Origin of the sequence: Streptomyces sp. NPDC002573, from assembly GCF_042889625.1 — a bacterium.
In the GTDB taxonomy this organism is placed as follows: domain Bacteria; phylum Actinomycetota; class Actinomycetes; order Streptomycetales; family Streptomycetaceae; genus Streptomyces; species Streptomyces gibsoniae.
Genome location: NZ_JBIARC010000046.1, coordinates 1 through 57671 on the forward strand (window position 1 = coordinate 1; position 57671 = coordinate 57671).

Here is a 57671-nt window from a genome sequence, read left to right on the forward strand (position 1 = left end):
CATGGACGATCAACCCAGCCACCGCATAGACCGAGGGGCCACCCGGCCCACGGCCGGGCAGCCCCTCAGCAAGATCTTCATGACTCTTCTAGGCGGCGGCCGTCGGCACGCGGTCCAGGAAACCGTGGACCGTGCGGATGCGTCCGTCGTCGGTCAGGGCGATCACGTCGAAGCCGGCGGCGGGCGCCGAGCCGTCCGCGTCGCTCACCAGCTCCCAGGCGAAGCGGGCGATGTCGTGGTGCCCGTCGACCGTGCCGAGGAGCCGGAAGGAGAACCCCGGGAACTGCTCGTGGGCTCCCGCGATCACGGCGGCGATCTGCTCGTGCCCGGCGACATCGGCCAGCGGGTCGGTGTAGGTCCCGTCCGGACCCCAGGCGGCGGCGACCGCCTTGGTCAGGGTCTGGGGGTCGCGGGCGTTCCACGCCTCGAGGTAGCGGGCGACGGCGGACTCGTGGCGCTGGGTGTCTGCGGACATGGCGGATCAGCCTCCATCAAGGTCGTAAGTGCTGGTCGGACGCGGTTTCCCCGGGGCGTCGTGCCCGCCGGGGTGCCGATGTGTCCACCATGCCGGGGGTGCCCTGTAGCCGTCGATTACCTCCCGGGTAAGGGCGCTCTCGCCGCGGTACGGCCGCGCCGGCGTCCCCCGCGGCGGGCCGGGGCGCCTCCTTTCGGCCAACGACGACCGCGCATATGCCAGGAGACTGGCTGAAATGGCATGGTGACAGAGTGTCAGGAGTGGCGATACTCGAGTGACAGGGTGATGCGGCCCACATCCCGGAGCGGAGGATGCGCCGTGGCCGGATCACCCTCGTGCACAGCGCGCGCATGCAAGGCACCACGGGCCCGCCCGGCACCGAGCACCGCACTGGGGGACGAACGTGCACGACGAATTCCTGTGCCATGTCACCGCATACGGCATCTGCGGCGGTCAGCGAGTCGGCGTGCCCTTAGGAACCTATCGCGCGCCCACCCTCGCCCTCGCACTGTGGTGGATGCGCGACCGTGCCTCCTGGATCGCCGAGCGGCTCGACCCGGATCCGGACAACCCGCTCTTCCCGCCGAAGTCCATCGCCCCCGTCGCCGCCACGGTCCCCGATGTGCCGAGCGTGCTGCGCGCCTGGTGCGGTGACACGAGCCGACAGGAACTGGTCGCCGAGGAACTGGCCGCCGGACGGCTGGTCCGCGTCGCCGTCAGCGACGACACCACGGAGTACGAACTGCTCGCCGAGTCCGTGGACGCCCTGCGGATGCAGCGCTTCGTGCCCGCGCTCTCCACCCCGGCGGCCTGACCGTCCCCGTACGGTCCGCACCCGGCCGGACGCACACCCGGGCGGGTGGCCGGAGCCGCTCCTCGGCCTCAGCCGTCCGGGGGGCGGGCGGAGCCGCTGTCCGGTTCCGCCGTGGCCTTCCGCCGCGGAACCGGACCGGGCACCTCACCGCGCCCGCCGCCCCGTCGCCGGAGGCGCCCCTCCGCCGGGCCGGCGACGAAACCGGCGGCGAGCCCCCACAGGGCGGCCAGGCCCAGGGCCGTCCACCACTGCGGTGTCAGCATCAGCACACCGGACAGGCCGCCGCCCAGGTCGCCGACGCCCAGGAGCGACAGTCCGTAGTGCGCCCGGATCCGGCACACCAGGCAGATCACCAGCACCGCCGCCACCAGCGCGCCGGCCAGGCGCGCCGCGTGCCACCAGGCCCGTGTCCCCGCCGGGGAACGCACCGCCGTCAGCCACGCGGCGGCGAGGACCAGTACGGCGTTCACGACCACGAGCCACCACACCCGGCCGTCGTGCGCGGTGAGCGTACGCAGGTTGAGCGTCGAGACGTCCGGCGTGCGCAGCACCTCGTCGAGCAGATGCGGCGCGGGCAGCCCGAGCGGCCCGTCCACCCGCCCGTGCCAGGTCGCGCCCAGCCCGATGGTGAACAGCGGCCACACCAGATTGGGCAGCCCCAGCAAAATCACCGCGAGCGTCTGCGCGGGGTGCCCGCGCGTCGCCGCCACCACCAGCGCGATGACGACGCCCAGGGCGACGTACGCGAGCAGCAGGGCCACCACCGCGTACGCGGCCGGGCGCACGGACTCCTGACGGTGCCGCAGCCGGTCGGGGAGCGGGACCCCGGGCGACACCAGCAGGGCGATGACCAACACCCCAGCCAGCCACAGGAGTCCGAACACCACCGTCTGGGGCAGGTCCGTCGTGTAGCCGATCCGGGGAGCGATGCCGAACAACTGTCCGATGTCCCCGATCGTGCCGCCGAGTGGCACCGGGAACGTCTGACGGGCCGCCAGCGCCATACCGATCAGCGCGGGCAGCCACAGCACGGCGATCCGGGCCGCCCAGCCCGCCAGTTCGGGCGCCCCCGCGACGGCCCGGTGCCGCAGCGGGCGCAGAAAGCCGGCGGCGATCACCAGCGCCCCCGCGAGCGTCACCGACAGGGGCATCACCGTGAGCCCGGCCCGGCTGCCGGCCAGCGGGCCCGCGTCACCCGCGAGCCGCACGCTGCCGCCGACCGCGACGACGACCACGGCCGCGACCGCCCGGGGGAAGCCGTTCTCGGGGATATGGGTACCGCCCGCCGCCCACAGCCCGAGGGCGGCGACCACTCCCATGACGACGAGTCCGGCCAGTACCGTCCACACGGCCTGGAACCAGCCGTACGGGGCGATCGGCGGGCCGTCGGTGCGGACGGCGGCCCGGTCGGACGAGGTCGGGACGCTCACGCTGCCACGGTAAGCAGCCCCTGCCCGCTCCGCCCGCCGACCTGGGCCGACCGCCTCAGTCCGCCCGGACCACGAGCGCGTAGTCCCCGAGCCCGAGCAGCCGGTCGCCCGCGACCTCGCCCAGGGTGGTGACCACCTTGTCGATCCGGCCCGTGGACGGGTCGAAGACCAGGTCCTGGACCGTGCCGCGCTCCTCACCCTCCTCGGACAGCACCAGGATCCCCAGCACCTCGTGGCGCTGGCCGGGCGGGCCCGGGTCCGGCGGCACGTCCGACGCCACGATCACGGCGTCGGCACCGACCGCGTGCAGGGCATTCCAGGCGACGGCCGTCTCCTTCCGGCCATGCGGTCCCGCCACCCGCAGATGGGTGATCCGGCCGGCCGCCGCGTCGAGGGCGAGCGAGGCGAGCGCACCGATCTCCCGGGCCTCGCCCAGCGTCACCACCGGCAGCCCCCGCGCCTCGGAGAACGTCATCACGACAGCGGCCCCCTCTCGACACCCTCCGCGGCGGCGCCGCCCCGCGACCGGTACGCCTCCACACGCCCCGCGAACCCGGCGAGGTCGTCCGCGACGAACCGGACCGCGTCCGCCGGAACCACCAGAGCCCGCCCCGACACCGCGAGCGCCTCGCCACGCGGCACGAACACCCGGCGCCGCCGCCTGCGCGACCCCGCGACCAGCGACTCCCGCGCATTGATCCGGAAGCCCACCACCCGTCCGCTCGTACCGCCCTCGACCACCACGTCCAGCACGATGCCGATCTCCGTGCCCGCGTCCGTCAGCACCCTGGCGCCGAGCACCTGCCCGCGCGCGGCCTCCTTGCGCGCCACCACCGCGGACGACTCGGCCAGCACGTCCTGAGCGCGGATCAGCACGGCGTGCCGGCCCAGCGCGTGCACCGCACCCCACGGCAGGCTCTTGCGCAGCGGCCCCGCGAGCAGACCGCGGCCGCTGAGCGTGAACCCCGTGATCCGGCCGGCCGGGCCGTCGAAGACCGTGTCCCGCACCTGGGCGACCGCGTCGCCGCCCAGCGTCACCACGGGACGCCCGGACAGTTCGCGCGCCCCTGTCAGCTCGTTCATCGTCCATCCCGCCTTCCGGGCCGGTCGCCCCGGCGGACCGCGATCACCGTGCCCGCCCGCCGGCGCGCCTGCACCCACAGCGACAGCCCGGACAGCAGCGCCACCGCCACCACCACGAGGACCGGCCACTCCCACCAGCTCACGGTCCACCTCCGGTACCCCGGCCCCGGCCGCCGTCGGCCGGGCGCCGTACCATGCGGATGCCCCGGACGCATCCGAAGATGCCCCGCGTGACGGCCTCCCCGCAGCCTGTCACCGCGCCCTCGGAACCGTTCCCGGGGGACTGGAGACCGTATCGCTGGGTACGAGCACTGGTGCGGTGTTCCTCCGACGAGGGCGCCGCGCCGTACGAATCCCGGCTTTCCGAGAGAGAACCGCATGATGGAGCACATGGACGGAGCAGTGATACCCACTGACTTCGACATGCCCGTTGAGCCGCTGCGGCGGGCGGCGCACTACACCGGTGAGCCGGGGTCCATCGCCGAGGCCAGGGCCTTCGGAGAGCTTTTCGTCGAACAGCTCAGGTCCGAGTGGTGCGCCCCGGTCGACCGGCTCGCCGCCGGCGATGTGCTTCTGGTCGTGAGCGAGCTGGTCACCAACGCGCAGCGGCACAGCCACGGCCCGTACATCCTGGAGCTGGCGGGCACCGACACGGCCGTCACGGTCGCCGTCTACGACAGCAGCGCGGCGCTGCCCCGGCGCTATCCCAAGGACCCGGGACGGGTCGGGGGCCACGGGCTGGAGATCGTCCATGCGGTGTCGGCCCAGGTCACGGCCGAGCTGGTGCCGGTGGGCAAGTGCGTACGGGCGGTCGTACGGCTGACCCGCTGAGCCGGCCGCGTCCGCACCGGAGCGGCCGGTGGTGCGGGCCCCCGCCACCGGGCGGAGCCGCCGGTCACCACCGGCCGTCCCGGGTCGGTGTCGGCCGGCCCTCGCTCAGACCGCGTCGACCCGGTTCAGATCGTCCAGCATCCCGCTGCGCAGTTGCTCGATGATGCGCTTGATGAGGCGTGAGACATGCATCTGGGAGCAGCCGAGCCGCGCGCCGATGTCGGCCTGGGTGGCCTCCTCCACGAAGCGCAGATGGATGATCGTCCGGTCCCGTTCGCTCAGCTCCGCCACCAGCGGGGCGAGAGTGTGGAAGTCCTCGACAAGACGCAGGCCCTCGTCCTCCTCGCCGATGAAGTCGGCGAGCACCGTCTCCCCGTCCTGGTCCTCCCCGGTCAGCGTGGCGTCCAGGGACGACGAGTTGTAGCCGTTGGCCGCGATCCGCGCCTCCGTGACCTCGTCCTCGGACAGGTTCATCAGCGCGGCCAGCTCGGCGACGGTCGGCTCCCGGTCCAGGCGGGTGGCGAGCTCCTCGCGCGCCTTCGCCAGCTCCACCCGCAACTCCTGGAGGCGGCGCGGCACATGGACGGCCCACGTGGTGTCGCGGAAGAACCGCTTGATCTCACCGACGATGTAGGGCACCGCGAAGGAGGTGAACTCCACCTCCCGCGAGATCTCGAACCGGTCGATGGCCTTGATCAGGCCGATCATGCCGACCTGGACGATGTCCTCCATGTCGTCGCCGCGGCCCCGGAACCGTCCGGCCGCGAACCGCACCAGCGACATGTTCATCTCGATGAGGGTGTTGCGCGCGTACTGGTATTCGTGCGTGCCCTCGTCCAGGGTGGTCAGGCGGTGGAAGAACTGCCGGGACAGTTCCCGCGCGTCACGAGGAGCCACGGTCCGCGGATCCGTGACGGTCGGCAGGGGCCCCTCACCAGTCCTGGTACGGACGCTGTCGTCGGTGACCGTCGACCAGCTCATGGCGGTGTCCATTACCTCTACCTCTCCCAGGAAACTCACTCGTCGGCCTTTTGGGCTTGGCCTCTTGGGCGTCGTCCATCCGTGTGTGAGCGCGTCTACCCCGAAGTCGGCATCTCATGTGAGAGTTGTCGCCCGGTTGGCGTGACGCCGTTCACGCGGCGGGCGCCCGCCGGCCGGCCCCGCCGCCATCTGTCCTACGGCGGCGGGGGGTTCACCCAGGGCGCAACACCGCCCCCTTCCCGTCGCGCCCGCCGTCCCTAGGCTGAGGGGGTGAGCCCTCATGCGCCGAACGAAGCCCGCGTCATCCCGCTCCGCCCGAAGGGCGCGCAGCCCGGCACGGCGCCCGGCGCCGGCACCGCGCCCCGCCCCGCGCGGCAGCCGGGTCCGGCGCCCCGGCCGGCCGCGCCCAAGGAGCCGCTGTGGCGGGACCTGGTCGGGGACGTACTGCGGCGCGAACGGCTCGCCCAGGAGCGCACGCTCAAGGACGTCGCGGAGGCGGCCCGTATCTCGGTGCCCTATCTGTCCGAGCTGGAGCGCGGCCGCAAGGAGGCCTCCTCCGAGGTCCTCGCGGCCGCGGCCCGGGCGCTCGGGCTAGGCCTCGCGGATCTGCTCTCGCTCGCCCAGGACGAGTTGACGCGAGGCGCCGGGAACCGGCCGGGCCGGGGCCGTACGTCGCCGACGGCCCGGCCGGGCGGGCGCTACGACGGGCTGTGCCTCGTCGCCTGACCGTCCCGCGGAGTCCGGCTCCCGGCCCGCCGGGTCATTCGAACGTGCCCCGGTGGCCGAGGACTTGGTCGGCGAGCCCGTAGGCCACGGCCTCCTCCGCGGTGAAGACCCGGTCCCGGTCCATGTCGGCGCGCAGGGTCGCCACCTCGTGGTGCGTGTGCCGGGCGAGGACCTCCTCCACCTGGGAGCGGATACGCACCATCTCCTTGGCCTTGAGGCTCAGGTCGGAGACCGTTCCCTGCTGTCCTCCGGCCGCGGGCTGGCCGAGCAGGACCCGGGCGTGGCGGAGCACGAACCGCCGGCCGGGGTCGCCGCCGGCCAGCAGCACCGCCGCCGTCGAGGCCGCCTGCCCGACGCAGAAGGTGGAGATGGGGGCCCGTACGAACGTCATCGTGTCGTAGATCGCCATCAGCGAGGTGAACGACCCGCCCGGGGAGTTGAGATAGACGGAGATCTCCTGCTCCGGGTTCGCGGACTCCAGATGGAGGAGCTGCGCGATGACGACGTTGGCGACGCCGTCGTCGATCTCCGTGCCGAGGAAGACGATCCGCTCGGAGAGCAGCCGGCTGAAGACGTCGTAGGACCGCTCGCCCTGGGCGGTGCGCTCCACGACGTAGGGAACCGTGTACGACCCCATGTCACAGCCCCATCCGTCGGCGGGCGGCGGCCGGGCGGACGTCGGTGAGCGACTCCACGACCCGGTCCACCATTCCGTACTGCCGGGCCTGTTCGGCCGTGAACCAGCGGTCACGGTCGCCGTCCCGCGCGATGGTCTCCGCGCTCTGCCCGGTGTGCTCGGCGGTGATCCGCTCGATGGCCTGCTTGGTGTACTCCAGGTTCTCCGCCTGGATCTCGATGTCCGCCGTGGTGCCGCCGATGCCCGCCGAGGGCTGGTGCATCATGATCCGCGCGTTCGGCAGGGCGAACCGCTTGCCGCTCGTTCCCACGGTGAGCAGGAACTGGCCCATGCTGGCGGCGAAGCCCATCGCCAGCGTCGAGACGTCGTTGGGGATGAGCCGCATGGTGTCGTAGATGGCGAGCCCCGCGGTGACGGACCCGCCGGGGCTGTTGATGTACAGGCCGATGTCGGTGCGCGGGTCCTCCGCCGACAGCAGGAGCAGTTGCGCGCACACCCGGTTCGCCGACACCTCGTCGACCTGCGTGCCCAGGAAGACGATGCGCTGGGCGAGCAGTTGTGCGGCGAGATGGTCGTCGAACCGGCTGGGCGGGGTGTCGCCCTCCTCCGCGCGCGGGGAGAGCGTGGTCAGTGGAGTCATCGGGTCTCCTTGTCGTGGCACGGATGCCGTCGACTCCACTGTCGGCCCGCGGCGACGGGCGGACACCGTTTCTCTGCCCGCCGCAGATTCGCCGTGGGCAGATCAGCCCTTCTCGCGCAGCTGCCGGAAGAAGGCCCGTACGTCGTCCACCAGCAGGTCGGGCTCCTCCATCGCCGCGAAGTGACCGCCCCGGTCGAACTCCGTCCAGCGCACGATCCTCTCGGTCCGCTCCGCCCGGTGCCGCAGCGGAACCTGGATCTCGGCCGGGAAGACGGCGACCGCGGTCGGCGCGGTCGACGGCTCGGTCGGTGCGGCGGCACGGCCCGCGGCATGCGCCCGCTCGTAGTAGATACGGGCCGCCGAACCGGCGGTGCCGGTCAGCCAGTACAGCATCACGTCGGTGAGCAGCCGGTCCCGGTCGACGGCCTCCTCGGGCAGCTCCCGGGAGTCGGTCCACTCGCGGAACTTCTCCACGATCCAGGCGAGCTGGCCGACTGGCGAGTCCGTGAGGGCGTAGGCGAGCGTCTGCGGCCGGGTGGAGTGCAGCATCGCGTACCCCGTGCCCTCCCGCTGCCACTCCTCCCATCGCCGCCAGGAGGTGAGGGTGCGCTCCCGCTCGTGCGGGCTCAGCGCGGCCAGCTCCTCGGTGGTCGGTTCCGTGGTCTGCTGCGCGCCCGGCAGCAGATTGAGATGGACCCCGATCACCCGGCCGGGGTGGGCCCGGCCCAGCTCCCGGGAGACCATCGCGCCCCAGTCGCCGCCCTGCGCGCCGAACCGCGGATAGCCGAGCCGGTCCATCAGCTCGACCCAGGCGTCGGCGATGCGGCCCGCCTCCCAGCCGGTGTCCTGAGTGGGGCCGGAGAATCCGTAGCCGGGCAGCGCCGGCACCACGACGTGGAACGCGTCCGCGGGGTCACCGCCGTGGGCGGCCGGATCGGCGAGCGGCCCGACCACGTCGAGGAACTCCACGATCGATCCCGGCCAGCCGTGGGTGAGCAGCAGCGGGGTGGCGTCCGGCTCGGGGGAGCGGATGTGGGCGAAGTGGATGCGGGCCCCGTCGATCTCCGTGGTGAACTGCGGCCACTCGTTCAACCGTGCCTCGGCGGCGCGCCAGTCGTATTCGTGGCGCCAGTACCGCACGAGTTCGCGCAGATAGTCGAGGGGGACCCCGTACGCCCAACCCACATCCGGCAGCGCGTCGGGCCAACGGGTGCGGTCGAGGCGCTCGTGCAGGTCGTCGAGGTCGCTCTGCGGGATGTCGATGCGGAACGGTTGCGGGGGCGCCGCGTCCTCAGAGGTGGTCATGGTGGCGGATCGTAGTCCCGGCCGCAGGTGTCACCCCCGATCACGTGGCCGGGAAAAGTGGTCGGCTCGCCACCGATGAGTCGGGGGACGAGGATCGGTCTACTGGGGTGATGACGTTCCCACCCGAGGAGGTACCGATGCCCGCCGACGGATTCACCACCTGTCTCTGGTTCGACGGCCAGGCCGAGGAAGCGGCCGATTTCTATGTGTCCGTCTTCAAGAACTCCCGGCTCGGCCGTGTGGGCCGCTACACCGACGCCGGCCCTGGTCAGCCGGGCTCCGTCATGGCTGTCGAGTTCGTGGCCAACGGCGACAAGTTCGTCGCGCTGAACGGCGGACCGCAGTTCACGTTCAACGAGGCCGTCTCCTTCCAGATCTTCTGCGACGACCAGGACGAGGTGGACCACTACTGGAACCGGCTCCTCGAGGGCGGCGGCGAGCCCGGCCCCTGCGGCTGGCTGAAGGACCGGTACGGCCTGTCCTGGCAGGTCGTACCGGCCACGCTGATCGAGCTGATCAGCGACCCGGACGCGGCGAAGGCGGCCCGCACCACCCAGGCCATGATGACGATGTCCAAGCTGGACATCGCGGCCCTGGAGAAGGCGTACGCGGGGGAGCAGCCGCCGCGGGCCTAGGCCCTGTCGTCAAACTCCCGCCTGCCCCGCGACGCCATGCACGCTCGACTTCGCTCGCGCGGGCGGTGCCCCCACCGCCGCACCGGACACGGCCCCGAGTACACCCGGTACGAGGGCCGCCGCAAGGCCGCCCTCCGGGCGACGACGCGAGTTTGACGGCAGGACCTAGGGGGCCGCGCCCCGCCCGGGAGCGGCCCCGACGCCGTCGGTTCGGATGCCCGACGCGGTGGTGACGGGTATCCGCCGGTCGGGTGCGTCCCGGATGCCGTCGTCGGCCCGGGCCGGTAGCCGTGGAGCATGCGCTTCCTCGGCGAGCTGGACCAGCGGCTGTTCATCCGGGTCGCCGCCGCCCGGGTGCCGGGCGCCGACCCCGCGCTCACCCGGCTGAGCCGCTCGGCGGACCACGGCCGGCTGTGGCTGGGCGCGGCGGCCGGGCTCGTGACGCTCGGCGGACACACCGCCCGGCGTGCCGCCCTGCGCGGCGCCGGTTCGCTCGTCCTCGCCTCGCTGACCGTGAACACCGTCGTCAAGTGGTCCGCCCGGCGCCCGCGACCGCTCCTGGCCCCCGTGCCGCAGATTCGGCACCTCCTGCGACAGCCGCGTACGACGTCCTTCCCCTCCGGCCACTCCGCGTCGGCCGCGGCCTTCGCCACGGGGGTCGCCCTCGAATCCACCCGCTACGGCGCGCTGATCGCCCCGGTGGCCGCCGCGGTCGCCTTCTCGCGGGTCTACGTGGGCGTGCACTACCCGGGGGACGTCCTGGCCGGCACGGTGATCGGCGTCGGCGCGGCGGTCCTCACCTGCCGCTGGTGGCCGCCGCGCCAGGTGAATCCGGAGCGCGAGCGGCCGCCCGCCGCGGCACCCGCCCTGCCCGGCGGCGACGGGCTCGTCGTCTTCGTCAACACCGGCGCCGGGACCGCGGCCGCCCCGCTGCCGGCCACCACCCTCCTGGCGGAACTCCTGCCTGGGGCGGAACTCGTGGCGTGCGGACCGGACGACGACTTCGACGCGTTGCTCGACCGGGCGGTCCGCCGAGCCCTCGCACGGGGCGGCGCGCTGGGCGTCCACGGAGGCGACGGCACGGTCAACACGGTGGCCCGGTCAGCCGCCCGGCACGGCCTGCCCCTCGCGGTGTTCCCCGGCGGCACCTTCAACCACTTCGCCCTCGATGTGGGCGTCCCGCATGTCGCGGACACGGTCGCCGCGGTGGAGCGCGGTGAGGCGGTCGCCGTGGATCTCGGGACCGCCGCCCCCCAGGAAAGGAGCGCGGGCACGGACCGGGACACGGATCCGATGGAGTTCCTCAACACCTTCGCCATCGGTCTCTATCCCGAACTGGTCCGGGTGCGCGAGCGTCTGGAGCACCGGCTCGGCAAATGGCCCGCGGCGACCGTGGCGCTCATCCGGGTGCTGCGCACCGCCGCACCCACGGAACTGCGCATCGACGGCCGGCGCCGTCGGCTGTGGCTGCTCTTCGCGGGCAACTGCCGTTATGTGCCCGACGGTTTCGCGCCCGCGTTCCGCCCCCGGCTCGACGACGGGCTGCTCGATCTGCGGCTCATCGACGGTGACCGCCGGCTGGCCCGCACCCGGGTGGTCCTCGCGGCGTTCCTCGGGGTCCTCGGACACTCCCCGGTGTATGTCGCCGAGCGGGTGCCCGAGGTGCGGATCGAGGACCTCAAAGGCACGGACACCTGCGCCTACGACGGTGAAGTCGTCCCGGCTCCCGGGGCGTTGCGGCTGGCCAAGCGGAACCGGGCGCTGGTCGTCTACCGGCCCGCCGTACCGCGCAGCGAGATCGTCCAGCAGGCGTGGCTCGCCGCGGTCCTCGCCCGGTGCCGGGGACGAGGGAGGGGCCGCCGTCTCCCTGCGGACGGCGGCCCCTCGGCTCTCGGGCACTGATCACATGTGGACGACGGGGGTGCCCTCGGCGGCGGGCTGCTGGGTGCCGGCGCGGTAGAGCAGGAACGCGACGACCGCGCCCGCGGCGAACAGGCCCGCCGACCACTCGAAGGCGGTGGTGTAGCTCTCGATGGTCGCCTGCGCCCGAACCAGCCTGCTGGTCGCGTCCTTCCCGGTCAGATAGTCGGTCGCGGCGCTCGCTGCCAGCGTGTTGAGCAGCGCCGTACCGATGGAACCGCCCACCTGCTGCATCGCGTTGACCGTCGCGGAGGCGACCCCCGCGTCCTCGGCCGCCACCCCGCCGGTGGCGAGCTGCATGGCCGTCGGCATCACCAGGCCGAGGCCCACGCCGATCACGATCAGCTGCGGCAGCACGGCGCTCAGGTAGTGCGAGCCGAGCCCGATGCCGGTGAGCCAGGCCATGCCGGCCGTGGCGACGGCGAAGCCCAGCGGGATCACGATCTTCGGACCGATCCGCGGCAGCAGCACCGTGGTACCGAGTTGCGCCGTCACCATCAGTGCCCCGACCATCGGCAGGAACGCCACACCGGTCTTCGTGGGGCTGAAGCCGAGATTCAGCTGCAGGTAGTAGGTGAGGAAGAGGAAGACACCGAACATGCCCGCGCCGGTGACCAGGACCGCGAGATAGGAGGCCGCGCGGTCGCGGTCGAGCAGGACGCGCTGCGGCAGCAGCGGGTGCGCGGCCCGGGTCTGCCACCAGGAGAAGGCGGCGAGCAGCAATCCGCCCGCGATCAGGAAGCCCCAGGTCTGCGGCGAACCCCAGCGGTGCGTCTCGGCGTTCGAGAAGCCGTAGACGAGGGAGAAGAGACCGCCGGCGACCAGGACCGTGCCCGGCACGTCGAGCTTGGAGTTCGCGGCGTCGCGGTGGTTGCCGAGCAGGACCCAGCCGCCCGCGAAGGCGACGACGGCGATGGCCACGTTCACATAGAGCGTCCAGCGCCAGTCGAGCGCGTCGGTCAGCATCCCGCCCAGCAGCAGGCCGACCGCGCCGCCCGCGCCCGCGATCGCGCCGTACACGCTGAACGCCCGCGCCCGCTCCCGGGCGTCCGTGAACGTGGTGTTGAGCAACGACAGCGCGGCCGGCGCCAGCAGCGCGCCGAAGACGCCCTGCAGGGCACGGGCGGTGACCAGCATGCCGAAGCCGGTGGCGGCGCCGCCGAGCGCGGAGGCCGCAGCGAAGCCGACGACCCCGACGAGGAACGCGGGCTTACGGCCGAAGAGGTCCGCGATCCGCCCGCCGAGCAGCAGCAGGGAGGCGAACGCCAGCGCGTACGCGGTCACGATCCACTGCCGGTTGGCGTCGGAGAAGCCCAGGTCCGCCTGGGCGGACGGCAGGGCGATGTTCACGATCGTGGCGTCCAGCACCACCATCAGCTGCGCGATCGCGACGACCGCGAGGATCCACCACCGTTGCGGCGAGGCCGTGGGTGGTGCCTCCACGGCATCCGTCGTGATGCCGCTCTTCACCGTCTGGGACATGGCAGAACCACTCCAGGGAAAGTCGTTCGGGGACAGGCCTAAACGAAACTGTTTCGTACACTTCGAGAGTAGACCTCTTCTCGCGAAACGGCAACGTTTCGATGGGGCGATTCGCGTGGATGGGTGGGCGTCTTGGTGGTGCCGCCGGTGGCGCCATCAAGGACAGCTTTTCATTCCTTGACGGGAATATAACCAGTGAGGCATATTGAGGTCGTGTCCGATGCCTCCTTGTGGTCCGCCCTCGCCGACCCCCACCGACGGGCCATCGTCGCGCTGCTCCTGGAGCGGCCGCGGCCCGTCGGTGAGATCGTCGAGGCGTGCGGTCTCAGCCAGCCGAGCACGTCGAAGCATCTGAAGGTGCTGCGCGACGCGGGTCTCGTGCGCGTACGACAGGACGCGCAGCGCCGCGTGTACGCGCTCGACCCGGCCCCGATCGCCGCACTCGACGCCTGGCTCGACCCCTACCGCAGGCTGTGGAACCGCAGCCTCGACGCGCTGGGGCGGCGCCTCGACGAGACCTCGGACGACCCCGACCGACCCTCCGCGAAGGACTGATCACCATGGCCGCCGACCTCACCGGCACCTATCTCACCCTCGACGACGGCCGTCCCGCCGTCCGCTTCAGCCGGGTCTACGACTACCCGGTCGACCATGTGTGGCGGCTGGTCACCGACCCCGACGAGCTCGTCCGGTGGTTCCCCTCCCGCGCCGAGTTCGAGCTGCACTCCGGGGGCACCGTCCACTTCAGCGGGGACCCCCACATGCCGGAGCCGACCGGCACGGTCCTGGCCGTCGACGCGCCCCGGCACCTCTCCTTCACCTGGGGCGGCGACGAACTGCGCTTCGACCTGGAGGAGCTGGAGGGCGGACGGACCCGCTTCACCCTCACCAACGTCCTCGGGGAGCAGAACACCGCCGCCCGCAACGGCGCCGGCTGGGAGGTCTGCCTCGCGGCCCTGGACGCCCGGGCCCGCGGCGAGCGCTTCGAAGGCCCGCACTCCGGGGAGACCGCGCCCTGGAAGGACTACTACGAGCGGTACATCCGGGCCGGGATCCCCTCCGGCGCGCCCGTTCCCGGCACCGACGCCTGACCGCTCACGCCATCTGACGTCGTACCAGTTCGTGCAGCCGCCCGCGGGTGTCCGCGAGCAGCTCCGCCGGCGGGCCCTGCTGGGCGACCTTCCCGTCCTCCATCACGATGACCCGGTCCGCGTCCAGCACCGTGGACAGCCGGTGGGCGATCACGATCCGGGTCGCGTTCAGGGCCCGCGTGGACTCGATGACCCGGCGCTGGGTCTCGTTGTCCAGCGCGCTCGTCGCCTCGTCGAAGAACAGGATGCGCGGGCGGCGGATCAGGGCCTGCGCGATCATCAGCCGCTGCCGCTGTCCGCCGGAGATGGCGCCGCTGCCCTGGACGATGGTGTGCAGGCCCATCGGCATCCGCTTGATGTCCTCGGCCAGTCCCGCCATCTCCGCCGCGGCCATCGCCTCCTCCGGCGTGTACGGCTCGGTGCCGCAGATGACGTCCAGGATCGAGCCGGTGAACGGCTGCGCGTGCTGGAGCACCACCCCGCACTGCCGGCGCACCGCCGACTGGTCGAGCGCCGAGAGGTCCTGCCCGTCGTACAGGACGCTGCCCGAGGACGGCTTGTCGAAGCCGATCAGCAGGCGCAGCAGCGTCGACTTGCCGCAGCCGCTCGGGCCCACGATCGCCACGAACTCGCCCGGCCGCACGGCGAACGACACATCGTCGAGGACCAGGGGACCGTCGTCCGCGTAGCGGAACGAGAGCCGGCGCGCCTCGATCGCGCCGGACAGCACCCCCGGGCGGGTGCTCGCCGTACGCACCTCCGGTGTCGCGTCCAGCACCGGCTTGATCTCCTCGAACAGCGGCAGCGCCGCCACCACCGAGACGAACGCGCCGGTGAGCTGGGTGACCGAGGTCAGCAGCATGGTGACCGAGGTGTTGAAGGTGAGGAAGTCGGCGGCCGACAGGGCGCCCCTGGCCGGGCCCGCGAGCAGGATGAACATCAGAAGTGAGCACAGCGGCAGATACACCGAACCCAGCACCGTGGTGAGGTTCTTGATCCGGCCCACCTTCTGCTGCAGCTCACGGCTGCGCGCGAACTCGCCGGCCCAGGCGGCGTAGGCGTAGTTCTCGGCCGCCGCCACCCGCAGCTTGGGCAGCCCGCGCAGGGTCTGGAACGCCTGGTTGTTCAGCTTGTTGCCGAGCCGCACCAGTCGCCGCTGCCAGCGCACCTGCCACAGCCCGAGTCCCAGGAAGACGGCGGCGATGACGACGAGCATGGCGATCGCGGCCAGTGCCATGGGCACGCTGTACCACAGCAGCAGTCCCAGGTTCATCATGCCGACCGTCACCGACTGGGCGACCACCGGACCGACCCCGGCGAGCAGCCGGCGAATGGCGCTGATGCCCATCGCCGCGCTCGCCAGCTCACCGGTGGAGCGCTCCGCGAAGAACTTCGTCGGCAGCCTCAGCAGCCGGTCCCAGACCGCCGGCTGGAGCGTCGCCTCGATGCGTCCCTCCAGGCGCAGGATGCTCAGGTTCTCCAGCAGCATGAACGCCGCGGCCACCACACCGGTCACCATCAGGGCGAGGCAGACCTGGACGATCAGCCCCTGCTGGGCCTTCGGCACGTACTCGCCGAGCACCTTGCCGGTGGCGATGGGCACCAGCGCGCCGATCGCGACGGTCACCAGACCGCTGAGCAGCAGTCCCAGCAGATCGCCCCGGGTGCCGCGCATGCTGAACCGCAGCAGCCGCAGCGGGTCGAGCCGCTGATCGGGCAGCGGACGGTAGAACATCACGGCCCGCGGCTCGAACTCGGCCGCGTTCGCCTTCTCGACGGGGGTCTCGCGGCCCGACGAGGGCTGGACGGCCACATAGCCGCCGCGCCGCCACAGCAGCGCGACCGGCGCGCCCGACAGCGCCCGGTGGCCCACCAGCGGCCCGACGTCGTCGCGCCACCAGCGCCCGTCCAGCCGTACGACCCGGGTGCGGACCCGGGAGGCGATGGCGATGCGCTCGACCGGGTCGAGGCGGTCGCTCTCGGTGCCGCTCCCCGCGGAGTCGGCCAGGGTGATCCCGGCGGCGCGGGCCACCAGCCGGCAGGCCGCGTAGGTGGCGTCGGCGTCGGCCGCCGTCGTGCGCCGGGCCGACGCCCTGCCGATCGAGGCGAGCAGCGTGTGGTCGGCCTGGGCGCGGACCGCCTCGCCCGCCTTGATACCGGCCGCGGTACGGGTCTCGTGGCTGCGCTCCACCTGCTCGATCCACCGGTCGAGGGTGGTGAGGAGCCGGTACTGCTGGTCGACCATCCCCTGCCAGACCGCGGGATCCATCAGCAGATCGGCCGCCGCCTCCGCTCCGTAGAGCGAGCCGTACTGGACACTGCCCGGCGGCACCTGCATCCAGAACACATCGTCGTCGGTCATCTCGGCGGCCCGTTCGTTCGCCGTCGGCGCCTGGAAGAGGATCGACAGGCTCCGGCCGACGCCCAGGGCGAGCGCGTACTCCAGCGGGCTCGTCGTCGGCGGTACGTACTGCGGGTTGCCGTACTCGTCGTACGACCAGGTCTGGGTGTCGACCTGCTGATACAGCTCGCGCAGCTGGATGCGGCGCACCGCGCAGTCGCGCACCGGGCGGGCGACCAGGGTGTGCTGGGGTCCCGGGACCGGGCCGAGCAGCAGCGAGCCCGCCTCCAGGCGGCCGAGGTGGTGCCAGTGTCCCTGCGCGGCGGCGTCCACCGCGAACAGGTCCAGCGCGCCGGCCGCGACCAGCCACAGCACCTGAGGACCCTCCAGGTCGAGCCGGCCGAGGCCGGAGCAGTCGACCGGGGACCCCATCGCGCCCAGCGCGCCGAGAACGAGGTCGCCCTCGTGAACCGCTGTCATCTCATCGCTCCCTGACCAGCTCGGCGTACGCCCCGCCGGCCGCCACCAGGGCGTCGTGCCGCCCCCGTTCCACGATCGTGCCGTGCTGGAGCACCACGATCTCGTCGCTGTCGCGCACGGTGCTCAGCCGGTGCGCGATCACCACACAGGCGCAGCCGCGCTTGCGCAGGTTGTCGATCACGGTCTGCTCGGTCTCCGCGTCCAGGGCGCTGGTCACCTCGTCGAGGACCAGGATGCTGGGATCGCGCACCAACGCCCGGGCGATCTCCAGGCGTTGGCGCTGCCCGCCGGAGAAGTTCCGCCCGTCCTGCTCGACCCGGCTGCGGATGCCGCCGGGGCGGCGCATCACCACGTCGTACAGGGCCGCGTCCCGCAGCGCCGCGACCACCGCGTCGTCCGGGATCGAGGGATCCCACAGCGCCACGTTGTCCCGGACCGTGCCCTCGAAGAGGAAGACGTCCTGGTCGACGAAGGAGACCGAGGCGGCGAGCGCGCCGCGCGGGATGTCCTCCAAGCGCCGCCCGTCGATGCGGATCTCGCCCTCCCACGGCGTGTACAGGCCCGAGATCAGCCGGGACACCGTCGACTTGCCGCTGCCCGAGCCGCCGACCAGCGCCACCTGCTGACCCGGGCCGACCGTCAGGCTGAAGCCGTTCAGCAGCGGCTTGTCCAGCGGGCTGTAGCCGAAGGTGATGTGTTCCAGTTCGACATGGCCGTGCAGCCGGCGGGTCGACTCACCGCGCCCGGAGCGGCCGTAGAGCGGGTCGGCCTGGAAGTTCTCCACGTCCTTCAGGCGGGCCACGTCCGCGGCGAAGTCCTGGATCCGGCCCGCGACCCCGTTGAGCCGGGTGATCGGCGCGGTGAACCGGGTGACGAGTGCCTGGAAGGCCACCAGCAGACCGACCGAGATATGGCCCTCGACCGCCCGCAGTCCGCCGATCCACAGGATCAGCGCGCTGTTGAGCGTGGCGAGCGTCGGCGCGACCACCCCCAGCCAGGCGCTCGGCACCCCGAGCCGCTGCTGTTCCTCCAGCGTGGTGGAGTGCTGCCCCGCCCACTTGCGGAAGTAGCCGTCCTCGCCGCCGGTCGCCTTCATCGTCTCGATCAACTGGAGCCCGGTGTACGCGGTGTTGGTGAGCCGGGCGTTGTCCGCGCGCAGCTTCGCGGTGCGCGTCGCCCGCAGCCGTACGACCACTCGCATCGCCACCACGTTGAGCAGCGCGACGCCGATGCCGACGAAGGTCAGCTGCGGGTCGTACGTGTACAGCAGCACCGCGTAGAGCACGACGACGACCGCGTCCACGCCGGCCGCCGCGAGGTCGCGGGCCAGGGTCTCGGCGACCGCGTCGTTGGACTGGAGGCGTTGCACCAGGTCGGCCGGGCTGCGCTGGGCGAAGAACGTCACCGGAAGGCGCAGCAGATGGCGCAGGAAGCGGGCGCTGGACAGCGTCGAGGAGATGATCCGGCCGCGCAGCAGATTGGCCTGCTGCAACCAGGTCAGCACGATCGTGAGCAGCACGCACGCGGCCATCGACGCGAACAGCACACCGAGCAGCGAGGTCTGCCCGCCGATCAGGAACATGTCGATGTAGGTGCGGCTCAACGCCGGCATCGCGGCGCCCACCACCACCAGCAGCAGACTCGCGAGGATCGCGGCGGGCATCGTGCCCGAGGTGCCGCGCAGCCGGGCGGGCATGGCGCCGAGGACGCCCGGCCTGCGCCCGCCCCGGGTGAAGTCCTCGCCCGGCTCCATCACCAGGACGACCCCGGTGAAGCTGGTGTCGAAGTCCTCCATGGGCACGAAGCGGCGGCCCTTGCCGGGGTCGTTGACGTACACGCCGCGGCGGCCGAAGCGGCGCCCCATGCCGTCGTAGACGACGTAGTGGTTGAACTCCCAGAACAGGACGGCGGGCGCCCGCACCTCGGCGAGCGCGGCCGTGTCCATCTGCATGCCCTTGGCCGTGAGGCCGTAACTGCGGGCCGCCTTGAGGAGGTTGCTGGCGCGTGAGCCGTCGCGGGAGACACCGCAGGCGATGCGCAGCTCTTCGAGAGGGACGTGCCGGCCGTAGTGCCCGAGCACCATGGCCAGGGATGCGGCGCCGCACTCCACCGCCTCCATCTGCAGCACGGTGGGCGTGCGGACGGTCTTCGTCCGGCCCTTGGGCACCGTGCGCTTCGGCGGCGTGGCGCGGCGTCTGCCCCGTACCGGGGGCAGGGTGTCCGAGGGAGCGGTCACGGCAGGAGCCAATCGACGGGACGCTGATCGGCCATGCGGATCGAACCGGAGGCCAGGGTCATGGAGGTGAGGGCGAACGGGGGGCCGTCCACGGACGACCACCGGTAGCCGCTCTTCGTGCCGGAGGACTTGTCGAGCCGCACCAGGACGGCCACCGGGCGGCCCTTCTTGGTGAACAGCTCCCCGAGCTGGCCGTCGCCCAGGAACGAGGCGATCTGCTGTGCCGACTGGGGCGCCCGGTCCACGGACTTCACATGACCGCGCAGCACCCCGTACTGCTGGGTCGGCACCGACTGGACGGTGATGTCGACGGAGGCGTTCGCGGGGATGGCGGCGGCGTTCTCGGCGGGCACGTAGACCGTCGCGTACAGCGGGTCGGAGGAGTGGGCCACCTTCTCCACCGAGGCGACGTTCGTCCCGGTCTGGATGATCTGGCCGATGGTGGCGGCGAGCGCGGTGACGCGGCCCGCGGCGACCGTGCGGACCACGGAGTCGCCCTCGCTCGTGTGCACCTTCACCACGGGCGCGTTCGCGGGGAGCTGTTCGCCCTCCCGGGCGAGGACCGCGGTGACCTGTCCGGCGACCGGGCTCTGCAGGACGTAGCTGCCCTCGCCATGCGTGAGGATGGCCGGCGCGCCGACCGTGGAGGTCACCGAGCCGGTGACGGCCCAGACGGACGCTGCGGCCATGGCGACCACCGTCACGGTGAGCACGAGCCAGCCCTGGGGGCGGGCGAAGCGCACCGGGAGATCCAGCTCTTCGGGCGACTGCAGCTTGGCGAGGGCCTGTTGGCGGAACTGCACGGAACTTTCCCTCACCTGTTCGGAGAGATTTACGGCATCCGAGAGTCCCGGAACCGGGGGACGGTTCCGGGACTCAACGGCACACAGGTGCGATCAGAGACCCGCGACCAGCTGGGTGACCGGGGCGGCGTTCAGGCCGGTGACACCCTCGACCGTGCCGACGGCCGTGCCCACGAGGCCGGAAACCGGGGCGATGCCATCCACCAGGCCGGTGGCGGTGCCAACGGCGTTGATCTGCAGGCCGCCGGAAACGGCGTCCAGCTCGGCGTCCGAGATCTCGGCGGTCGCAACCTGGGGGGTGGAGTTCATGATGGAACTTCCCTTCATATGGATATTCACAAGGGGGAGAGCGGCCCCCTTCTGGGGACAGACGGTCGGCCGCGCCCGCGGATGCCGGGAACCCGTCCCCGGGCCCCATGGGGCGGCCCCCGCGGTGCAACGGATCAAAGCACGCCGGAGCCCGGCTCTTCCAATCAACCAACGCTCTCACCAGGGCAATTGATATTCCGACACGCGGATCCGTGCAGGTGCGCGCACGCCGCGTCGGCCACTTCTTCACATGCGACGGCCCTTCGGCGTCCCCGGCCGCTTGTGGCCCGGAATCCGAATAGGACACTCCTGGTCCAATGGCGCGGACCCCGGCGCGCGAGTGTGCAGATCCGCAGTGCACGGTGACCCGATTGCGCAATCAGTGTGCAGATTCCCTGAAGCCGGGATTCCGCTCCTGGAGCTGAACCGAACGTCACCGGGCGGGCGCGAAGCGTGTGCGTGCGAGCCTGTAGCGGTGTCCCGTGCGGTGCCTGTGAGGGCCGTCCGTACGGTGCCCGCCTCCGACTGTCCTCCAGGGGGCTAGCCCAGCAGCGCGTACACCGTGCTCGCCCGTGCCGCGATCGTGGCCGTGTCGCCCGAGGTCATCGTGATGTCGGCGAACGCCATGCGCCTGCCCAGTTTGGTGAGGACCGCCTCCACCAGTACATCCGTGTCCACGACCGCGCGCTGGAAGCTGGTGGACTGCTGGACGGTCGTCATGGGGACGAAGCCGCCGCGCGCCGCCGACACCGCGATCACGGTGGCCGTGTCGGCCGCGGCCATCAGGGCCTGCCCCGACAGCGCGCCGCCCTCCCGGGCGAGGCGGGTGGACCAGGGCAGCCGCAGCACGGCCCGCCGCTCGTCCAGTTCGACCACGGCGAGTCCCAGGTCCTGCACCCAGGGGGCGAAGCTGCCGGCGAGGATCTTGTCGGCTTCGGCTGGCGTCATGCGCGATTCCGTACCCTCGTCCGGGGCCCCGCAGACGCGTTTGCCACCTATTTCACGCTTTCGCATACGCCAACTCGGCCAGATGTCAGCCCGGTTGAACACCCCTCATGACACGTGCGTATCAACAGGCATCCAGGCGCCCCAGACAGCTGCCGGACGGCGGCGAACCACCCCCGTCCCCAGGAGGTAAAGAGTTGAGTCACAAACGCATACCCAAGCGCAAGGCCGCGATCGCGGTGGGAAGCGTGGCGGCGCTCGGAGCGGCGGCCCTCCTGCTGCCCAACGCCAACGCGTCCCAGACGGGTTCGTCGGACGCCACTCCGAAGACGTTCAAGGCGAACGACGTCTCGGGCCTCGCCTCGCAGATCGCCGCCCAGCTGGGTGATGCCTTCGCCGGCTCGTACTACAACGCCGACAAGCAGCAGATCGTCGTCAATGTGGTCGGCAACGACAGCAATGTCATCGACACCATCAGAAAGGCCGGCGCGATCCCCAACAAGGTGCAGAACAGCACCGCCGCGCTCCAGGCCGCCGCCAGGACGCTCAAGGCGCAGGCCACGGTCCCCGGCACCGCCTGGTCCGTGGACCCCAAGACCAACAAGATCCAGGTCAGCGCCGACAGCAGCGTCACCGGCGCCAAGTGGGACAAGGTGGAGTCGACCGTCAAGAGCCTCGGCTCCGGCATGGCGACCCTCAAGAAGTCCGGCGGCTCGTTCAAGACGCTGGTGTCGGGCGGTGACGCCATCTTCGCCCAGGCCAACGGTGGTGGCGTCCGCTGCTCCCTCGGCTTCAACGTCACCGCGAGCGACGGCACCCCGGCCTTCCTGACGGCCGGCCACTGCGGCGTCGCGGCCAAGCAGTGGTCCGACTCCCAGAACGGGCAGCCGATCGCCACCGTCGACCAGGCCACCTTCCCCGGCAACGGCGACTTCTCGCTGGTCAAGTACAACGACCCCAAGACCCAGGCACCGAGCGAGGTCAACGCCGGCAACGGGCAGACGGTCCAGATCAACCAGGCCGCGGACGCGGTGGTGGGCCAGCAGGTCTTCCGGATGGGCAGCACCACCGGTCTGCACGACGGAACCGTCACCGGACTTGACGCCACCGTCAACTTCCAGAGCGAGACCGTGCCGGGCGGCGTCGACACCGTCACCGGGCTCATCCAGACCAACGTCTGCGCCGAGGCCGGCGACAGTGGGGGCTCCCTGTTCACCCAGGACGGCAGCGCGGTCGGTCTGACCTCGGGCGGCAGCGGCGACTGCACCGCCGGCGGCGAGACCTTCTTCCAGCCGGTGACCGCGGCGCTCAAGGCGACCGGCGCGACCCTCGGCGCGGGTGGCGCGGTGGGCGGGGGTGGCGCCGCGGGCGCGGGTGACCAGAGCGCGAGCCCCGGTGACCAGAGCACCGCCAGTGCGGGTGCCGGTGACCAGAGCGGTGCCGGTGCCGGTGCCGGTACGGGTGACCAGAGCGGGGCCGGTCAGGCGAGCGCCAGCCCCGGCGACCAGAGCGGCGCCGGCCGGCAGACGGGCGGCGCGGCCGACCAGTCCGGCAGTGAGCAGCCCGGGCAGGTGCAGGGCAACGGCGCGGCCGACGGCTCCTCGCTGACGAGCCACTGAGCCCCTGAATCAGTGCGTCGCGGTCCGGCCCTCCGGCGGGAGGGCCGGACCGTTCCACGTCGGCCGGCGATGCGATCCGAAACGTTCGCGACCGCGAAGCAGCCCCACCTCGGGTGAGTCCGGACACCTGGCACCTCTCGTGGGCGGTGTGGTGGCCGGAACGCCGATCTCGAACTTGTCCGAGTGCGGCGCGGCCCTGTTCCGGCCGCAGGCAGGCGGCGGCGGACTGCGCCCCAGGAACCGGGACACATCGCACCCCGCCGGCCTCCGCCGCGACCGTCCGTCGGCGCCCCGGGATAACGACACGCACAAGGAGCTGCGCCGACACGCGCAGAGGGGCTGCGCTGCAGCGGCAGAAGCGCTGTAATTGCAGAGTGGGCAGTGAGGGCGCTGCGGGACGCAGAACGAGAACGCAGCGTGCGGAACTTGCCCTCAAGACGCTCACCGCCGATCTCGAACCGCGCGAGCGGCTGCGCCGCGTCCTCGAACAGGCCCTGGCCTTCACGACGGCCACCCTCGTCGCTGTCTACACCCCGAACGAGGACGGGGACGGGGTCCGGCTGACCGAGGCGGTCGGCGTGCCGAGGACCCTGTACGGGCTGCGCGACATCCACCCGCTCCCCGCGGGGTCCCCCTTGGCGGACGCCCACCGCACCGGGCAGCCCCTCTGGCTCGCGCCGGAGGACCTCGGCCGCTGTTCCGACCCGGGCCGGCTGCCGGACCCGGACTTCTGGCTGGGGATCCTGCCGCTGCGCGACGGCGGCTGTCTGGCCGCCGTCACCGACCATCCGGACGGCTTCGACGCCGAGGACCGCGAGTGCCTCCAGCTCGTCACCGAGGCCGTCACCGGCCCCGCGCCGGACACGGACGGTACCGCCCGGCCGGTCGGCGGCTCGTACGCGCTCACCGTGGACACCGGCCGGGTCGAGGTCGACGGCGAGGTGCTGGACCTCTACGGCATCGAACCGGACGCGTTCGACGGCAGGGTCGAGACCCTGCTCGCCCGGACCGTGCCGGAGGACGTGCCGGCCCTGATGTCCGTCGTGGAACCCGACCGCCTCTCCGTCGGCGACCGGGAACTGGAGTTCCGTATCCTCCAGCCCTCCGGCGCGCCGAGATGGCTGCGGCTGCGCGGGCGGCTGCTGCCCGCGGAGGAGGGACGGCCGGCCCGGCTCGTCGGTACGGTCGCCGACGCCTCGAAGCTGCGCCCCGCCGTCAGTGACGTCACCCGTATCCAGCGGCTCGCCGCGGCCCTCGCCATGGCGGGCACCGTCCGCGATGTCAGCGGCGCCGTGGTCGCCGCCCTGCGCACCCCGCTGGAGGCGGACCGCATCGCCCTGGCCGAGCTGGAGTCCGACCGGCTCGTCGTCACCGTCCTCGACCCGCCCGAACCGGAGGCCTGGCCCGAGCTGTGGCGCACCGAATGGCGCACCGAGTGGCCCGACGCCCCCGTACGCGCCATGCCGACCCTCGCCGCCGCGCTGCGCGAGGGCCGCGCGGGGATCTGGCCCGCCGGCACGGACCTGGAACCCGCGCTCGCCGAGGTCGGGCCCGGCGGCCTGGTCGTGCTGCCGCTGCCCGCGGGCGGACGGACGGCGGGCGCCTGCCTCATCGGCTGGGACAGCCCGCACGACTTCACCCCCGACGAGCGCGCCCTGCTCACCGCCGCCGCGGGCCTCGCCGGACAGGCGCTCGTACGTGCCCACGCCTTCGACGCCGAACACGAACTGATCGGCATGCTCCAGCGCGCCCTTCTTCCGCGCCGCCTGCCCCGGCTGCCGGGCGCCGACGCAGCGGCCCGCTATCTGCCGACCACCGCGGGCCTGGAACTCGGCGGTGACTGGTACGACGTGATCCCGCTGCCCGAGAACCACGCCGCCCTCGTCATCGGCGACGTGCAGGGTCACAACGCCGGAGCCGCCACCCTCATGGGCCAGATGCGCACGGCCCTGCGCGCGTACGCCGCCGAGGGCCACCCCCCTGACGTCGTGGTCTCGCACGCCAACCGGCTCCTCGTGGAGATGGAGTCCGATCTCTTCGCCACCTGTTGCTATGTCGACGTCGACATGGAGGAGGGGACCGCCTGGTGTGTCCGTGCCGGACACATCCCGCCGGTACTGCGCCACCCGGACGGCAGAGCGGAGATCGTCGAGGCGGAGGGCGGCCCGCCCCTCGGCGTCGTCGACCAGGCGGAGTACCCGATGACCCAGCTGCGGCTGCAGCCTGGCACGATCATCGCCCTCACCACGGACGGCCTGGTGGAGACCGCAGAGACCAGCCTCGACAACGGACTCGTGCGACTGGCCCGGGAACTGTCCGCCGCCGATCCCGGGCACCTGGGGCTCGTCGCGGACGCGCTGCTGGCCGACGCCAACCGCAGCGACGACGTCGCCCTCCTCCTGGTCCGCTACGACGGCATGGCGGTGCGCCCGCTGCGCGAGACCTGGACGGTGTGGCGCGTCCCCGAGGCGGTCCGGCACGCCCGGCGCTTCACCAGGCGCTATCTGCGTGCCTGGGGCGTGGCGACGGACGACGTGGACACCGTGCTCCTCGTCGTCTCCGAACTCGTCACCAACGCCCTCGTGCACACCGACGGCCGGGTGCGCCTCGACCTCACCCTGCTCAACCACCGGCTGCGCGTCGCGGTCGCGGACGCCTCACCGCGTTCGCCCGTCAAACCGACGAGCATCGGCTGGGAGGCCACCGGCGGCCGGGGCATCCTGCTCGTCGAGGCCGTGGCCGCGGCCTGGGGGACGCTCCCGGTCAGCGGCGGCAAGCAGGTGTGGGCGGACATCCTCCTCGAACAGGCGCCGACGAGTGCCCGCACCTGACGGCGACCGTCCGTGGACACGACCGCGCGGCCTGCGCATGACCGTGGACGCGTCCCCGGTGCGGGCGGCACCCCCGGTCGTGCCGTCATGACACCCTGACGTCGTGCGTCTGCTGTTCATGTCCGACACCCACGTCCCCCGGCGGGCCAGGGAGCTGCCCCCGCAGCTCCTCGCCGAACTCCCGCGTGCCGACGTCGTGATCCACGCCGGTGACTGGGTGGACGTCGCCACGCTCGACCTGCTGGAGAGCCGGTCCGCGCGGCTGATCGGCGTCCACGGCAACAACGACGGTCCCGCCCTGCGTGCCCGGCTGCCCGAGGTGGCCCGTGCCGACCTCGACGGTCTGCGCCTCGCGGTGGTCCACGAGACCGGCGCCGCCCAGGGGCGCGAGGCCCGCTGCGCCGCGCGCTTTCCCGATCTCGACGCGCTGGTCTTCGGACACAGCCACATCCCGTGGGACACCACCACGGACACCGGCCTGCGGCTGCTCAACCCGGGTTCCCCGACCGACCGGCGCCGCCAGCCGCACTGCACGTACATGACCGCGACGGTGACCGAGGGCGAGCTCAGGGACGTACGACTGCACCGCCTGCCCCCACGTACGTAGCGTCCCAACAGGCAGTAGTGACAAGGGAGTTGACGCCTCGCGGCTTCCCATCCGATTGTAATGGACATGGCAAAACTGTGCGCGCGTCTGCTCGGCGTTCTCGTGTCGCTCACCGGTCTGCTCGCGGCGACGGGCGGGCATCCCGTGACCGCCGCCGCACTCCCGGACTCCCTCTGGTTCGACGCCCGGGCCTGGTCCGCCCTCACCGTCCGGGACGGTCGGCTGACCGACGGCCTCGGCCGCGAGGTCGTGCTGCGCGGCTACAACGTCTCCGGCGAGACCAAGCTGGAGGAGAACGGCGGACTGCCCTTCGCCTCGGTCGCCGACGCGAGGAGGTCCGCGGCCGCCCTGCGCACCCTGGGCGGGGGCAACACGGTCCGCTTCCTGCTCTCGTGGGCCCACGCCGAGCCCGTACGAGGCCGCACCGACACGGCCTATCTCGCCGCGGTCACGGACCAGATGCGCCCGTTCCTCAGCGCCGGGATCCGCGTTCTGCCCGACTTCCACCAGGACCTCTACTCGCGCCATCTGTTCGACGAAGGCAGCTGGTACACCGGTGACGGTGCCCCGCAGTGGGCCGTGGACGCCGGGAACCACCCCACGGAGTTCTGCGGGATCTGCCTCTTCTGGGGCCAGAACATCACCCAGAACCAGGCGGTGACGAAGGCCTCGTACGACTTCTGGCACAACGCGTACGGCGTGCAGGACGCCTTCCTCGCCACCGCCCGGCAGACCATGGCGTACCTCGCCCAGCATCTGACCGACGACGAGTTCGCGGGCGTCATGGGCTTCGACCCGTACAACGAGCCGTACGCGGGCACCTACGACTCGGGTCAGACGAGCCGCACCTGGGAGCAGGACGTGCTCCTGCCGTTCTACGAGCGGTTCAGCGCGCGCATGGACGCGGCCGGCTGGCAGGACAAACCGGCCTTCGTCGAGCCCAACCTCTTCTGGAACGCCAACATCTCCAGCCAGAAGCAGGAGGGAGGGCTCCTCGGCGCGGGCACGCTCGGATCGCGCTACGTCTTCAACACCCACTTCTACGACCAGAAGGCCATCTCCGGCATCCTGATGTGGGGCAAGGCCGGGGACGGGCAGTACGCGGGCGACTTCGCCACCGTGCGCGACCGGGCCGCCGCGCTGGGTACGGCCGCTGTCGTCAGCGAGTTCGGCCATCCGCTGTCCGGCACGGTCTCCGACAAGGCGCCCACCGTGGTGAAGGCGATGTACCAGGCCCTCGACTCCCGGCTGCCGGGGGCGAGTTGGTGGAGCGACCCGGCGGCCTCCGGACCGGTGCTGTCCGGCACCCAGTGGCAGTGGGACCTCTACAGCGGCCGCCACCACGAGGCGATGAACGGCAACCCCGGCAAGGTCCTCACCTCGGGCGACGCCTGGAACGGGGAGGATCTCTCGGCGGTCGCCCTCGACGACTCCGGCTCCCCGGAGCTGCGCCAGGACGCCCGGCTGCTGGACCGGCTCTACCCGAGCGCCACCTCCGGGACGACGCTCGCCTTCACCTACGAGGACCGCTCCCGGGACGGCTCCACCACCCTGACCTGGAACCCGGTCCCGGCCTCGCTCCCCGACGCGGCGCAGCTGGTGGGCTCGGGCCAGTACGGCCTGCTGGTCTGGCGCTCGGACGGCTCCGCCGCGCCCACGGAGCTGCATCTGCCCGCCTCCTTCCCGGCCGCGTCCACCACGGTGGTCTCCGACCTCGGCACCGCGGCGGGGCTGCCCGCGTACACCGGGTCGAACCCGATCGCCGTGGCGGACGAACCTGGCGGCGCGGGCGGCAAGCGGCTTCTGCTGACCGCCTCCGGCCCCGCGGGCGTGCACTGGGCGCTGGTCACGAACGGAGCGACGGCCCCGTCCGCGTCGCTGCTGAGCGCGGCGCGGACGGAGCTGTCGGCGTGGGCGGCGAAGGAGATCAGCTAGCGGAGGGGACCCGTCCAGTCCTCCGGGACATGGGCCAGACGCACCCGCTGCGGGTGGTCGCCGACCGGGACCGAGACGACCTTCTCGCCCGTCGCGAAGTCGATCGCGGTGACCTGGTCGGCGCCGCTCTCCGAGATGATGCAGTCCTTGCCGTCCCCGCTCACGGTCGCCCAGTAGGGCTTGGAGGCGGTGACGAGCGGGCCTTCCTGGAGGGTGGCGCGGTCGACGACGGTGGCGTAGTCGTCCATCGTCCCCGCGACGCACAGCTTGGTGCCGGACGGGTTCATCGAGATACCGTGGTGGCGTGAGTCGTTGACCCAGGTCGTACGGTCCTCGCTGGTCGCCGGGTTCTTCGGCAGGGTCTTCACCCGGGTGATCTTGTCGGCGGCCACGTCGTACTCCAGGAAGCCGTTGAAGAACGACACCTGGAAGTACAGCTTGGACTCGTCCGGAGTGAACACGGCGGGGCGGACCGCGTCGGAGAAGTCCTTCAGCCCGATGGCGTCGAGCCGGCTGCGCATGTCGATGATCTTGACCTGCCTGAAGGTGTGGGCGTCCACGACCGTGATGTGACGGTCGCCCTTGGTCCAGTCCCACGCCGGGTCGTCGAGCGAGGTGTTGACGTCGCCGATGGCCATGTTCCAGATGTACTTGCCGTCCTTGGTGAAGATGTTCTCGTGCGGCTTGTCGCCGGTGGCGAACTCGCCCAGTTCCTGACCGCTGTTGATGTCGAGGACCTGCACCTTGTTGGCGGTGGAGGCGGAGACCGCGACCCGGGTGCCGTCGGGGGAGACCGCCATGTGGTCGGCGCGGTAACCGGCCACGGGGAAACGCCAGTTGATCTTCCCGGTGGCCAGATCGATGGACACGACATCGGCGAAGCTCGGCCGGGAGACGACCATCGACCTGCCGTCCGGCGTGGAGTACATGTCGTCGACGAACTGGTCGTGCCCCTCGCCGACGCTGTTGCGGATGGCCATGAAGTAGATCCACTTGATGGGATCGGCGTTGATCTCCGCCATCCGTTCGGCCTTGTCGGGGATCACGTCGACGCGGCCGATCTTCGCGAAGTCGCCGCTCGACTTGATGACGTCGGCGGTGCCGTCCCAGTTGTTGCCGACGAACATCACCTCGCGCAGCGCGGTGGAGGAGTCCTGCGCCGAGGCCGTCGACGCCGTCCCGCCGGCGGTCAGGGCGAGGGCGGCGGACAGGGCGAGCAGGTACCGGGGTCTGAAGGCAGGCATGGTGGGGGTCCTGTCGTCGAGGGAGGGTGGCGGAGGCCACCTGGACCTGGTGCGAGCATGACAATGTGATCGGGTGCGGTGCCCGGCGGGGCCGGGTGGTGCGGGTCGCCGATTCTGAATACGTGCGCGTTCAGAATGACTTACTGGAAAGTAAGGAGGGTCCCGCCTTCTTCACAAGACTCCGCACGCGACAAAATTGAGCGAGAGGCGAACGCATCAGCGAGTGACGCGGGGGAGTGCGTGACGGGCAGACTCAGACAGCCCACGGGGCGCTACGGAGGCAAGTCGGCCGAGGAACGGCAGGCCGAGCGGCGTCGGCGGTTTCTGGACGCCGCGCTGCAGCTCTTCGGCGACAGCCCCGGCTACCGGTGCACCACCGTCGCGGCGCTGAGCGAGGCGGCGGGGCTGTCGACACGCCAGTTCTACGAGCAGTTCCACACCCTCGAGGACGTGCTGGCCGCCCTGCACCTCCAGGTCAACGACTGGGCGGAGCAGGCCGCGGCAGCCGCTCTCGCGCGCGCCCGCGACCTCCCGCTCGCCGAGCGCGCCGCCGCGGTCTTCGGGGCGTACGCGGCCGACGTCACCTCCGATCCGCGGCGGATCCGGATCACCTTCGTCGAGATCATCGGCGTCAGCCCGCGGCTGGAGGAACAGCGGCTGGAACGCCGGTCCCGGTGGGTGGAGTTCATCTGTGCCGAGGCCGCCCTGGCCGCCGAGCGCGGGGAGGCGGCGCCGCGCGACTACCGGATCGCGGCGACGGCGTTCATCGGCAGCGTCAACGGCCTGCTGCACGACTGGCGGGCCGGCTGGATGGAGGCGACCCTCGACGAGATCGTGGACGAACTGGTCCGGCAACTGCTCGCCATCCTGCGCCCGGCCGACTGGCGGCCGGACGCCTGAGCGGCCGGACTGCCCTCACCCCGCCACGACGGCCAGCACAGCGGCCGCGACGGCGAGCGCAGCACCGAGCAGACAACCCGCGCACAGCCTGCGGCGCAGTGCGCGGTATCTGTCCTCGTACTCGGCGCGCAGTTCCGTGCCGCGCCGTGCGGTTTGCTGCCAGGAGCGGCGGGCTAGCGCCAGATACTCATGGGTGAAACGCTCCTGGAGCTCCTCCCGTTCGGTGGCCGTGAGCCACACCAGGGAATCGGTGAAGCGCTCCGCCGCGGCGCGGCCATCCATGACCGCCGCCTGGAGCAACGTCATGAAGGAGAAGAACGGCAGCAGCACGCCACGGGTGACGTACATATGGTGCGCCCACACCGTCACGGACAGACCGGCGATGGCGATCGTCGCGCCGACCAGGCCCATGTAACCGAACATCGGCTTACGGGAGAACACCGGGATGACCTCGCTGATGATGCCGAAGAACGGCAGGGCGATGATGTACACCTCCGGGTGTCCGAAGAACCAGAAGAGGTGCTGCCACAGCAGGGCTCCGCCGTTGGCCGCGTCGAGGACATGGGCGCCGAACCGCCGGTCCGCCTCCAGGGCGAACAGCGCGGCCGCCAGGACCGGGAAGGCCAGCAGGACGAGCACACCGGTCAGCAGCACGTTCCACACGAAGATCGGCATCCGGAACATCGTCATTCCGGGGGCGCGCATACAGACGATCGTGGTGATGAAGTTGACCGACCCGAGGATCGTGCCGAAGCCGGACAGGGCCAGACCCATGATCCACATGTCGGCGCCGGCACCCGGCGAGCGGACCGCGTCCGACAGCGGCGCATACGCGAACCAGCCGAAGTCCGCGGCCCCCTGCGGGGTGAGGAAGCCTCCCACGGCGATCAGTGAGCCGAGCAGATAGAGCCAGTACGTGAACATGTTCAGCCACGGGAACGCCACATCGGGGGCGCCGATCTGCAACGGCATGATCCAGTTGGCGAAACCGGCGAACAGCGGCGTCGCGAACATCAGCAGCATGATGGTGCCGTGCATCGTGAACGCCTGGTTGAACTGCTCGTTCGACATGATCTGCAGACCGGGCCGGGCGAGCTCCGCGCGCATCAGCAGGGCCACCACCCCGCCGATGCAGAAGAACGCGAACGACGTGACCAGATACAGCGTGCCGATCGTCTTGTGGTCGGTGGTGGTCAGCCACGCCACCGCGGCGGTTCCCGGACGTCGCGCGAGCGCGGTGGGCAGCGCCGGACGCGTCGTGACAGTGTTGCTCTCCATGCCCCGCCTGTGTCCGCCTCCCCGCGGGCCGTCACACCCGGGGAACGCGACAAGGGTCACACCGAGGGGTGTGACGTACCCGAACCTGCCGGACACCAACGGAACATGAGCGACGACGAGAACTTCGCCGCTGCCTATCGCGCGCACTACTGGGCGGTCAGCCGCTATGTCGCGCGACGGCTCGACGGCAGCGGCGACGTCGAGGAAGTGGTGGCCGAGGTGTTCACCGTGGCCTGGCGACACCGGGCCGACCTGCCGGCCTCCCCCCTGCCCTGGCCGTACGGCGTGGCGCGCAACTGCCTGGCCAACACCGTGCGCGGCCACGGCCGCCGGCGGCGGCTCCTCGACCGGCTGGGCAACGACGAGACCGCGCACGGGCGGCAGATCGTGGCGAGCCCCGACGCGGACACCCCCGGCGGCTGGGTGCACGAGGCACTGGCGCGGCTGTCCCCGGCGGACCAGGAGGTGCTGCGTCTCACGGCCTGGGAGGAACTCGGCATCGACGAGGTGGCCGTGGCGCTCGGCTGCGGCGGCCGAGCGGCGGCGATGCGCCTGCACCGGGCACGCAGACGCCTGAGAGCGGAGATCGACCGTACGCGGATCCCTCGGGTGCCCGGCGCCGCGACAGGCACCGACCCCGACGCCCTCCCCGCCGGCCATGGTGCGCTGACGGCATCCTCCGGCGGCGCGGAGCCTCCGCCCGCACCCTCCCGCGCCGTAGCGCCCGACCGCGACACCCCGATCGCACCAGCCCGCGCCATGGCGCCCCGGCACGACACCCCGAAGGAGCACGACCGTGGCTGACGGACACGACACGCGGGCCCAGCGGGCCGCCCTGCCCGACGAACTCACCCTGCTGCGCCGCGCCGATCCCGTGCCCGCCTCGGACCTCCGCTACCAGGACGGCCCCCTCGGCCATGAGGCCGAGCGCCGGCTGCGCCATCTGGTGCGCAGCGGCACACCCGCGCGCCGTACCCGGCATGTACGCCGCTGGGCCTGGTCCCTCGCCGCGGCCGGTGCCGTCGCCGCGGGCGCCGCCACCCTGCTGCTGTCCGGTCCCGCCACGACGCCCGCCGTGGCCGCGCCCCGCCCGCTGACCGTGCGGGCCGGTTCCTCCCCCCTGCCTCTGAGGGAACTCGCCGACCGGGTGGCCGCGGCGCACGGCTCGCTGCCGTTGCGTCAGGGCACCCATGTGCAGACCTGGAGCCTGGGCCTGAGCAGCGGCCCCGGGTCCCGACCCCCGATCACCCTGCCCGAGGAGCGCGTGGTCCGCTGGCGGGCGGACGGCAGCCACACCGAACTCGTCGTGGCCACCGACCCCCGGCATCCGGGCAGACCTGTCATCACCGACGCCGACGGCGCCCCGCGCACGGTCGAGGACGGGCATGTCCTCAGCCGGAAGACCTACTGGCCGAGTTGGAGCGACGCCCCGCCCCAGGCACAGCCCCCGCACACGGCCGCGGCCCTGCGCGCCTATCTGGCGGAGATCGACACCACCACCACGATGAACACCCCCGAACTGGTCAGCGCTGTCTCGGAGTTGCTCGACAACTGGACGCTGGGCTCGCGGGAGAACGCCGCCCTGGTCCGCGTCCTCGCCGACGCCAAGGGCCTGCGCCCGGTCGGCGCGGTCACCGACCGGCTGGGCCGCCCGGGGCAGGCGCATGTGTACGACGACGCCGCCCACGCGGGCCGGGGGATGCTGATCCTGGATCCGGTGACCGGCGCGGTACTGGGCCTGGAGAGCACCGCGACCCGGGCCGACCGCGAGTACGGCCTCAAGGCGGGTGAGGTGCTGTCGTACCGCGCCTGGATGTGCTGAGCAGGGCCCGGGGACGCCGAAACGGCCGCGAGCCGCCCGGATCCCCGGGCGCCGGCGGATCGTCGGGGTGCCGCCGTTGCGTAGGCTTCCGCCCGTGGACCTCGCCACCCCGGTCGAGGACCTCCGGCCGTTCGCGGGACTGGCCGCCGGAGGACCGCCTCAAGTCCCGGTGGGGTGGTGACCATGGCCGGCAGGACGGTACGGGCGGAACAGGTCGGCGCGACGCGCGAGCTGATCCTCACCGCAGCGGAGCGGCTGTTCGCCGAGCGCGGGGTGCACGCCGTGTCCAACCGTCAGGTCAGCGAGGCCGCGGGCCAGGGCAACAACACCGCGGTCGGCTACCACTTCGGCACCAAGGCCGACCTGGTCCGCGCGATCGTCCGCAAACACGCCGCACGCATCGAGGACGTGCGCCTGCGGCTGCTGGCCGAGAACGGCGACTCCACGGACGTACGCGACTGGGTGTCCTGTCTGGTGCGTCCCCTCCCCGAGCATCTTGCGGCGCTGGGCAGCCCCACCTGGTACGCCCGGTTCTGCGCCCAGGTGATGACCGATCCGGCGATGCACGCGATCATGGTCGAAGAGTCCCTCTCCTCGCCGTCACTGCGGCAGGTGCTCGACGGACTGCACCGCTGTCTGCCCGATCTGCCGCCCGAGATCCGGGCCGAACGCAGCGCCATGGCACGGGAGCTGATACTCCATCTGCCCGCCGAACGCGAACGCGCCCTGGCGGAGGGCACGCCCACCCCTCGTGCCACCTGGGGCGACGCCGCGAGCGGCCTGGTCGACGCGATCGTCGGCATCTGGCTGGCACCGGTCACGAATCGCGCCTGAGACGCCTGAGACGCGGGAGTTGCGCACGCGGCCGGGGGGACGGAAAAGGGCTGCCGCTACGCCGTGAACGAACTCCCGTTCCCACAGGCCGAGTCGGACTACGGTGTCCCCGAACTGTCGCTCTGCTGGCGGCCGTTCATGTCCGACCACGCACCCGATGCACCGAGCGATCCGACCGACCGGCACCAGATGAGTCCGACGAATGGGGAAGGGAACATACGGATGGAACAGGACCAGCCGAGCGCCCTGCGCGCCGCCCCCACGATCCGGGCGGCGGCGCAGTGAGGCACATCGTGGTCGTCGGCGCGTCGGCCGCGGGTCTCGCCGCGGTCGAGACACTGCGCCGCGAGGGGTACGAGGGCACCCTGACCCTCGTCGGCGACGAACGCCACGCGCCCTACGACCGGCCGCCCCTGTCCAAGCAACTGCTGGCCGACGCATGGCAGCCGGAGCGGCTGATGCTGCGCACGCCCGGCCATCTGCGCGCACTCGGCCTGGATCTGCGACTGGGCGTCGCGGCGACGGGGCTGGACCTGGCGGACCGAGCGGTCCGGCTGGCCGACGGCTCCACGGTCGCGTACGACGGACTGGTCATCGCCACCGGAGTTCGCCCGCGCCGGCTGCCCGGCGAGGGCGCGCACGTCCTGCGCTCCCTGGACGACGCGCTGACCCTGCGGGACGGGCTCGCCCCCGGCCGGCGGCTGGTCGTGGTCGGCGCCGGGTTCCTCGGGGCGGAGGCCGCCGCCGCGGCCCGCGGGCTCGGCGCCCGGGTGACCCTGCTGGAACCGGCGCCGGTGCCGCTCGCCCACGCGGTCGGCGAGGACGTCGGACGCGTGCTGGCACAGGCCCATCAGGACCACGGGGTGGAACTGCGCACCGGGGTCACGGTGACGGAGGTGACCGAAGAGGGGGTACGGCTCGCGGACGGCGAGGTGGTCGAGGCCGACGAGATCCTGGTCGCGATCGGCTCGCTGCCCAACACCGGCTGGCTGGCGGACAGCGGTCTGGCGGTGGACGACGGAGTGGTCTGCGACGAGTACTGCGCGGCGGCGCCGGACGTGTACGCCGCCGGGGACGTGGCCCGCTGGCACAACCCGCTGTTCGGTGTGTCGATGCGGATCGAGCATCGCACCAACGCGGCCGAGCAGGGCATGGCCGCGGCCCGCAACCTGCTCGCGGCCGGACCGGGCAGACCGTTCGCACCCGTGCCGTTCTTCTGGTCCGACCAGTACGAGCTGAAGATCCAGGCCTACGGCCATCTGCGCGGCCATGACGAGATCGCCGTAGTGGAGGGTGCTCTGGCCGAACGGCGATTCCTGGCGGTGTACCGCACCGGTGACCGGGTGACGGGCGTCGTCGCCGCAGGGATGCCGCCGAAGGCGATCCGGCACTGGCGGCAGGCCATCGCGTCCGGAGCGGCCTGGCGGGAGGCCGTGGGGACCGGCGCGGCCGGCACATCCGCTGCGGGAGCCGCGGTGCGTGAGACCGCCCCGGGCGGCCCGTCGCTCTGACGAGGGGGGGCCGGGGGACCGGCCCCTGCTCACGTCCCGTCGTGCACAGCCGTCGACCGAGCTCCTGGTGGGCCCCGTCAGCGCCGCCCGGCCGCGATGCTGACCGCGTTGGCGGCCACGACGGCCCCGATGGCCGCCCACTCCATGCCGCCCAGCCGCTGGCCGAGCATGATCAGCCCCACGATCGCGGCCAGCACGGGATTGACGCTCATGAACAGTCCGAACGCGGGCGCCGAGACGCGCCGCAGCGTGAACAGATCCGCGAGATAGGGCACCGCGGAGGACAGGACACCGGCCGCGACCGCGCACCCGGCCGCGTCCGCGGTCGGCGGGTGCCGAAGCGCGACGACGACCCCGACGGGCAGGAACAGCAGGGCGGACACGGCCGCCGCGGCCGCCGGGCCCTGCGCCCCGGGGACGCGCCGGCCGACGACACGGTTGAGCACGATGTACGCCGCCCAGCAGCAGGCGGCGAGGATGCCGAGGCCCATCCCCACGTAGTCGGCGGACGGCTGAGGGCGCATCAGGACGACGACGCCCGCCGCCGCGATCAGCGCACAGCACGCGTCGACCGGGCGCCGTGACGCGGTCAGGGCGATGGCGAGCGGGCCGAGGAACTCCAGGGTCACCGCGAGCCCGAGGCCGATCCGGTCGACGGCGCTGTACAGGGACAGGTTCATCGTCCCGAACACCACGGCGAGCAGCAGCACCGGCCACCACTGCGGCCAGGTGAACGACCGCAGGCGGGGTCGGCCGACCGCCAGCAGGACGAGCGCCGCGACGTACTGCCGCACCGCGACGACGCCGAGCGGCCCGAGGACGGGGAAGGCGAGGGACCCGATCGCGGCGCCCGTCTGATTGGACAGAGCGCTGCCGACCATGGTGACGACACCGGCCGGGCTCGTACCGGCGGACTGCGGCCCGGTGACCGGGGGATCGGTCCGGCCTGCGGCGGGCGCCGCGGGGTCTGCGGATGCTGCGTGCATGCTCCGATGGTGCGAGGGCGGCAAGCATGCGAAAAATGCATGCATCGAGCCACCCATACGCTTGAGTCATGCATGACGTGGAACTGCGGCAGCTGCGGTGCCTCCTGGCGATCGTCGACGAGGGCACCTTCACCGACGCGGCCATCGCTCTCGGCGTCTCCCAGGCGGCCGTGTCCCGCACGCTGGCCTCGCTCGAACGCTCGCTGGGCGTACGACTGCTGCGCCGTACCTCCCGTGAGGTCACCCCGACCCCCGCCGGGGTGCGCGTCATGGCGCACGCCCGGCGGGTGCTCGCCGAGCTGGACGAACTGGTCCGGGACGCGACCTCCGGCCCCGCCCGGCTGCGGATCGGCTACGCCTGGTCGGCGCTCGGCCGCCACACGCTCGCCTTCCAGCGGCGCTGGCGTGAACAGCATCCGGCGACCGAACTGCTCCTCGTACGCGTGAATTCGACGACGGCCGGGCTGGCGGAAGGAGCATGCGACCTCGCGGTGGTGCGCAGACCGGTGGACGACCGGCGTTTCGACTCGGCGATCGTGGGGCTGGAGCGGCGGCTGTGCGCCATGGCCGCCGACGATCCGCTGGCCCGGCGCCGCTCGGTACGCCTCGGAGACCTGAGTGGACGCACCCTGCTGGTGGACCGCCGCACCGGCACCACCACCGCGGAGCTGTGGCCGCCGGACGCCCGCCCGGCCACCGAGGCCACACACGACGTCGACGACTGGCTGGCCGCGATCTCCACCGGCCGGCGCATCGGCATGACGGCGGAGTCCACCGCCAACCAGTACTCCCGGCCCGGGGTCGTCTACCGGCGGGTGCGTGACGCCGAGCCCATCGCCGTCCGGCTCACCTGGTGGCGGGACGATCCGCACCCCGCGGTGCAGTCCGTGACCGAACTGCTGATCTCGCTCTATCACCCGAGCTGACGCGGCGCGCGCCGCGCCGCCACCCGGCTGTCATCCTGGATCGTGATCCCGGTCGGCCCCGCACCGGGCCAGGGCCCCGACCGGAGGGACACCGCTCGTGACCACCGTACGGCTCCGACCGGAGGGATCCGACGCATGACCGCCGCTCGCCTGGTGCGCGCTGCCGCCCGTGCCGCGTTGCCCGTCCTCGCCGCCGTCCATGTCGCGCCCGTCGTCTCCACCTTCGGCCCGCTGCGCAACCGCGTCATGCCCCGTCTGTCCGGCCGCGGCCGGACCGGTCATGTGGCCCTCACCTTCGACGACGGTCCCGACCCGGTGTCCACCCCGCTGTTTCTGCGGCTGCTCGCCGACCGCGGCGTGCACGCCACCTTCTTCCTGCTCGGCAACCAGGCGCACCGCTCTCCCGGTCTGGTCCGCGACATCGACGCGGCGGGCCACGAGATCGGCGTCCACGGCTGGCTGCACCGTCCGCTGCTGCTGCGCGGCCCGCGCGCCACCTACGACGACTTCGCCCGCGCCCGTGACACCGTCGGCGCGATCACGGGACGGCAGCCGCAGCTCTTCCGGCCTCCCTACGGCATCATGTCGGCCGCCGCGCATCTGGCCGCCCGCCGTCTCGATCTCACCCCCGTGCTGTGGACCTGCTGGGGCGAGGACTGGACCGCCCACGCCACACCGGACTCCGTCCACCGCACGGTCACGGCCGACCTCGACGGCGGCGGGACCGTCCTGCTGCACGACTCCGACTGCACCTCCGCCCCGGGCGCCTGGCGGTCGGCGCTGGGCGCGCTGCCGCTGCTCCTCGACACCTGCGAGCAGCGGGGATACGAGGTCGGACGGCTGGCCGAGCACGGCCGGCCCGGTGCGGGACCGCGCGGCCAATTTACTTGACTTAGTCAACGATATGGTAAACTCGGGCGTATGGCCACCTCACAGCCGCGTTCCGCCCCCGCCTCTCCGGAAGTGATCGAGATCGAGCGAGCGCTCAACCGCATCACGTATCTGAGCACGCGCGCCCGACAGCACGACCGGCTGATGGCACTCGCGGGTGTGCCGCTCGACCGGGCCGCCGTCGCCCTGCTGCGGCAGATCGCCGACTCCGAGCCGCTGCGCCCGGGCGAACTGGCCAACCGGCTCGGAGTCGAGGCCTCGCACGTCACCCGGCAGGTGCAGCAGCTGCAGAAATCGGGCTACGTCAGCCGGGTGCCGGACCCGGACGACCGCCGCGCCCACCGCGTGGAACTCACCTCCCTGGGTCAGGAGGCCATAGACCGCATCCGGGAGACCGGCGTCCGTGGCATGCAGGCAGCCCTCTCAGCGTGGTCGCCCGAGGAACTGAGGCAGCTCGCCACCCTCTTCCACCGCATGGTCGACGACTTCCTCGCGCACTCCGTCGACGACGAGGCCGCCCAGGAGATCCTCACCGCCGCACACCCGGAGACCTGAGCCGCCCCGAGCCTCGCCGCGGCGCCCTCAGTCGCCCGCCGCGAGGAACTGGGTCGCGGCCAGTTCGGCGTACAGGGGGTCCGCGGCCACCAGATCGCGATGGGTTCCGACCGCGCGGACACGGCCCGCGTCCATGACGACGATACGGTCGGCCGCCGTCACGGTGGACAGCCGATGGGCGACCACGAGGACCGTCGTCGACCGCGCCACATCCGCGACGGTGTCCCGCAGCGCCGCCTCGTTGACCGCGTCGAGCTGCGAGGTCGCCTCGTCCAGCAGGAGCAGTCGCGGTCGTCGCAGCAACGCGCGGGCGATCGCGACACGCTGGCGTTCCCCGCCGGACAGCTTGGTCCCGCGATGCCCGACCAGGGTGTCGAGCCCCTGGGGAAGACGCCCCACCAGACCGTCCAGCCGCGTCGTGCGCACCACACGCGTGACCTCGGCGTCGTCCGCCTCGGGGTTGCCGAGCAGCAGGTTGTCCCGCAGCGACCCGGACAGCACCGGCGCGTCCTGCTCCACATAGCCGATGGCGGAGCGCAGTTCGGGCAGCTCCCACTCGGCGACGTCCCGGCCGTCGACCGTGATGGTGCCCGACTCCGGGTCGTAGAACCGCTCGATCAGCGAGAACACGGTCGTCTTGCCCGCACCCGAGGGACCGACGAAGGCGGTCATCCCGCGGGCCGGCACCGCGAAGGTCACCCCGTGGTGCACATACGGCAGATCGTCGCCGTACCGGAAGCGCACCTCCTCGAAGACGACGGCGGCCGGTCGCGCGCCGGGCGACGGCAACGACGCGGGCCGCGCGGGCGGTTCGGCGGGCAGCCGCAGCGCCTCCTGGATACGGGCAAGGGCGGCGGAACCGGTCTGGTACTGGGTGATCGCGCCGACGACCTGCTGGATCGGCGACATCAGATAGAAGACGTAGAGCAGGAACGCGACCAGCGTGCCCACGTTGATCGAGCCGGTCGCCACCCGCGCGCCGCCCACCGCCAGCACGGTGATGAAGGCGATCTGCATCGCGAGGCCCGCCGTGTTCCCTGCGGCGGCCTCCCATTTGGCGGCCCGCACACTCTGCCGCCACGACTCCTCCGCCGCCGCGTGGACGGCCGCCTCCTCGCGGTACTCCGCACCCGACGCCTTGACCGTGCGCAGCGCGCCGAGGATCCGCTCCAGCAACGCGGCCATCGCACCGACCGCGTCCTGCGCCTGCCGGCTCGCCCGGTTGATGCGCGGCACGATCACCCCGAGCACGGTGCCCGCGCCCAGCACCACGGCGAGCGTGACACCGAGCAGCACCACGTCCACCAGGCCCATCATCACCAGCGTCGCGACCAGCGTCAGCCCACCGGTGGCGAGACCGACCAGCGAGTCCGTGGTGACCTCGCGCAGCAGCGTCGTGTCGGAGGTGATACGGGCCATGAGATCGCCGGGCTCGGTGCGGTCCAGGGCGGATATCCGCAGACGCAGCAGATACGACGACAGGGTGCGCCGCGCACCGAGCACCACCGACTCGGCGGTGCGCCGCAGCACGTACGAACCCAGTCCGCCCAGCGCCGCATTGCCGAGCACGAGCCCCGACATGCCGAGCAGTGCCCCCGTAAGGGGCCGGTCGTGCGCCAGGTCGTCGATCAGGCCGCGGGCCACGAGCGGGAGCAGCAGCCCCGTGGCCCCGGTGACGAGCGCCAGCACCGCCCCCGCGAACAGCGTCCACCGGTGCGGTCGTACATATCCGAGGAGCAGCCGCCACGCGGGCAGCGCGGGGTCCGGGCCCGCTGCCGCACCTTCCGCATCCGCGGCGGTCCCGGCACCTTCGGCAGCTTTCGGCCGTTGCGGACCGTGCGCGTCCCGCGTGCCTTCCGTGTCTGCCGTGCTGCCCGTGTCTTCTCTATCGGTGATGCTCACACCGCTCCTCGCGAAGTGTCACGGCATTCCCTGCGCCATATGGGCGTTCAGCCTAATTTGCCGTGGATCATAGGGGTGGGCCGCCCCGGCCCGCTCCGGGCGCACCGCGCCCGCACCACCGACGGAAGGCAGCAGCATGGCGCAGGAAGTACGCGGCGTGATCGCCCCTGGCAAGGACGAGCCGGTGCGGGTGGAGACCATCGTCGTGCCGGATCCGGGTCCCGGTGAGGCGGTCGTGCGCATCCAGGCATGCGGCGTCTGCCACACCGACCTGCACTACAAACAGGGCGGCATCACCGACGAATTCCCCTTCCTGCTCGGCCACGAGGCGGCCGGCGTCGTCGAGTCGGTCGGTGAGGGCGTCACGGACGTCGCCCCCGGCGACTTCGTGATCCTCAACTGGCGGGCGGTGTGCGGCGCGTGCCGTGCCTGCCGGCGCGGCCGTCCCTGGTACTGCTTCAACACGCACAACGCCCGTCAGAAGATGACCCTCGCCGCCACCGGCCAGGAGCTCTCCCCGGCCCTCGGCATCGGCGCCTTCGCGGAGAAGACGCTGGTCGCGGCCGGCCAGTGCACCAAGGTCGACCCGTCCGTCTCCCCGGCCGTGGCGGGCCTGCTGGGCTGTGGGGTGATGGCCGGTATCGGGGCCGCCATCAACACCGGGAACGTCGGCCGTGGCGACTCCGTGGCGGTCATCGGCTGCGGCGGCGTGGGCGACGCGGCCGTCGCCGGGTCGTATCTCGCGGGCGCGGCGAAGATCATCGCGGTGGACATCGACGACCGCAAGCTCGCCACCGCGAAGGAACTGGGCGCGACCCACACCGTCAACTCCCGGCAGACCGACCCGGTCGAGGCGATCCGCGAACTCACCGGCGGCTTCGGCGCCGACGTCGTCATCGAGGCGGTCGGTCGCCCGGAGACGTACGAGCAGGCCTTCTACGCCCGTGATCTCGCCGGCACCGTCGTCCTCGTCGGGGTCCCCACCCCCGAGATGAAGCTGGAGCTGCCGCTCCTCGACGTCTTCGGGCGCGGCGGGGCGCTCAAGTCGTCCTGGTACGGGGACTGCCTACCCTCCCGCGACTTCCCCATGCTGATCGACCTGCATCTGCAAGGGCGCCTCCCGCTCGACAAGTTCGTGACCGAGACCATCGCCCTCGACGAGGTCGAGAAGGCCTTCGAGCGGATGCACCAGGGCGACGTGCTGCGCTCGGTGGTGGTGCTCTGATGACCGCCCGCATCGACCGCCTGGTCACCTCCGGCACCTTCTCCCTCGACGGCGGAACGTGGGAGGTCGACAACAACGTGTGGATCGTCGGCGACGACCACGAGGCCATCGTCATCGATGCCGCCCACGACGCCGACGCCATCGCCGAGGCCGTCGGCGACCGGCGGCTGCGCGCCATCGTGTGCACCCACGCCCACAACGACCACATCGACGCCGCGCCCGCCCTCGCCGAGCGCACCGGCGCGACGATCTGGCTCCACCCGGACGACCTGCCGCTGTGGAAGATGACCCACCCGGACCGGCTGCCCGACCGCTGGCTGGACGACGGCCATGTGATCGAGACGGCCGGCACCGATCTGACCGTGCTGCACACCCCCGGTCACGCTCCCGGCGCGGTCTGCCTCTACGACCCGGGTCTCGGCACGGTCTTCACCGGGGACACCCTCTTCCAGGGCGGTCCCGGGGCCACGGGCCGCTCGTTCTCCCACTTCCCGACGATCGTCGCGTCGATCCGCGACCGGCTGCTGACCCTCCCGCCGGAGACGGTCGTCCGCACGGGACACGGCGAGTCGACGACCATCGGCGCCGAGGCGCCCCACCTCGAGGAGTGGATCGCGCGCGGCCACTGACCCGCGAACGCGCCGGGCCGCCGACGCGAGAGACGCCCGAGCGCGTCCGGCTTCCGCCCCACGATCCGCGCACCCGGGTCCGTGGCGCGGGGGCCGGACCGGTGCCCGGTGTCGTGCGCCGGCGGGAGTCGCCGGCCACCCCCTGGGTCCTGTCGTCAAACTCCCGCCTGCCCCGCGACGCCATGCACGCTCCCCCACTCTCGGCTTCGCTCGAGCGGGAAGGGCCCCATGCCGCCGCAGAGCCCGCCCTCCGGGAGGACGACGGGAGTTTGACGACAGGACCTAGGGTGGGCAGGGATCACGTCGTCGGGGCCGGCGGCGGCGCCGGCCGGCCGTGAGCGGTCGGGTCCGGCGCTCCGCGACGCCCGGCCCCGCCCCGAGGGAAAGCAGGAGTGGCATGGAGTACGTGAAGCTCGGTTCGACCGGTCTTGACGTGTCCCGGATCTGCCTGGGCTGTATGAGTTTCGGCCTCCCCGACCGCGGCACCCACACATGGAGCCTCGACGAGGAGGCGTCCCGCCCCCTGATCCGCCGGGCGCTCGACGCCGGCATCAACTTCTTCGACACCGCGAACGTCTACTCGGACGGCACCAGCGAGGAGATCGTCGGCCGAGCGCTCGCCGAGTACGCCAACCGCGACGAGATCGTTCTGGCGACCAAGGTGCACGGACGGATGCGGTCCGGACCCAACGGCGGCGGACTGTCCCGCAAGGCCATCATGACGGAGATCGATCACAGCCTCCGCCGCCTCGGCACCGACTACGTCGACCTCTACCAGATCCACCGCTGGGACCCCACGACCCCCGTCGAGGAGACGATGGAGGCCCTGCACGACGTGGTCAAGGCGGGCAAGGCCCGGTACATCGGAGCCAGTTCGATGTACGCGTGGCAGTTCTCCAAGGCCCAGTACACGGCCCGGCTGGGCGGCTGGACACGCTTCGTGTCGATGCAGAACCACTACAACCTCCTCTACCGCGAGGAGGAGCGCGAGATGCTGGCGCTGTGCGCGGACCAGGGCGTCGGGACGCTGCCCTGGAGCCCCCTGGCCCGCGGCCGTCTGACCCGCGACTGGGACGAGACCAGCGAGCGCAGCCGCACGGACGAGTTCGGCAAGCGGCTCTACCAGGAGGGCGACCGGGCCGTCGTCGACGCGGTGGCCACGGTCGCCGCCGAGCGGGGCGTCCCGCGCGCCCGTGTCGCCCTCGCCTGGCTGCTTCAGCAGAACACCGTCGCCGCGCCCATCGTCGGCGTCACCAAGCCGCACCACGTCGACGACGCGGTGGCGGCCCTCGACGTCCACCTCACCGACAAGGAGACCGAGGCGCTCCAGGAGCCGTACCGGCCGCACCACGTCAGCGGTCACTGACGGGCGGGGGGCGGTACGGATCCCCGTACCGCCCCCGGTTCCTCACATGCTGCCGGCCAGCCAGGGCCTGACCTGCCGGCGCGCCTCGTGCAGACGGGATTTCAGCGTGCCCAGCGGGACCCCGACACGTTCGGCGACCTCCGCGTACTCCAGCTGACAGATGTCCCGGTAGACCAGGGGTGCCACCAGATGCGGATGCTCACGCTCCAGCCGCTCCAGGGCCTCCAGCAGATCGACGCGGGACCCGGCGATCACGCTGGTGGTCCGCGGATCGACGTGCTCGGTCGCGTCGATGGTCGCGGGCTGCTCGGCGGCCCGGCGCTTCAGTTCCCGGTACTTCTGCCGCGCACAGTTCGCGACCACCGTGTACAGCCAGGTGCTGAAGCGACTGCGGCCCTGGAACGTGGTGATCTTCCGCGCCACCTGGAGCAGCACGTCCTGCGCCGCTTCCTCGGCGTCCTCCCGGCACGGCAGGAACCGCCCGCAGCGCCGCAGGACCTCCGGCCCGATGAGCTGGAGCAGCCGGTCCAGGGCCACTGTGTCGCCTGCCGCCGCGCGTCGGGCGAGCTCCTCGGAATCCGCGGCATCCCCCACTGGGAGCTCCCCTCAAAGTCGATGTTCGACCAGGCATGATAGTCGTATGCACTCCCTGGAGCGGATCGACCGCTACCGCCTGGAACGCCGCCTGGGCGGCGGCGCCTTCGGCACTGTCTGGCTCGCCCACGACGACGACCTCGAGGCGCTCGTCGCGGTCAAGGTGCTCGCCGACAACTGGGCCCACCGGCTGGACGTCCGGGAGCGCTTCCTCTCTGAAGCACGCCTGCTGCGCCGAGCCGGTTCCAGCCGGGTCGTCCAGGTCTACGACATCGGTGAGCTGCCCGACGGCAGGCCGTACTTCGTCATGGAGTACGCCGACGGCGGCACCCTCGCCGACCGCCTCACCGACGGGCCGCTCCCGGTCGCCGAGGCCCTGCGACTGACCGCCTCCTCCGCCCGGGCCGCCGCCGCCCTGCACGGCGCCGGGATCGTGCACCGGGACATCAAGCCGTCCAACGTCCTGCTGAGCTCCGGGCCCGACGGCTCCACCCGGCTGCTGCTCGCGGATCTCGGCCTGGCCAAGAGCCTGGCGCAGGCCTCCGGGTTGACCATGGCCGCGGGCTCCGCGGGGTACGCGCCGCCCGAGCAGACCGAACCCGGCATGGGCATCGACGCCCGCGCCGACGTCTACAGCCTCGGCGCCCTCGGCTACCACCTCGTCACCGGCACGGTCCCCGCGGCGCCCGGCCGGGTGCAGCCACCGGACCGGCTCCGCCCCGATCTGCCGCCCGAGGCCCGGCGGGCCCTGCTGCGGGCCATGGAACCCGACCGGGAGCGGCGCTGGCCGACCGCGGACGCCTTCGCCCACGTCCTCGACGGACTCGCCGACGGCGTCGCACCGCCCAGCCTGGCGCCCTCGGCCCCGGCCGCCGTGCGTCCCCGCCGCCGTCGGGGGACCCTGCTCCTCGCGCTGGCCGCGGTGGCCGTCGCCGGCGGTACCGCCCTCGCCACCACCATGCTGCTCGACCACGCCGCGGCGGCGGACGTCACGGTCAAGGACGCCTCCGGGAGAATCCAGGTCGCCGTGCCCGCTGCCTGGGGCCATCAGCTGCGCGACTCCGGCTGGGACCCGAAGTCACTGGGCCTGCCGAACGGGCACGAGCCTGCCCTCGGCGTCGCCGACGACCTCTCGGCATGGCAGGACCTCGGCGGCCCCGTCAACGGCGCGTTCATCGGCCTGAGCGAGCACGGGGACCTCGCGGCCAAGGTGCGCGGGGTCACCCATTCCGGCTGTCACTACGAGGGCAGCCGTGACTATCGCAGCACGGCCTGGCAGGGGCCCATACGCACCTGGGACGACTGCGACGGCGGCAAGGGGTCCGTCACGGAGGCGGCCCTCGCCCCGGCCGACGGCACCGGCGGGATCCGGGTGTATGTGCAGTTGCGCCAGGACGGCGGCAGCGACCGCACAGACCGGGTCCTAAACTCGATGCGAGTCACCGGCTGACCCTCCGCGTGACGGACAGTCGGCCACCCCACACAACACAATGCGTGTCAGCCCCTCACCACAGGGCGTGTCAGCCCCCACACAGAACGCCTGTCGGCGACCTCCCACGACACGGCGCACGCCGGTCGTCCTCCAGCAGTGCACCCAGCCGGAACGCCCGAACTTTTCTCCCCGAGCACGCATCGGACAGAAAGGACGGAGCACACGGCACCGTCCGCACACGCCCTCCCGGGCGGTGAGTTTCGAGGAGCATCGATCATGTTGACCTTCCGGCGCGGCACGACGGGCCCGGACCACGACGGCACGGCCACCTTCCTGACGGCGCGACGCATGGTGTCGGCGCTGGGCGCGGTCGCCGCGCTGAGCCTGCTCACCGCCTGCGGCGGCCAGCACGGCACGTCCGGCACCGCCCCGCAGAAGCTGCCCGGTACGGCCCAGCCGGCCACCGGCGACGGCACGAGCGCCGACGGCTCGTCGAAGGACACGAGCGGCGGCACCACGGCCGCCTCCACCGGATCGAACGACTCCGGTTCCAAGAGCTCGACGGGCTCCACCGGGGGTGGCACCAGCAGCCGCTGCCACACCTCCGAGCTGCGCGCGTCCGTCGGCGCCAACAACCCCGGCGCCGGGCAGGAGAACTTCCCGCTCGTGCTGACCAACAGCTCGGGGCGGACCTGCACGATCGACGGCTACCCGGGCGCCGCCTTCGTCGACGCCTCCGGCAAGCAGCTGGGCTCCGACCCCCAGCGCAACGCCGGAAGCCCCGCCAAGATCACCCTCGCGCCGGGCCGGAGTGCCTGGGCGGGCCTGACGTTCTCCAACCCCGAGGTGAGCGGGGCCAAGACGGCCAAGCCCGCGGCGATCCTCATCACCCCGCCCGACGAGCGGGACTCCCTGAAGGTGACGTGGTCGGGCGGTCCGGTCCCCGTGTCCGGCAACTCCTCCACCGCGCACCTGTCGGTCTTCCAGGGGGGCACCGGCGTCTGACCCCTGCTCCCCCCGACCCCGCTGTCCGCCCGTCGGACAGCGGGATTGTTCATGGGACTGTCGCGTTTGTCACAGAGCGGCAACACGTGCCCAGCACCCCGATCTTTCCGCCGTCCTCGCCCATCGAACCCGTTCGAGCGACACCAACGGAGGCTCCGCACGGGGCCGTGACGAGGAAATCGGGGACGATCATGAACGGCATCTCACGCAGGCGTGTGCTGACCGCGGGCGCGACGGTTGGGGCCCTGGGCGCGCTGTCCGCCTGCTCGGGCGGTCTGGGCGGCCTGGACTCGGGCGGTGAGAGCCCCTCGCACCCCTCGGGCACGGCGCAGGCCCGGCCCCTGAAGCTCATCGGCGACGGCTCCACCGCCGACACCGGCGCCCAGCCGAACCAGCCCAAGGCCGAGCGGCTGAAGCCCGGCCAGCGGCCGCCGCAGTTCGTGGTGTTCTCCTGGGACGGCGCGGGCGAAGTCAGCAACCAGCTGTTCTCCCGCTTCCGTAAGATCGCGGCCGACCACAAGGCGTCGATGACCTTCTTCCTCAGCGGCATCTACGCGCTGCCCGAGTCCAAGAAGCACCTCTACCGTCCGCCGCAGCACCCGGTCGGCGCCTCCGCGATCGGCTACCTCGCCGACCGGCACATCCACGCCACACTCCAGCAGGTGCGCTCCGCGTGGCTGGAGGGCCATGAGATAGGCACCCACTTCAACGGCCACTTCTGCGGTGCCGACGGGGTGCGCAACTGGTCGTCCGCCGAGTGGAAGAGCGAGATCGACCAGGCCATGCGCTTCGTCACCGAGTGGAAGACCAACACCGGCTTCACCGACCTCGAACCGCTGCCCTTCGACTACCAGAAGGAACTGATCGGCGGCCGCACCCCCTGCCTGGAGGGCCAGACGGCCCTGCTGCCCACCGCCGCCGCGCTCGGCTGGAAGTACGACGCCAGCTCGCCCGGCGGACTGCAGATGTGGCCCGGGAAGGTGCAGGGCGGCCGGATCTGGGACTTCCCCCTCCAGTCCATCCCGTTCTCCGGACACTCCTTCCAGGTGCTGTCGATGGACTACAACATGATGTTCAACCAGTCCGGCGGCAACCCCCTGGGCGACAAGACCCAGTACGACGCCTGGCGCGCCCAGGCCCGCGACACCTACCTGGCCGGTTTCCAGCGCGCCTACGAGAGCAACCGTGCCCCCTTCTTCATCGGCAACCACTTCGAGCGCTGGAACGGCGGCATCTACATGGACGCCGTGGAGGAGGCGATCGGTCGGATCGCCGCGCACGACGAGGTGCGCATGGTGTCCTTCCGGCAGCTGGTGGAGTGGCTGGAGGCCCAGGACCCGGCGGTCGTCAGGAAGCTGCGCACCCTGGCACCGGGACAGTCACCGCTCGGCGGCTGGGAGGAGTTCCTCGGCACACCGGCGTCCGCGGCGCCCACGGCGGCCTGACCGGAGGTCCGGCCGTCGATGTCGGGCGGCGGAGCGTGGAACCGACCGTCGGCACCCGGCGCCGGGCGCTGTAGCGTCCGTGGCATGGATCACACAAGGCGGTTCGAGGGGTACGCGGTTCTCATCACGGGCGCGGCGCGTGGCATCGGCGCCGCGACGGCCCGCCGGCTCGCCCAGGAGGGCGCCCGGGTCCTGGTCACCGACGTGGACGCGGAGGAGGCCGACAGGACCGCGGCGGCGCTGCGGGACGGGGGCGGGCGAGCGGAGGCGTTCCGGTGCGACGTCGCCGACCGCGCCGGTGTGGAGGCGGCCGTCGCCCGCGCCGTGGAGGCCTTCGGGACACTGGACGTCGTGGTCAACAACGCCTACGGCTGCACCCCCGACGCCCCGCACTTCGAGGACGAGCCGGACGAGGTGTGGGCACGCGACCTCGACCTCACCCTGACGGGGGCGTACCGCTGCAGCCGCGCGGCGCTTCCGCACCTCGTGGCCTCCGGCCGCGGCGCGATCGTCAACATCGGTTCCGTCAACGGCATCCAGGACTTCGGCAACCACGCCTACAGCGCGGCGAAGGCCGGTCTGATGTCCCTCACCCGGACCCTCGCCGGCCACGCGGCCCCCCGCGGGGTCCGCGTCAATCTGGTCGCCCCGGGCACGGTCCGGACCACCGCGTGGCAGGACCGCGAGGCCGACCTGGCCGCAGCGGGCGAGCTGTACCCGCTGGGCCGGGTCGGCGAACCGGAGGACATCGCGGCGGCCGTCGCCTTCCTGGCCTCCCGCGACGCGGCGTGGATCACAGGCACGACGCTGTGTGTCGACGGCGGCCTGCTCGCCGTGAACACGGGATTCCGCCAGGCGGTACGTCAGCGCCGGTGAGCCACGCCGCGAGCGGTCACTCCTGTCGCGCTGACGGCTGGGCGTCGCAGCGGTAGAGCATCGGCAGATGGGCGCCCCCGCCGTAGGCCGACGACGGTATGTGCGTGCAGTGCGTGGTGACCCAGTGCGCGACGGCGGCGGCGTCGGGTGCGAGCGCCGTGTGGTGCCGGCCCTTCTTGGGCGGGTGGCGCAGGCCGACGTAGTGCAGCTCGCCCGAGTTGATCAGCCGCTGCATCGCCCCCGGGGTGGGGTAGGGCACCTGCCCGGTGAACCCGCCCATCGGCAGCATGGGCGCGTTCGCCGCGAGTATGTAGGCCGAGGCGTCGTTCCAGGCGGGCACGGCCGCAAGGTACTTCGCCCCGCCCCGGTGGGCTTCGAGATAGGCCAGGAACCGCTCACGGGCCGGCGTCAGCCGGGAGGGACCGCCGCCCCCCGGGCGGCTGGCGGGGCCGACCCGGGCCATGCCTCCCGGCTGGTTGTAGCGCGGGGACAGCGCCGAGGCCGACCACACGGTCGGTATCAGCATGACCGCGGCGAGTCCGGCGGCGAGTCCGGCCATGGCGATCCGCGGCCGGTGAGCGAGGCGCGTCCTGCGCAGGCCGAGCAGCGCGAGGGACACCACGCCCAGCACCAGGGCGGCGGGGCCCTGCCAGCTGAGGAAGTGGCGGTAGCACAGCGTCAGGGCCAGGCACCACACCACATTCACGGCGATCACCGTCGGCAGCACCCAGGCGCGGCGGCCGCGGCGCTGCCAGGCCCGCCAGGCCCGGACCAGCCCGGCGCCGCTCAGCGCCGACAGGGCCACGGCGACGACGCCCATGTAGTACGTGTGACCGGTGACGCTGCCGAAGCTGAACGCGGCGAAGAAGGTGGCCAGCCAGACGCCCCAGAGCAGGTAGCCGGTGAACATCCTGTCGGTGCGGCCGGGGCGGCGACGCCAGACCACCGCGAGCCCCCAGGCGAGGCCGAGCGCGGCCAGCGGGTACAGCCACCCCGTCTGGGTCGCCAGTCCCGGGCTGAACATCTTCAGCACGCTGTCGCCCATGCCGGGGCCCGGACCGCTCGCGTGGTGCGCGGCCTGGCCGGTGGCGATGCTGCCCGTCCCGCCCGCGTCGACACCGACCGCATCGAACCTGCTGAGGAAGTTGTAGCCCACGACCATGCTGTAGGCGGAGTTGTCCGTCGTCCCGTCTATGTAGGGGCGGGACTGCGCGGGTACCACCGTCGCGACGACCATCCAGGACACCGACACGGCCATCGTCACCACGCCGGCCAGTGCCATATGTCCGGCCCGGCGCCGCCAGGTCGTGGGCGCCGCCACCAGATAGGTGACGCCGAGCGCGGGCAGCACCGCCCAGGCCTCCAGCATCTTGCACTGGAACGCCACCCCCACCCAGACCCCGGCGAGCAGCAGGGTGCGCAGCCGCGCCCGCTCCACGGCCCGCCACGTGGCCTCGGCGGCCAGAAGCAGCAGCAGGACGAACGGCGCGTCCTCGACTATCGACCGGCCGAGCCCCACCGTCACCGGCGTGAGCGTCAGGAACCCCGCGGCCAGCAGACCCGCCGGGACGCCGGCCCAGCGGCGCACCAGCACATGGAGCAGCAGCACACAGGCCACGCCCTCCACCGCCTGGGGGAGGACCAGCGCCCAGGGGTGGAAGCCGAAGAGCATCGCCGACAGGGCCTGGGGCCACAGGAAGCCGGGCAGCTTGTCGAGGGTGATGGAGTTGCCCGGGTCGAACGAGCCGAAGAAGAAGGCGGTCGGGCTGTCGGTCATGCTGCGCACGGCGCTGGCGTAGAACACGTGATAGACGCTGCGGTCGATGCCCCATGTGTCGAGCACGGCCGCGAGCGCCAGGAGGGACAACAGGACCGGGACCTCGTACCGTGGCCGCGGCGTTTTCGATGCCCACCGCAATGGCCGCGTCCCGTCGTCGGGTCGGGGGAGGGCGGGCGGGGCCGCCGCGCCCGAGGCGGTGGGCTCGGGGCCGGACACAGTGGTCGGCTCGGAATGGGGGCTGAGCATGGATGGGCCCTTCCAGGACTCCCGCGGAACTCTTCACCGTCGCGTCGGCCCGGTCCCGTAGCTCATATGACCGGACCGACGACCTCGAAGAGGGAGTCGCATGCGCGTTCCGTTGCCTGACCTCCACAGGACGTCGGTAAGAACCCACTCACCAGCGTCCTACCTAGTGTTGTGACCGGATTACGCGAGGACCGGGCCGTGCCCCCGCACACAGGTGACGCCCCGATCAGATCCCGGTGTTCGACAGCGCCGCGAACACGGCCCGGGCCTCGCCGCCGTCGGGGGAGTGCCAGCCCGCCGTGACATGCCCGCCGCGCCGGCCGGGCCGGCGCCGCCCGGCTCCAGGACGCGCGTGACCCGGATGGTCAGGCGCCCCGCGGAGGGGGAGCCGGTGGTGTCCACGGTCACCCGGGTGTCGTCGGGGCCGCTGGTCACGGTCGCCGAGACGACCCCGGTGGCGAGAGGGGCACCGTCGAAGCGGGCGGTGACGGACGGGTCGGGGGTGTCGCTCACGTTCTGTGCCTGGGGTTCGGCACGGCCCTGGAGCAGCGCCAGCAACTCTGCGACGAGCACCGGGTCATGCGTGCCGTCGTAGATCCACCGCTTCCCCAGCACGCCGTGCTCGGACGTCCCGATGAGACCCTCCTCGGCTCCCTCCAGGGGAGCGGCCCGGTATGTGAGCGGTATGTGGTACGAGAGGGGCCGGTCGCCGGACTCGTCCGTGGTCACCATGAACTCGATCCCGACCTCGCCCTGGGGGTCGTCCAGCCGGAACCCGCCGGTCCGTGACAGTACCGGCTCGCCGCCCGTGCCGCGGTACCAGGGCTGGGCGGGCAGCCAGGGCGTCAGGAGTTCCAGCTTGGTGGGCGCCATGGTGGTGTGGTGAATGATCGACATGCCTGGTGAACGCCTGCCGTCCGGCGGGCGGTTCCCGGCCCGGCCGCCGGGCGCCCGGTCAACCCGCAAACCCCCCGAACGGGTGAGTCCTGGTCATCCGCACGGGCCCCCGGAACCCTGTGCCGCCTCCGCCACACGCCCGGCGGACGGCGGTCACGCGCCTGATGGCGGGCCGTCACGTAGCGTGGGGAGGGCGCAGGGGCGCCGGCCCCCGCCGCCATCAGCCGCGCGCCGCGCCCCCGCCGCTCGCAGGGGCGCGGACCCAGTGCCGGACCCGGGCCCACCCTGTCCGCCGGACGACTCCGCGGACGCCGCCGAGCCGCGGCGGTGACAGGTCGGCCGCCCGGAGAGCCGCGATCCGAGACGAGAGGTGGCCGTGTCGATCGATACACCCGAGTCGGGCGGGGCGGACCCGGACATCAGCGTCGTCGTCATCGTCTACAACGACGCCCCGCGCCTGACGACCGCCGTACGCTCCGTGCTCGGCCAGACGCTGCGCAACGTGGAAGTGATCATCGCCGACGACTGCTCCACCGACGAGTCGTACCAGGTGGCGCGGTCACTCGCCGCCGCCCACCCCGGCCGGGTACGGGCCCTGCGGCTGCCGGGGAACAGCGGCGGCTGCGGAGAGCCCCGCAACCGGGGCCTGGCCGAGGCCCGCGGCCGCTATGTGATGTTCCTGGACAGCGACGACACCCTCGAACGCAACGCCTGCCGCAATCTGCTGGAGGCGGCCGAGCGCACCGGCGCCGACCTGGTCTCGGGACTCTGCGTCCGGGTGTACACCGACAGCAGGCACGGAAAGCAGGTGCCCTGGTACCCCTGGCTCTACCGGTCCACGCGCACCGTCGAGTCCATCGCCGAGCTGCCCGACCTCTTCGTCTTCGACACCCTGTCGACCAACAAGTGCTACCGGCGGGACTTCCTCGTCGAGAACGAACTCACGTTCCCGCACGGCATCCACTACGAGGACCTGCTGTTCACGGCGCAGACCTACCTCGCGGCCGGGCGGATCACCCTGATCCCCCACACGGTCTACCACTGGAGCGTGGCGCAGAAGACCACGGCCAAGTCGATCAGCAACCGGCGCCACGAGATCAACAACTTCACCGACCGGCTGGAGATCCACCGCCGTATCGACGCCGTGCTGCACCGGCGCGGCCTCGACGAGCTGAAGCTGCACAAGGACATCAAGTTCCTCAAGCACGACCTCGTCCTCTACCTGCGCGACCTCCCCTTCCTCGACGACGACTACCGCCACCGCTTCGCGGAACTGGCCCGCGGCTACCTCCAGGACTTCCCGGAGGCGGCGTACGCCGCCTTGGACCCCGTCCACGCCATCTGCGCCTACCTGCTGACGCGGGAGGACTGGGACAACCTGATGCCGGCCGTCGACACCCTGATCAACCGCGGCAAGATCTCCGCGCCGCTCGCCGAGCGCGACGGCCGCGTCTACTGGTGCGACCGGTATCTGGACGATCCCGCGGCCCGCGAGATCATGGACGTCACCGGCCTCGGTCACCACGGCCGGCCGCTGGAGCAGATGTTCCTGCGCAATCTGCTGACCCGGTACGCCGTCCAGGGCGACCTGGTGCTCCTCGAAGGCGCGGTGGTCAACCCGCTCCACACCGTCCCCGCGGATGCCCGTCTCACCGCCGAGCTGGAGTTCCGCGCCCGGCGCCGCAGCCTGCAGACGTTCCGCTTCCCGGTGCGGACGATCCGGCACGAGGGCGACACCCTCGTCTGGCAGGCCTCCGTCCCCCTGTCCGGCCGCTTCCGGCCGCTGGGCCTCGTCGACGAGGTCTGGGACGTCCGGCTGCATCTGCGGGCGGACGGCAGACGCACCACCAGCCGGATCACCGTCGGGAGCGTCGATCTGGGGAGCGCCGACCCCGTCCCCGTACGCCCCCGCCTCACCCGCCTCATGGCCGACCGGCTCGAACCCCAGGTCTCCGCCAAGGGGCATCTCGCCTTCCGGCTCGTCCAGCACGGGGCGGCGGCCCGGCGCGGGCGCGCCCTGGTGGACCGCAATCTGCACGGCTCCGCCGCCCGGACCCTCAAGGGCGCCTACCGCACGCTCCGCGCCGTCAGACGGGACCTCGCGTCCGGCACGCGCAAGGTCCAGATCTACCACCGCATCCTGCGGCTGCTCCCGGTGCGCCGGGGCACCGTCGTCTTCGAGAGCCATCTCGGCAAGCAGTACAGCGACAGCCCGAAGGCCCTCTACGAAGAACTGCGCCGCCGCCGGCTGCCCGTCACCGCGATCTGGTCCTACGCGGGGGAGCGGCCCGTGGGCTTCCCCCCGGACGCGGAACTCGTCCGCAGATGGTCCTGGCGCTATCTCAGGGCGCTGGCCCAGGCCGAGTTCTGGATCGACAACCAGGGCTTCCCCCTCCGGCTCGCCAAACGCTCCGAGACCACCTACATCCAGACATGGCACGGCTCGGCCCTGAAGAAGATGGGCTTCGACGAGCCCAATCACCGGGTGATGTCCGAGCAGGAACAGCGCACCTACCAGGAGGCGCTGGACCGCTTCGACCACTTCGTGGTCCGCAGCGAGCACGATGTGCGCACCCTCGCCCGCGCCTACCGCATCCCCGAGGGGAAGCTGCTGCGCACCGGCTATCCGCGCAACGACGTCCTCGTCCGGGCCGCCCGCGACCCCCGGACACCCGACCCCGCCGCCCGCCGGCTCGCCGAACGCCTCGGCCTCCGCCCGGGCCACCGCGTGCTGCTGTACGCGCCCACCTTCCGGGCCCGTACCGGCGACGGTGTGCGGGACTTCGACATGCCCTTCGACGTGGAGCGCTTCGCCGACCGCTTCGGGGCCCGGTACACGCTTCTGGTCCGTTCCCACTATCTGAACCGGGTCACCCTGCCCCCGGCAGTGGCGGACCGCGTGATCGACGTGACGGACGAGGCGGACATCACCCCGCTCCTGCTGCTGGCCGACGCCCTCATCACCGACTACTCCTCCGTGATGTTCGACTACGCCCTGCTGCGCCGGCCGCTCGTCTTCTACGCCTACGACTGGGAGGAGTACTCCCGGGACATGCGCGGCACCTATCTGGACCTGCTGGAGGAGGCCCCGGGTCCGGTCGCCCGCACGGAGGACGAACTCCTCGCGGCGCTCGACGACCTGCCGGCCGTGGGCGCCCAGTACGAGGCGCGGCTGAAGGAGTTCGTGGACAAGTACGGCGAGTACGACCGCGGGGACGCGGCGGCTCGCATCGTGGACCGTTTCTTCGGACCCGCGGGAGAGGCCCGATGACACAGCGTGAGATCTTCTTCGTCGCCAACGAGGTCAACGAGCTGGGCGGCGTGGGACGTTGGCAGACCCAGATGGCCCGACTGCTCGCGGAGCGCGGCCATCGAGTCCGGATCATCGGTATCGCCCCGCCCGAGGTGCCGATGGACCTCGGCGCGCATCCGCCGTTCGAGACGCTGACCCTCTACGACCGCCGGCCGCCGGCCCACCGCGGGCCGCACGTCCCGCTCGGCCGTATCGCGCCCGTGGCGCGGGCGGGCGGAGCGGCCAGACGGGCCGCCGCGGAGCGTCTGTCGGACGTGTTCCGCGCCGCCGGACCCGGTGCCGTGATCGTCGTGACCCAGGTGTGGGCGATGGAGTGGGTGGCGCTGGCGGACACCGCCGGGCTGCCGGTCATCGGCATGAGCCATGAGTCCTTCGAGGCGTCCCGGCGCTCCTCGCGCTTCGCGCGCGTACGGCGGTACTACCAGGACGTGGACCGGCTGCTGGTCCTCACCCAGGAGGACGCCGACCTCTGGGTGGGACAGGGCCTCAACAACGTCGGCTTCCTGCCCAACCCGCTGCCGGTGATGCCGGCCGCCCCCTCGCCGCGCACGGAGAAGGCCGTGGTCAGCATCGGGCGGCTCAACCATGAGAAGGGCGTCGACCTGCTGCTCGACGTGTGGGCCGAGGCGGCGCCCCGGCAGCCGGGCTGGATCCTGCGTGTCCACGGTGCGGGCGACCATGAGCCGGAACTGCGGCGGCAGTGCACGGAACTCGGCCTGGACGACTCGGTGGAGTGGGCGGGACAGACCGACGACGTGACCGCGGCGCTGGGGCGGTCGTCGGTGCTCGTGCAGTCGTCCCGGGGCGAGGGCTTTCCGCTGGTCCTCCTGGAGGCGATGGCCTGCGGTGTGCCGTGTGCGGCGTTCGACTGCTCCCCGGGGGTGCGCGAGATCATCCGGGACGGCGAGGACGGTCTGCTGGCCCGGCACGGAAACACCTCCGAACTCGCCCGTCACCTGGTGCGGCTGATGGCCGACGAGAATCTGCGCGATGCGATGGGGGAGCGGGCACGGCAGAACGTGCGGCGCTTCGCCCCGGAGGTCGTCGTCCGCCGGTGGGAGGAGCTCTTCGACTTCCTGGAGCGGTGAGGGACGGACGGCGCCCCGGCACGTTCGGGGCGCATGCCCAGGAGTTGCGGCCGGACTTCCGCAATGGGTGTCAAAACCCTTGACGCATCTCGCTCTTGGGGTTTAACTCACGTCCTAAATTAAGCCATGAGGATCTTCGGGGGCTGAACGGAGAGGCTGCCGGAGCCCTCCCGGCGTTCTCGACTCCCGGAAAGGGACACCAGGAGCCATGCGCAGCATCCGAGCCGCGGCCGTAGGCGCCGTCACCATGTCACTCGCCCTTGCCGCCTCGGCCTGCGGAGGCGGTTCCTCGACGAACGGCGGGTCCGACGACTCGCCGAAGACGCTGACGTACTGGGCGTCGAACCAGGGCGCCAGTATCGAGGTCGACAAGCAGGTCCTCCAGCCGGAACTCGACAAGTTCCAGAAGCAGACGGGCATCAAGGTGAAGCTGGAGGTCGTCCCCTGGTCCGACCTGCTGAACCGGATCCTCACCGCGACCACCTCCGGCCAGGGCCCCGACGTGCTGAACATAGGCAACACCTGGAGCGCCTCCCTGCAGGCCACCGGTGCGCTGGTGCCGTGGGACGCCAAGAACTTCGACAAGATCGGAGGCAAGTCCCGCTTCGTCGACTCCGCGCTCGGCTCCACCGGTGTGCAGGGCAAGGACCCGGCTGCCGTGCCGCTCTACTCGATGGCCTACGCGCTCTACTACAACAAGCAGATCTTCGCCGACGCGGGTGTCTCCCAGCCGCCCGCCACCTGGGACGAACTGGTCGCCGACGGCAAGA

General features: G+C 72.1%; 49 protein-coding genes and 3 pseudogenes (1 of these 52 running past the window's edge). 30 read left to right on the top strand and 22 right to left on the bottom strand.

What is annotated here, in order from left to right; translation table 11 throughout:
* Positions 1-88: 88 nt before the first annotated feature.
* Positions 89-475, bottom strand: a complete 387-nt coding sequence (locus ACFYX0_RS32665; RefSeq protein ID WP_388975703.1) for a nuclear transport factor 2 family protein — start codon at positions 473-475, stop codon at positions 89-91.
* A 403-nt stretch (positions 476-878) separates the two neighbouring features.
* Here ACFYX0_RS32665 and ACFYX0_RS32670 point away from each other — a divergent pair, with 403 nt between their 5' ends.
* Positions 879-1289: a hypothetical protein gene (locus tag ACFYX0_RS32670; RefSeq protein ID WP_388975706.1), complete on the top strand. Its 411-nt coding sequence runs from the start codon at positions 879-881 to the stop codon at positions 1287-1289.
* 68 nt (positions 1290-1357) lie between these two features.
* On the opposite strand, the gene ACFYX0_RS32675 is transcribed toward ACFYX0_RS32670, so the two are convergent.
* The 4 genes from ACFYX0_RS32675 to ACFYX0_RS32690 are packed head-to-tail and all read right to left on the bottom strand — an operon-like array spanning position 1358 to position 3945.
* Positions 1358-2719 carry a streptophobe family protein gene (locus ACFYX0_RS32675; RefSeq protein WP_388975709.1) on the bottom strand — a complete coding sequence of 454 codons (1362 nt, stop codon included), beginning with the start codon at positions 2717-2719 and terminating at the stop codon, positions 1358-1360.
* A gap of 55 nt (positions 2720-2774) precedes the next feature.
* Entirely contained in the window at positions 2775-3194 is a 420-nt protein-coding gene (locus ACFYX0_RS32680) for a PRC-barrel domain-containing protein (protein ID WP_388975823.1), read from the bottom strand.
* Positions 3194-3802, bottom strand: a complete 609-nt coding sequence (locus tag ACFYX0_RS32685; RefSeq protein WP_388975712.1) for a PRC-barrel domain-containing protein — start codon at positions 3800-3802, stop codon at positions 3194-3196. Before ACFYX0_RS32685 ends, ACFYX0_RS32680 begins: the two co-directional genes overlap by 1 nt.
* Complete coding sequence (locus ACFYX0_RS32690; protein WP_311694682.1) at positions 3799-3945, bottom strand: hypothetical protein; 147 nt, start codon at positions 3943-3945, stop codon at positions 3799-3801. Before ACFYX0_RS32690 ends, ACFYX0_RS32685 begins: the two co-directional genes overlap by 4 nt.
* A gap of 235 nt (positions 3946-4180) precedes the next feature.
* On the opposite strand from ACFYX0_RS32690, the gene ACFYX0_RS32695 reads away from it, so the two are divergent.
* Complete coding sequence (locus tag ACFYX0_RS32695) at positions 4181-4633, top strand: ATP-binding protein (RefSeq protein WP_355912715.1); 453 nt, start codon at positions 4181-4183, stop codon at positions 4631-4633.
* Between the two features lie 105 nt (positions 4634-4738).
* Here ACFYX0_RS32695 and ACFYX0_RS32700 read toward each other — a convergent pair whose 3' ends face one another.
* On the bottom strand, positions 4739-5626 hold the full coding sequence (locus tag ACFYX0_RS32700; protein WP_388975715.1) for an RNA polymerase sigma factor SigF: 888 nt from the start codon (positions 5624-5626) through the stop codon (positions 4739-4741).
* 258 nt (positions 5627-5884) lie between these two features.
* On the opposite strand from ACFYX0_RS32700, the gene ACFYX0_RS32705 reads away from it, so the two are divergent.
* The gene (locus ACFYX0_RS32705; RefSeq protein ID WP_388975718.1) at positions 5885-6340 is read left to right on the top strand and encodes a helix-turn-helix domain-containing protein; all 456 of its coding nucleotides are present in this window, start codon (positions 5885-5887) and stop codon (positions 6338-6340) included.
* 34 nt (positions 6341-6374) lie between these two features.
* Here the strand turns inward: ACFYX0_RS32705 and ACFYX0_RS32710 are convergent, their stop codons facing one another.
* The 3 genes from ACFYX0_RS32710 to ACFYX0_RS32720 all read right to left on the bottom strand — a co-directional run bounded on the left by ACFYX0_RS32710 (position 6375) and on the right by ACFYX0_RS32720 (position 8922).
* Complete coding sequence (locus ACFYX0_RS32710; RefSeq protein ID WP_355912724.1) at positions 6375-6977, bottom strand: ATP-dependent Clp protease proteolytic subunit; 603 nt, start codon at positions 6975-6977, stop codon at positions 6375-6377.
* Position 6978: 1 nt separating this feature from the next.
* Positions 6979-7617: an ATP-dependent Clp protease proteolytic subunit gene (locus ACFYX0_RS32715; protein WP_311694677.1), complete on the bottom strand. Its 639-nt coding sequence runs from the start codon at positions 7615-7617 to the stop codon at positions 6979-6981.
* Between the two features lie 102 nt (positions 7618-7719).
* Positions 7720-8922 (bottom strand): epoxide hydrolase family protein, encoded by a 1203-nt coding sequence (locus tag ACFYX0_RS32720; protein ID WP_388975722.1) that lies wholly within the window; start codon positions 8920-8922, stop codon positions 7720-7722.
* A gap of 137 nt (positions 8923-9059) precedes the next feature.
* On the opposite strand from ACFYX0_RS32720, the gene ACFYX0_RS32725 reads away from it, so the two are divergent.
* Together ACFYX0_RS32725 and ACFYX0_RS32730 are read left to right on the top strand one after the other, a co-directional pair.
* Positions 9060-9557: a VOC family protein gene (locus ACFYX0_RS32725; RefSeq protein ID WP_388975724.1), complete on the top strand. Its 498-nt coding sequence runs from the start codon at positions 9060-9062 to the stop codon at positions 9555-9557.
* Between the two features lie 297 nt (positions 9558-9854).
* Complete coding sequence (locus tag ACFYX0_RS32730) at positions 9855-11459, top strand: bifunctional phosphatase PAP2/diacylglycerol kinase family protein (RefSeq protein WP_388975727.1); 1605 nt, start codon at positions 9855-9857, stop codon at positions 11457-11459.
* On the opposite strand, the gene ACFYX0_RS32735 is transcribed toward ACFYX0_RS32730, so the two are convergent.
* Positions 11460-12959: an MFS transporter gene (locus tag ACFYX0_RS32735; RefSeq protein WP_388975730.1), complete on the bottom strand. Its 1500-nt coding sequence runs from the start codon at positions 12957-12959 to the stop codon at positions 11460-11462. It lies immediately after the preceding gene.
* A 213-nt stretch (positions 12960-13172) separates the two neighbouring features.
* Between ACFYX0_RS32735 and ACFYX0_RS32740 the strand changes: the two genes are divergently transcribed.
* Complete coding sequence (locus ACFYX0_RS32740) at positions 13173-13514, top strand: metalloregulator ArsR/SmtB family transcription factor (RefSeq protein WP_311694672.1); 342 nt, start codon at positions 13173-13175, stop codon at positions 13512-13514.
* A 5-nt stretch (positions 13515-13519) separates the two neighbouring features.
* Positions 13520-14050: an SRPBCC family protein gene (locus ACFYX0_RS32745; RefSeq protein WP_355912742.1), complete on the top strand. Its 531-nt coding sequence runs from the start codon at positions 13520-13522 to the stop codon at positions 14048-14050.
* Between the two features lie 4 nt (positions 14051-14054).
* Here the strand turns inward: ACFYX0_RS32745 and ACFYX0_RS32750 are convergent, their stop codons facing one another.
* From ACFYX0_RS32750 to ACFYX0_RS32770, 5 genes are all read right to left on the bottom strand, one after another.
* Positions 14055-16871, bottom strand: a complete 2817-nt coding sequence (locus tag ACFYX0_RS32750; RefSeq protein ID WP_388975733.1) for an NHLP bacteriocin export ABC transporter permease/ATPase subunit — start codon at positions 16869-16871, stop codon at positions 14055-14057.
* Between the two features lies 1 nt (position 16872).
* Complete coding sequence (locus ACFYX0_RS32755; protein ID WP_388975826.1) at positions 16873-19038, bottom strand: NHLP family bacteriocin export ABC transporter peptidase/permease/ATPase subunit; 2166 nt, start codon at positions 19036-19038, stop codon at positions 16873-16875.
* Between the two features lie 65 nt (positions 19039-19103).
* Positions 19104-19910 carry an HlyD family efflux transporter periplasmic adaptor subunit gene (locus ACFYX0_RS32760; protein WP_388975736.1) on the bottom strand — a complete coding sequence of 269 codons (807 nt, stop codon included), beginning with the start codon at positions 19908-19910 and terminating at the stop codon, positions 19104-19106.
* Between the two features lie 93 nt (positions 19911-20003).
* A complete protein-coding gene (locus ACFYX0_RS32765) occupies positions 20004-20219 on the bottom strand; it encodes a type A2 lantipeptide (RefSeq protein ID WP_355912754.1) in 216 nt (71 codons plus the stop codon).
* Between the two features lie 540 nt (positions 20220-20759).
* On the bottom strand, positions 20760-21167 hold the full coding sequence (locus ACFYX0_RS32770; protein WP_355912757.1) for a PaaI family thioesterase: 408 nt from the start codon (positions 21165-21167) through the stop codon (positions 20760-20762).
* Positions 21168-21361: 194 nt separating this feature from the next.
* Here ACFYX0_RS32770 and ACFYX0_RS32775 point away from each other — a divergent pair, with 194 nt between their 5' ends.
* The 4 genes from ACFYX0_RS32775 to ACFYX0_RS32790 all read left to right on the top strand — a co-directional run bounded on the left by ACFYX0_RS32775 (position 21362) and on the right by ACFYX0_RS32790 (position 28156).
* Entirely contained in the window at positions 21362-22783 is a 1422-nt protein-coding gene (locus tag ACFYX0_RS32775) for a S1 family peptidase (protein ID WP_388975739.1), read from the top strand.
* Positions 22784-23157: 374 nt separating this feature from the next.
* Positions 23158-25614 (top strand): SpoIIE family protein phosphatase, encoded by a 2457-nt coding sequence (locus ACFYX0_RS32780; RefSeq protein ID WP_388975742.1) that lies wholly within the window; start codon positions 23158-23160, stop codon positions 25612-25614.
* A gap of 103 nt (positions 25615-25717) precedes the next feature.
* Positions 25718-26221 carry a metallophosphoesterase family protein gene (locus ACFYX0_RS32785; RefSeq protein WP_388975745.1) on the top strand — a complete coding sequence of 168 codons (504 nt, stop codon included), beginning with the start codon at positions 25718-25720 and terminating at the stop codon, positions 26219-26221.
* Positions 26222-26281: 60 nt separating this feature from the next.
* Positions 26282-28156, top strand: coding sequence for a cellulase family glycosylhydrolase (locus ACFYX0_RS32790; protein WP_388975748.1), 1875 nt, complete (start codon positions 26282-26284; stop codon positions 28154-28156).
* Here ACFYX0_RS32790 and ACFYX0_RS32795 read toward each other — a convergent pair.
* Positions 28153-29400 carry a YncE family protein gene (locus ACFYX0_RS32795; protein ID WP_388975751.1) on the bottom strand — a complete coding sequence of 416 codons (1248 nt, stop codon included), beginning with the start codon at positions 29398-29400 and terminating at the stop codon, positions 28153-28155. The genes ACFYX0_RS32790 and ACFYX0_RS32795 overlap by 4 nt on opposite strands.
* Before the next feature lie 240 nt (positions 29401-29640).
* Here ACFYX0_RS32795 and ACFYX0_RS32800 point away from each other — a divergent pair, with 240 nt between their 5' ends.
* On the top strand, positions 29641-30300 hold the full coding sequence (locus ACFYX0_RS32800) for a TetR/AcrR family transcriptional regulator (protein WP_388975754.1): 660 nt from the start codon (positions 29641-29643) through the stop codon (positions 30298-30300).
* Between the two features lie 288 nt (positions 30301-30588).
* On the opposite strand, the pseudogene ACFYX0_RS32805 reads toward ACFYX0_RS32800, so the two are convergent.
* Positions 30589-31578 (bottom strand): annotated as a pseudogene (locus ACFYX0_RS32805) (cbb3-type cytochrome c oxidase subunit I); the annotation flags it as partial.
* Positions 31579-31683: 105 nt separating this feature from the next.
* On the opposite strand from ACFYX0_RS32805, the pseudogene ACFYX0_RS32810 reads away from it, so the two are divergent.
* From ACFYX0_RS32810 to ACFYX0_RS32830, 5 genes and pseudogenes are all read left to right on the top strand, one after another.
* A pseudogene (locus ACFYX0_RS32810) lies at positions 31684-32181 on the top strand (RNA polymerase sigma factor); the annotation flags it as partial.
* A gap of 232 nt (positions 32182-32413) precedes the next feature.
* A complete protein-coding gene (locus ACFYX0_RS32815; protein ID WP_388975829.1) occupies positions 32414-33400 on the top strand; it encodes a CU044_5270 family protein in 987 nt (328 codons plus the stop codon).
* Positions 33401-33583: 183 nt separating this feature from the next.
* The gene (locus ACFYX0_RS32820) at positions 33584-34234 is read left to right on the top strand and encodes a TetR/AcrR family transcriptional regulator (RefSeq protein WP_388975757.1); all 651 of its coding nucleotides are present in this window, start codon (positions 33584-33586) and stop codon (positions 34232-34234) included.
* A 63-nt stretch (positions 34235-34297) separates the two neighbouring features.
* Positions 34298-34519, top strand: a complete 222-nt coding sequence (locus ACFYX0_RS32825; protein ID WP_388975759.1) for a hypothetical protein — start codon at positions 34298-34300, stop codon at positions 34517-34519.
* Positions 34516-35745, top strand: a complete 1230-nt coding sequence (locus tag ACFYX0_RS32830) for an NAD(P)/FAD-dependent oxidoreductase (protein ID WP_388975762.1) — start codon at positions 34516-34518, stop codon at positions 35743-35745. Before ACFYX0_RS32825 ends, ACFYX0_RS32830 begins: the two co-directional genes overlap by 4 nt.
* 77 nt (positions 35746-35822) lie before the next feature.
* Here the strand turns inward: ACFYX0_RS32830 and ACFYX0_RS32835 are convergent, their stop codons facing one another.
* Positions 35823-36731, bottom strand: coding sequence for a DMT family transporter (locus ACFYX0_RS32835; protein ID WP_388975765.1), 909 nt, complete (start codon positions 36729-36731; stop codon positions 35823-35825).
* Positions 36732-36799: 68 nt separating this feature from the next.
* Between ACFYX0_RS32835 and ACFYX0_RS32840 the strand changes: the two genes are divergently transcribed.
* The 3 genes from ACFYX0_RS32840 to ACFYX0_RS32850 all read left to right on the top strand — a co-directional run bounded on the left by ACFYX0_RS32840 (position 36800) and on the right by ACFYX0_RS32850 (position 39103).
* Positions 36800-37657: a LysR family transcriptional regulator gene (locus tag ACFYX0_RS32840; protein ID WP_388975768.1), complete on the top strand. Its 858-nt coding sequence runs from the start codon at positions 36800-36802 to the stop codon at positions 37655-37657.
* A 135-nt stretch (positions 37658-37792) separates the two neighbouring features.
* The gene (locus ACFYX0_RS32845) at positions 37793-38548 is read left to right on the top strand and encodes a polysaccharide deacetylase family protein (protein ID WP_388975771.1); all 756 of its coding nucleotides are present in this window, start codon (positions 37793-37795) and stop codon (positions 38546-38548) included.
* A gap of 30 nt (positions 38549-38578) precedes the next feature.
* Positions 38579-39103 (top strand): MarR family winged helix-turn-helix transcriptional regulator, encoded by a 525-nt coding sequence (locus ACFYX0_RS32850; protein ID WP_388975774.1) that lies wholly within the window; start codon positions 38579-38581, stop codon positions 39101-39103.
* Positions 39104-39130: 27 nt separating this feature from the next.
* Here the strand turns inward: ACFYX0_RS32850 and ACFYX0_RS32855 are convergent, their stop codons facing one another.
* A complete protein-coding gene (locus ACFYX0_RS32855) occupies positions 39131-40858 on the bottom strand; it encodes an ABC transporter ATP-binding protein (RefSeq protein WP_388975832.1) in 1728 nt (575 codons plus the stop codon).
* A 283-nt stretch (positions 40859-41141) separates the two neighbouring features.
* Between ACFYX0_RS32855 and ACFYX0_RS32860 the strand changes: the two genes are divergently transcribed.
* From ACFYX0_RS32860 to ACFYX0_RS32870, 3 genes are all read left to right on the top strand, one after another.
* Entirely contained in the window at positions 41142-42230 is a 1089-nt protein-coding gene (locus ACFYX0_RS32860) for an S-(hydroxymethyl)mycothiol dehydrogenase (RefSeq protein WP_311694652.1), read from the top strand.
* Positions 42230-42859: an MBL fold metallo-hydrolase gene (locus tag ACFYX0_RS32865; protein WP_355912802.1), complete on the top strand. Its 630-nt coding sequence runs from the start codon at positions 42230-42232 to the stop codon at positions 42857-42859. Before ACFYX0_RS32860 ends, ACFYX0_RS32865 begins: the two co-directional genes overlap by 1 nt.
* 397 nt (positions 42860-43256) lie before the next feature.
* Positions 43257-44225, top strand: coding sequence for an aldo/keto reductase (locus tag ACFYX0_RS32870; protein WP_388975776.1), 969 nt, complete (start codon positions 43257-43259; stop codon positions 44223-44225).
* A gap of 42 nt (positions 44226-44267) precedes the next feature.
* Here ACFYX0_RS32870 and ACFYX0_RS32875 read toward each other — a convergent pair whose 3' ends face one another.
* Positions 44268-44819, bottom strand: coding sequence for an RNA polymerase sigma factor (locus tag ACFYX0_RS32875; protein WP_388975779.1), 552 nt, complete (start codon positions 44817-44819; stop codon positions 44268-44270).
* 46 nt (positions 44820-44865) lie between these two features.
* On the opposite strand from ACFYX0_RS32875, the gene ACFYX0_RS32880 reads away from it, so the two are divergent.
* From ACFYX0_RS32880 to ACFYX0_RS32895, 4 genes are all read left to right on the top strand, one after another.
* Positions 44866-46269 (top strand): serine/threonine-protein kinase, encoded by a 1404-nt coding sequence (locus ACFYX0_RS32880; protein WP_388975781.1) that lies wholly within the window; start codon positions 44866-44868, stop codon positions 46267-46269.
* Positions 46270-46527: 258 nt separating this feature from the next.
* Positions 46528-47256 carry a DUF4232 domain-containing protein gene (locus ACFYX0_RS32885; protein WP_388975784.1) on the top strand — a complete coding sequence of 243 codons (729 nt, stop codon included), beginning with the start codon at positions 46528-46530 and terminating at the stop codon, positions 47254-47256.
* 191 nt (positions 47257-47447) lie between these two features.
* A complete protein-coding gene (locus ACFYX0_RS32890) occupies positions 47448-48701 on the top strand; it encodes a hypothetical protein (RefSeq protein ID WP_388975787.1) in 1254 nt (417 codons plus the stop codon).
* Positions 48702-48785: 84 nt separating this feature from the next.
* Positions 48786-49577: an SDR family NAD(P)-dependent oxidoreductase gene (locus tag ACFYX0_RS32895; protein ID WP_388975790.1), complete on the top strand. Its 792-nt coding sequence runs from the start codon at positions 48786-48788 to the stop codon at positions 49575-49577.
* Between the two features lie 16 nt (positions 49578-49593).
* Here ACFYX0_RS32895 and ACFYX0_RS32900 read toward each other — a convergent pair whose 3' ends face one another.
* Positions 49594-51444 (bottom strand): glycosyltransferase family 39 protein, encoded by a 1851-nt coding sequence (locus tag ACFYX0_RS32900; protein WP_355915204.1) that lies wholly within the window; start codon positions 51442-51444, stop codon positions 49594-49596.
* 385 nt (positions 51445-51829) lie between these two features.
* A pseudogene (locus ACFYX0_RS32905) lies at positions 51830-52500 on the bottom strand (1,4-alpha-glucan branching protein).
* A 370-nt stretch (positions 52501-52870) separates the two neighbouring features.
* Here ACFYX0_RS32905 and ACFYX0_RS32910 point away from each other — a divergent pair.
* The 3 genes from ACFYX0_RS32910 to ACFYX0_RS32920 form a co-directional block, all read left to right on the top strand.
* Complete coding sequence (locus ACFYX0_RS32910; protein WP_388975792.1) at positions 52871-55771, top strand: CDP-glycerol glycerophosphotransferase family protein; 2901 nt, start codon at positions 52871-52873, stop codon at positions 55769-55771.
* Positions 55768-56901 (top strand): glycosyltransferase family 4 protein, encoded by a 1134-nt coding sequence (locus ACFYX0_RS32915; protein ID WP_355915195.1) that lies wholly within the window; start codon positions 55768-55770, stop codon positions 56899-56901. Before ACFYX0_RS32910 ends, ACFYX0_RS32915 begins: the two co-directional genes overlap by 4 nt.
* Before the next feature lie 208 nt (positions 56902-57109).
* On the top strand, positions 57110-57671 hold the beginning of the coding sequence (locus tag ACFYX0_RS32920; protein ID WP_388975795.1) for an ABC transporter substrate-binding protein. The gene runs 755 nt beyond the window's last position; 562 of the gene's 1317 nt are visible here — the first part of the coding sequence; it begins with the start codon at positions 57110-57112; the stop codon falls past the right edge of the window.

Bases quoted from the DNA above. Each gene is read 5' to 3' on its own strand.
- ACFYX0_RS32665 (WP_388975703.1), bottom strand. From the start codon at position 475: ATGTCCGCAGACACCCAGCGCCACGAGTCCGCCGTCGCCCGCTACCTC.
- ACFYX0_RS32680 (WP_388975823.1), bottom strand. From the start codon at position 3,194: ATGACGTTCTCCGAGGCGCGGGGGCTGCCGGTGGTGACGCTGGGCGAG.
- ACFYX0_RS32685 (WP_388975712.1), bottom strand. From the start codon at position 3,802: ATGAACGAGCTGACAGGGGCGCGCGAACTGTCCGGGCGTCCCGTGGTG.
- ACFYX0_RS32695 (WP_355912715.1), top strand. From the start codon at position 4,181: ATGATGGAGCACATGGACGGAGCAGTGATACCCACTGACTTCGACATG.
- ACFYX0_RS32700 (WP_388975715.1), bottom strand. From the start codon at position 5,626: ATGGACACCGCCATGAGCTGGTCGACGGTCACCGACGACAGCGTCCGT.
- ACFYX0_RS32710 (WP_355912724.1), bottom strand. From the start codon at position 6,977: ATGGGGTCGTACACGGTTCCCTACGTCGTGGAGCGCACCGCCCAGGGC.
- ACFYX0_RS32715 (WP_311694677.1), bottom strand. From the start codon at position 7,617: ATGACTCCACTGACCACGCTCTCCCCGCGCGCGGAGGAGGGCGACACC.
- ACFYX0_RS32720 (WP_388975722.1), bottom strand. From the start codon at position 8,922: ATGACCACCTCTGAGGACGCGGCGCCCCCGCAACCGTTCCGCATCGAC.
- ACFYX0_RS32725 (WP_388975724.1), top strand. From the start codon at position 9,060: ATGCCCGCCGACGGATTCACCACCTGTCTCTGGTTCGACGGCCAGGCC.
- ACFYX0_RS32730 (WP_388975727.1), top strand. From the start codon at position 9,855: ATGCGCTTCCTCGGCGAGCTGGACCAGCGGCTGTTCATCCGGGTCGCC.
- ACFYX0_RS32735 (WP_388975730.1), bottom strand. From the start codon at position 12,959: ATGTCCCAGACGGTGAAGAGCGGCATCACGACGGATGCCGTGGAGGCA.
- ACFYX0_RS32745 (WP_355912742.1), top strand. From the start codon at position 13,520: ATGGCCGCCGACCTCACCGGCACCTATCTCACCCTCGACGACGGCCGT.
- ACFYX0_RS32750 (WP_388975733.1), bottom strand. From the start codon at position 16,871: ATGACAGCGGTTCACGAGGGCGACCTCGTTCTCGGCGCGCTGGGCGCG.
- ACFYX0_RS32765 (WP_355912754.1), bottom strand. From the start codon at position 20,219: ATGAACTCCACCCCCCAGGTTGCGACCGCCGAGATCTCGGACGCCGAG.
- ACFYX0_RS32770 (WP_355912757.1), bottom strand. From the start codon at position 21,167: ATGACGCCAGCCGAAGCCGACAAGATCCTCGCCGGCAGCTTCGCCCCC.
- ACFYX0_RS32790 (WP_388975748.1), top strand. From the start codon at position 26,282: ATGGACATGGCAAAACTGTGCGCGCGTCTGCTCGGCGTTCTCGTGTCG.
- ACFYX0_RS32795 (WP_388975751.1), bottom strand. From the start codon at position 29,400: ATGCCTGCCTTCAGACCCCGGTACCTGCTCGCCCTGTCCGCCGCCCTC.
- ACFYX0_RS32820 (WP_388975757.1), top strand. From the start codon at position 33,584: ATGGCCGGCAGGACGGTACGGGCGGAACAGGTCGGCGCGACGCGCGAG.
- ACFYX0_RS32835 (WP_388975765.1), bottom strand. From the start codon at position 36,731: ATGCACGCAGCATCCGCAGACCCCGCGGCGCCCGCCGCAGGCCGGACC.
- ACFYX0_RS32840 (WP_388975768.1), top strand. From the start codon at position 36,800: ATGCATGACGTGGAACTGCGGCAGCTGCGGTGCCTCCTGGCGATCGTC.
- ACFYX0_RS32845 (WP_388975771.1), top strand. From the start codon at position 37,793: ATGACCGCCGCTCGCCTGGTGCGCGCTGCCGCCCGTGCCGCGTTGCCC.
- ACFYX0_RS32850 (WP_388975774.1), top strand. From the start codon at position 38,579: ATGGCCACCTCACAGCCGCGTTCCGCCCCCGCCTCTCCGGAAGTGATC.
- ACFYX0_RS32860 (WP_311694652.1), top strand. From the start codon at position 41,142: ATGGCGCAGGAAGTACGCGGCGTGATCGCCCCTGGCAAGGACGAGCCG.
- ACFYX0_RS32865 (WP_355912802.1), top strand. From the start codon at position 42,230: ATGACCGCCCGCATCGACCGCCTGGTCACCTCCGGCACCTTCTCCCTC.
- ACFYX0_RS32870 (WP_388975776.1), top strand. From the start codon at position 43,257: ATGGAGTACGTGAAGCTCGGTTCGACCGGTCTTGACGTGTCCCGGATC.
- ACFYX0_RS32880 (WP_388975781.1), top strand. From the start codon at position 44,866: ATGCACTCCCTGGAGCGGATCGACCGCTACCGCCTGGAACGCCGCCTG.
- ACFYX0_RS32885 (WP_388975784.1), top strand. From the start codon at position 46,528: ATGTTGACCTTCCGGCGCGGCACGACGGGCCCGGACCACGACGGCACG.
- ACFYX0_RS32890 (WP_388975787.1), top strand. From the start codon at position 47,448: ATGAACGGCATCTCACGCAGGCGTGTGCTGACCGCGGGCGCGACGGTT.
- ACFYX0_RS32895 (WP_388975790.1), top strand. From the start codon at position 48,786: ATGGATCACACAAGGCGGTTCGAGGGGTACGCGGTTCTCATCACGGGC.
- ACFYX0_RS32915 (WP_355915195.1), top strand. From the start codon at position 55,768: ATGACACAGCGTGAGATCTTCTTCGTCGCCAACGAGGTCAACGAGCTG.